This window comes from Ferruginibacter sp., assembly GCF_028288465.1.
Lineage (GTDB): Bacteria > Bacteroidota > Bacteroidia > Chitinophagales > Chitinophagaceae > Ferruginibacter.
In genome coordinates this window covers 1-57,671 of the sequence record NZ_JAQBNR010000036.1, presented here as the reverse complement: position 1 = coordinate 57,671, position 57,671 = coordinate 1, and the positions used below count along the sequence as shown (strand labels likewise).

The 57,671-nt window shown below is 41.0% G+C and carries 43 protein-coding genes (1 of these 43 running past the window's edge); 21 read left to right on the top strand and 22 right to left on the bottom strand.

The window, feature by feature from the left end:
* Positions 1-2,112: the 3' portion of a two-component regulator propeller domain-containing protein gene (locus JWR61_RS15255; RefSeq protein ID WP_367881804.1), read on the top strand. 1,230 nt of this gene lie to the left of the window's left edge; 2,112 of the gene's 3,342 nt are visible here — the last part of the coding sequence; its start codon lies beyond the left edge, outside the window; it ends in the stop codon at positions 2,110-2,112.
* Positions 2,105-2,533: a response regulator gene (locus JWR61_RS15250; protein WP_301928621.1), complete on the top strand. Its 429-nt coding sequence runs from the start codon at positions 2,105-2,107 to the stop codon at positions 2,531-2,533. The genes JWR61_RS15255 and JWR61_RS15250 overlap by 8 nt, the downstream gene beginning before the upstream one ends.
* Positions 2,534-2,648: 115 nt before the next feature.
* Here JWR61_RS15250 and JWR61_RS15245 read toward each other — a convergent pair whose 3' ends face one another.
* Positions 2,649-4,196, bottom strand: coding sequence for an OmpP1/FadL family transporter (locus JWR61_RS15245; protein WP_301928620.1), 1,548 nt, complete (start codon positions 4,194-4,196; stop codon positions 2,649-2,651).
* A 71-nt stretch (positions 4,197-4,267) separates the two neighbouring features.
* Entirely contained in the window at positions 4,268-5,020 is a 753-nt protein-coding gene (locus tag JWR61_RS15240; RefSeq protein WP_301928619.1) for a hypothetical protein, read from the bottom strand.
* A 240-nt stretch (positions 5,021-5,260) separates the two neighbouring features.
* Between JWR61_RS15240 and proS the strand changes: the two genes are divergently transcribed.
* Together proS and JWR61_RS15230 are read left to right on the top strand one after the other, a co-directional pair.
* Entirely contained in the window at positions 5,261-6,739 is a 1,479-nt protein-coding gene (gene proS / locus JWR61_RS15235) for a proline--tRNA ligase (RefSeq protein ID WP_301928618.1), read from the top strand.
* A gap of 100 nt (positions 6,740-6,839) precedes the next feature.
* On the top strand, positions 6,840-7,295 hold the full coding sequence (locus JWR61_RS15230) for a hypothetical protein (protein WP_301928617.1): 456 nt from the start codon (positions 6,840-6,842) through the stop codon (positions 7,293-7,295).
* 88 nt (positions 7,296-7,383) lie between these two features.
* On the opposite strand, the gene JWR61_RS15225 is transcribed toward JWR61_RS15230, so the two are convergent.
* Both JWR61_RS15225 and JWR61_RS15220 read right to left on the bottom strand, forming a co-directional pair.
* Positions 7,384-10,419: a M43 family zinc metalloprotease gene (locus JWR61_RS15225; RefSeq protein ID WP_301928616.1), complete on the bottom strand. Its 3,036-nt coding sequence runs from the start codon at positions 10,417-10,419 to the stop codon at positions 7,384-7,386.
* Positions 10,420-10,506: 87 nt separating this feature from the next.
* Positions 10,507-11,283, bottom strand: coding sequence for an RDD family protein (locus tag JWR61_RS15220; RefSeq protein ID WP_301928615.1), 777 nt, complete (start codon positions 11,281-11,283; stop codon positions 10,507-10,509).
* A gap of 162 nt (positions 11,284-11,445) precedes the next feature.
* Between JWR61_RS15220 and JWR61_RS15215 the strand changes: the two genes are divergently transcribed.
* The 6 genes from JWR61_RS15215 (at position 11,446) to truB (ending at position 17,744) form a co-directional block, all read left to right on the top strand.
* On the top strand, positions 11,446-12,474 hold the full coding sequence (locus JWR61_RS15215) for a stage II sporulation protein M (RefSeq protein WP_290338300.1): 1,029 nt from the start codon (positions 11,446-11,448) through the stop codon (positions 12,472-12,474).
* Positions 12,461-13,270 carry a DUF4129 domain-containing protein gene (locus tag JWR61_RS15210; RefSeq protein WP_301928614.1) on the top strand — a complete coding sequence of 270 codons (810 nt, stop codon included), beginning with the start codon at positions 12,461-12,463 and terminating at the stop codon, positions 13,268-13,270. Before JWR61_RS15215 ends, JWR61_RS15210 begins: the two co-directional genes overlap by 14 nt.
* 3 nt (positions 13,271-13,273) lie before the next feature.
* On the top strand, positions 13,274-14,482 hold the full coding sequence (locus JWR61_RS15205; protein ID WP_301928613.1) for a DUF4350 domain-containing protein: 1,209 nt from the start codon (positions 13,274-13,276) through the stop codon (positions 14,480-14,482).
* Positions 14,482-15,459 carry a MoxR family ATPase gene (locus tag JWR61_RS15200; protein WP_301928612.1) on the top strand — a complete coding sequence of 326 codons (978 nt, stop codon included), beginning with the start codon at positions 14,482-14,484 and terminating at the stop codon, positions 15,457-15,459. Before JWR61_RS15205 ends, JWR61_RS15200 begins: the two co-directional genes overlap by 1 nt.
* Before the next feature lie 33 nt (positions 15,460-15,492).
* Entirely contained in the window at positions 15,493-16,836 is a 1,344-nt protein-coding gene (locus tag JWR61_RS15195; RefSeq protein WP_301928611.1) for a DUF58 domain-containing protein, read from the top strand.
* 92 nt (positions 16,837-16,928) lie between these two features.
* Positions 16,929-17,744 (top strand): tRNA pseudouridine(55) synthase TruB, encoded by an 816-nt coding sequence (gene truB / locus JWR61_RS15190; protein WP_301928610.1) that lies wholly within the window; start codon positions 16,929-16,931, stop codon positions 17,742-17,744.
* Between the two features lies 1 nt (position 17,745).
* On the opposite strand, the gene JWR61_RS15185 is transcribed toward truB, so the two are convergent.
* On the bottom strand, positions 17,746-20,166 hold the full coding sequence (locus JWR61_RS15185; protein ID WP_301928609.1) for a BamA/TamA family outer membrane protein: 2,421 nt from the start codon (positions 20,164-20,166) through the stop codon (positions 17,746-17,748).
* 49 nt (positions 20,167-20,215) lie between these two features.
* On the opposite strand from JWR61_RS15185, the gene JWR61_RS15180 reads away from it, so the two are divergent.
* A complete protein-coding gene (locus JWR61_RS15180) occupies positions 20,216-20,959 on the top strand; it encodes an RNA methyltransferase (protein WP_301928608.1) in 744 nt (247 codons plus the stop codon).
* 279 nt (positions 20,960-21,238) lie between these two features.
* Here JWR61_RS15180 and JWR61_RS15175 read toward each other — a convergent pair whose 3' ends face one another.
* Positions 21,239-22,468, bottom strand: coding sequence for an ABC transporter permease (locus tag JWR61_RS15175; protein ID WP_301928607.1), 1,230 nt, complete (start codon positions 22,466-22,468; stop codon positions 21,239-21,241).
* Positions 22,469-22,516: 48 nt separating this feature from the next.
* On the opposite strand from JWR61_RS15175, the gene JWR61_RS15170 reads away from it, so the two are divergent.
* The 3 genes from JWR61_RS15170 to JWR61_RS15160 all read left to right on the top strand — a co-directional run bounded on the left by JWR61_RS15170 (position 22,517) and on the right by JWR61_RS15160 (position 25,349).
* Complete coding sequence (locus tag JWR61_RS15170) at positions 22,517-23,800, top strand: DUF5103 domain-containing protein (RefSeq protein WP_301928606.1); 1,284 nt, start codon at positions 22,517-22,519, stop codon at positions 23,798-23,800.
* Between the two features lie 230 nt (positions 23,801-24,030).
* Positions 24,031-24,654, top strand: coding sequence for a hypothetical protein (locus JWR61_RS15165; protein WP_301928605.1), 624 nt, complete (start codon positions 24,031-24,033; stop codon positions 24,652-24,654).
* Complete coding sequence (locus JWR61_RS15160; RefSeq protein ID WP_301928604.1) at positions 24,651-25,349, top strand: DUF3307 domain-containing protein; 699 nt, start codon at positions 24,651-24,653, stop codon at positions 25,347-25,349. Before JWR61_RS15165 ends, JWR61_RS15160 begins: the two co-directional genes overlap by 4 nt.
* Before the next feature lie 33 nt (positions 25,350-25,382).
* Here JWR61_RS15160 and JWR61_RS15155 read toward each other — a convergent pair whose 3' ends face one another.
* Positions 25,383-28,412, bottom strand: coding sequence for a glycoside hydrolase domain-containing protein (locus JWR61_RS15155; protein WP_301928603.1), 3,030 nt, complete (start codon positions 28,410-28,412; stop codon positions 25,383-25,385).
* Between the two features lie 133 nt (positions 28,413-28,545).
* On the opposite strand from JWR61_RS15155, the gene JWR61_RS15150 reads away from it, so the two are divergent.
* A complete protein-coding gene (locus JWR61_RS15150) occupies positions 28,546-31,659 on the top strand; it encodes a TIM-barrel domain-containing protein (protein ID WP_301928602.1) in 3,114 nt (1,037 codons plus the stop codon).
* 177 nt (positions 31,660-31,836) lie between these two features.
* On the top strand, positions 31,837-32,259 hold the full coding sequence (locus tag JWR61_RS15145) for a DUF1761 domain-containing protein (protein WP_301928601.1): 423 nt from the start codon (positions 31,837-31,839) through the stop codon (positions 32,257-32,259).
* 66 nt (positions 32,260-32,325) lie between these two features.
* Here the strand turns inward: JWR61_RS15145 and pyk are convergent, their stop codons facing one another.
* From pyk to JWR61_RS15120, 5 genes are all read right to left on the bottom strand, one after another.
* A complete protein-coding gene (gene pyk / locus JWR61_RS15140) occupies positions 32,326-33,816 on the bottom strand; it encodes a pyruvate kinase (RefSeq protein WP_290338315.1) in 1,491 nt (496 codons plus the stop codon).
* 86 nt (positions 33,817-33,902) lie between these two features.
* Positions 33,903-34,886: a 6-phosphofructokinase gene (gene pfkA / locus JWR61_RS15135; protein WP_290338316.1), complete on the bottom strand. Its 984-nt coding sequence runs from the start codon at positions 34,884-34,886 to the stop codon at positions 33,903-33,905.
* Positions 34,887-35,021: 135 nt separating this feature from the next.
* Complete coding sequence (locus JWR61_RS15130; RefSeq protein WP_301928600.1) at positions 35,022-35,807, bottom strand: 1-acyl-sn-glycerol-3-phosphate acyltransferase; 786 nt, start codon at positions 35,805-35,807, stop codon at positions 35,022-35,024.
* Positions 35,808-35,849: 42 nt separating this feature from the next.
* On the bottom strand, positions 35,850-36,533 hold the full coding sequence (gene ung, locus JWR61_RS15125; protein ID WP_301928599.1) for a uracil-DNA glycosylase: 684 nt from the start codon (positions 36,531-36,533) through the stop codon (positions 35,850-35,852).
* Between the two features lie 146 nt (positions 36,534-36,679).
* A complete protein-coding gene (locus JWR61_RS15120) occupies positions 36,680-37,195 on the bottom strand; it encodes a c-type cytochrome (RefSeq protein WP_301928598.1) in 516 nt (171 codons plus the stop codon).
* A gap of 377 nt (positions 37,196-37,572) precedes the next feature.
* Between JWR61_RS15120 and JWR61_RS15115 the strand changes: the two genes are divergently transcribed.
* The 3 genes from JWR61_RS15115 to JWR61_RS15105 all read left to right on the top strand — a co-directional run bounded on the left by JWR61_RS15115 (position 37,573) and on the right by JWR61_RS15105 (position 44,156).
* Entirely contained in the window at positions 37,573-38,466 is an 894-nt protein-coding gene (locus JWR61_RS15115; RefSeq protein ID WP_301928597.1) for a M23 family metallopeptidase, read from the top strand.
* 470 nt (positions 38,467-38,936) lie between these two features.
* A complete protein-coding gene (locus JWR61_RS15110; protein ID WP_301928596.1) occupies positions 38,937-43,658 on the top strand; it encodes a PAS domain S-box protein in 4,722 nt (1,573 codons plus the stop codon).
* Positions 43,659-43,727: 69 nt separating this feature from the next.
* On the top strand, positions 43,728-44,156 hold the full coding sequence (locus JWR61_RS15105) for a response regulator (RefSeq protein ID WP_301928595.1): 429 nt from the start codon (positions 43,728-43,730) through the stop codon (positions 44,154-44,156).
* Positions 44,157-44,164: 8 nt separating this feature from the next.
* Here JWR61_RS15105 and JWR61_RS15100 read toward each other — a convergent pair whose 3' ends face one another.
* The 9 genes from JWR61_RS15100 to JWR61_RS15060 form a co-directional block, all read right to left on the bottom strand.
* Entirely contained in the window at positions 44,165-44,986 is an 822-nt protein-coding gene (locus JWR61_RS15100) for a glutaminyl-peptide cyclotransferase (RefSeq protein WP_301928594.1), read from the bottom strand.
* Between the two features lie 294 nt (positions 44,987-45,280).
* Positions 45,281-45,682, bottom strand: coding sequence for an iron chaperone (locus tag JWR61_RS15095; RefSeq protein WP_290338325.1), 402 nt, complete (start codon positions 45,680-45,682; stop codon positions 45,281-45,283).
* Positions 45,683-46,019: 337 nt separating this feature from the next.
* Entirely contained in the window at positions 46,020-46,901 is an 882-nt protein-coding gene (ygiD, locus tag JWR61_RS15090; protein WP_301928593.1) for a 4,5-DOPA dioxygenase extradiol, read from the bottom strand.
* A gap of 56 nt (positions 46,902-46,957) precedes the next feature.
* Positions 46,958-47,548, bottom strand: a complete 591-nt coding sequence (locus tag JWR61_RS15085) for a nitroreductase family protein (protein ID WP_301928592.1) — start codon at positions 47,546-47,548, stop codon at positions 46,958-46,960.
* 111 nt (positions 47,549-47,659) lie between these two features.
* The gene (locus JWR61_RS15080) at positions 47,660-48,076 is read right to left on the bottom strand and encodes a hypothetical protein (RefSeq protein WP_290338330.1); all 417 of its coding nucleotides are present in this window, start codon (positions 48,074-48,076) and stop codon (positions 47,660-47,662) included.
* Between the two features lie 11 nt (positions 48,077-48,087).
* On the bottom strand, positions 48,088-48,618 hold the full coding sequence (locus JWR61_RS15075; protein WP_301928591.1) for a YceI family protein: 531 nt from the start codon (positions 48,616-48,618) through the stop codon (positions 48,088-48,090).
* 92 nt (positions 48,619-48,710) lie between these two features.
* Complete coding sequence (locus JWR61_RS15070) at positions 48,711-49,283, bottom strand: YceI family protein (protein ID WP_301928590.1); 573 nt, start codon at positions 49,281-49,283, stop codon at positions 48,711-48,713.
* 142 nt (positions 49,284-49,425) lie between these two features.
* The gene (locus JWR61_RS15065; protein ID WP_301928589.1) at positions 49,426-50,025 is read right to left on the bottom strand and encodes an NAD(P)-binding domain-containing protein; all 600 of its coding nucleotides are present in this window, start codon (positions 50,023-50,025) and stop codon (positions 49,426-49,428) included.
* Positions 50,026-50,199: 174 nt separating this feature from the next.
* Positions 50,200-50,877, bottom strand: coding sequence for a Crp/Fnr family transcriptional regulator (locus JWR61_RS15060; protein ID WP_301928588.1), 678 nt, complete (start codon positions 50,875-50,877; stop codon positions 50,200-50,202).
* A 475-nt stretch (positions 50,878-51,352) separates the two neighbouring features.
* Here JWR61_RS15060 and JWR61_RS15055 point away from each other — a divergent pair, with 475 nt between their 5' ends.
* Together JWR61_RS15055 and JWR61_RS15050 are read left to right on the top strand one after the other, a co-directional pair.
* Positions 51,353-54,778, top strand: a complete 3,426-nt coding sequence (locus tag JWR61_RS15055; protein ID WP_301928587.1) for a ThuA domain-containing protein — start codon at positions 51,353-51,355, stop codon at positions 54,776-54,778.
* A gap of 103 nt (positions 54,779-54,881) precedes the next feature.
* Positions 54,882-57,248 carry a TonB-dependent receptor gene (locus tag JWR61_RS15050; protein ID WP_301928586.1) on the top strand — a complete coding sequence of 789 codons (2,367 nt, stop codon included), beginning with the start codon at positions 54,882-54,884 and terminating at the stop codon, positions 57,246-57,248.
* A gap of 105 nt (positions 57,249-57,353) precedes the next feature.
* Here the strand turns inward: JWR61_RS15050 and JWR61_RS15045 are convergent.
* Positions 57,354-57,671, bottom strand: a 318-nt coding sequence (locus JWR61_RS15045) for a P1 family peptidase (RefSeq protein ID WP_301928585.1), incomplete at its 5' end; no start/stop codon positions are given.

Here is a 57,671-nt window from a genome sequence, read left to right as displayed (position 1 = left end):
GTAAAAAATGGCATTTACAACAACTTCGTATTAACCGCTTTCCCTTATGCTCCCGATACGTTGCTACTGGGCTTTCACAGGGGCGGAATTGATTTTTTTGATGAAAAGAAAAATGCTTTCACACACTACGCAACAAAGGATATCAATACCAACAGGTTAACATCGTTGAGTGTACTCGCCGCATACAAAGATCGCCGGAACAATCTTTGGCTGAGTAACGACGGTTATGGGGGCATTTTTTTATTTGATGCCATCACGAAAAAGTTTATCCCGTTTTTACCAGATGCAAATAATATAAAAAGCATTGCCAGCAACAGTGTTTACGCAATGTACGAAACCAGGTCAGGACAGTTTTGGATCGGAGGGGACAGGGGAATCGACCTTTTTGACCGTGATAAAAATGAGTTTACCCACCACCAGGCCAGCCCCGGCAATAAAGACAGTCTTTCAGACAATGTTGTGAATTGTATAGTGGAAGACGCTGCAGGTAATTTGTGGATCGGCACCGCTGCAGGATTAAATTATTATAGCATAGTCGACAATAAATTTACTGTATATACTGAAAAAGACGGCCTGCCCAACAATACCATATGGGCTATACAGCAGGATCGTCATGGTAATTTATGGATCAGTACCAATAAGGGTCTCTCAAATTTTAATATCGTTTCCAAAACCTTTAGAAATTATACCATTAGTGATGGTTTGCAAAGCAACACTTTCAAGCATAAGGCATCTGCGCAAAGCCTGAATGGCGAATTGTATTTTGGAGGGGTAAATGGGTTTAACAGCTTCTACCCGGATAGTATTAAAGACAATAATTTTATTCCACCGGTATTCATCACCGGGTTTGAAGTGTTTAATAAACCGGTACGCATAGGAGCTGACTCACCGTTGAAAGAGTCGATCAATCAAACAAAAGAAATTAAGCTGTCCTACAATCAGTCAGTTTTTACAATTGAATTTGCAGCGCTTAACTTTACACACCCTGAACAAAATCAGTATGCCTATAAGTTGGAGGGATTTGATAAGGATTGGGACTATGCTGGCAGCAAGCGATCTGCTACCTATACTAACCTTAACCCCGGCACTTATACATTTAAAGTAAAAGGGAGTAATAATGATGGCGTTTGGAACGACAAACCCACACTTCTTACTATAATAATATTGCCACCATTTTGGCAAACGTGGTGGTTTAGACTGGGGGGTATTTTACTGATCGCAGGGAGTGTATTTGCTTTTTACCGGATGAGGTTGAAGGGAATACAGCAACAAAAGGTTTTGCTGCAACAAAAAGTGAACGAACAAACTATGGAACTCGTTCGTTTAAACCAGGATGAACGAGCCGCACGTTTGGAGGCCGAACAGTCTAAAACCGAGTCTGAAGCAGCAAGAGAGGCAGCAAGTAAGGCCAATATTGCACTTCAGGTAAAGAATAAAGAGCTCGAGCAATTTGCTTATGTGGCATCGCACGATTTGCAGGAACCTTTGAGGACTACCGTTGGCTTCGTGGAGTTGCTTCAAATGCAGTACAAGGGAAAATTAGATGAAAAGGCAGATAAATATCTTAATTTTATCGCCGATGCTGCAAAAAGAATGAGAATTCTAATAACCGATTTATTAGAATTTTCAAGAATAGGTACTAAAGAAAATGTTGAACTTGTTGACTGCAATATTGTAATGAAAAATGTACTGGCGGATATTATGGCGTCTGCTACGGAGGCAAATGCCACTATCAGTTATGGTACTTTGCCGGTTATTAATGGCTATCCAACCGAAATGAAATTGCTTTTTCAAAATCTGTTGGTAAATGCGGTAAAATTTCGAAAAAAGAATGTTGCCCCCTTCATACAAGTTACTGTTGAAAACCACGAGGACAACTGGAAGTTTGCGATAATTGACAATGGAATTGGTATTGAGAAAGAGTACAGTGAAAGAATATTTGATATCTTTCAGCGCTTAAACATACGGACAGAATACCAGGGCTCAGGCATTGGATTAGCGCACTGTAAAAAAATAGTTGAATTGCATGGTGGAAAAATCTGGATGGAACCGGCAGAGGGGGGTGGAAGCAAATTTTTGTTTACAATACCAAAAAAAGTGATTAATGGATAATAAACTGAGCTGCATCATGGTAATTGATGACGATGAGCCCACTAACTTTATAAGTACTATGTTGATTGAAGAAGCAGGATGTACCCATCATCTGGAGATAGCAGACAGCGGAATGAAAGCATTAAATTATCTTAAAAAAGCAACAGAAGAAGTTGGCTCAAAGGGCGACTTTATTCCTCCTGATCTTGTTTTTCTTGATATCAACATGCCACGTATGAATGGATGGGAATTTTTAACCGAGTTTAGAAAGATAAGCAATGGCCACGCACTCAAGCCAGTCATCATAATGCTTACAACCTCCCTCAATCCCGACGATAAGCAACGGGCAGAAAATATTCCGGAGATAGCCGATTTTGAAAATAAACCGCTTACAAAAGAAATGATAGAAAGGATAATCAGGAAGTATTTTAAGGCCGCCTAATATTAACTGAGCAATAATATAGCTATCCTCCGGCAGTGGTTAAGCGGCCATTCTTATACAAACAGGCACTAACTAAATTGAGTGGGCGTCTTTGTCCGGCATAAGCCTGACGATGCTAAAATTTTATTCCAACACTTGCTACAATATTGCCACGATTATTTTTTACACTTGCAAACGTGTTACTTTTATCCTGTAATCTGTACGGAAAATTTACATCCTTATTAAGCGCATAGACATAAGTGAGGTCAATAAAAAAGCCTTTATTTCTATACCCAACACCTCCGCTTATCAGCATCCTGTTGGCCTTTAAAGCGGGGTCTTTGTAAGGGTTGGTATAATAGGCAAATCCAAGCCGGGCCATAATTACATTAAATTTCAATTCGCCACCGGCACGAAAATTAAAAGCACCTTTGTATTCACTTCTTATCACTTTATTTAGAGCGGTATAATAATCGGTTTCTCCTGCAGCAGGCGTTTGATTGGCACTGTAAAACGAAGAAGCGCTATGACGAACATATTCAATATCTGCAGTAATAAAACCCTTTTGTTCTTTTACATTTTCCACTCCTCTTAACACATAGCTGCCACTTACCATCGCCTTCCAGGGAGTTAGTAAAGTATAATTGCTTTCACTAGGAACATTATTGGTAAATATTTCTGACGACACAGATCTAACTCCTTTATAATTTTCAGTATTTACTTCAAGATCTACGTTGCGCTTATCTTTTAAGGTAAATATATAACTGGGCGTGTGCACGGCAAAACCAAGCCGTAGAAATTCAGATGGCTTAAAAATGATGCCCAGTTTTAAATTTAATCCAACGCCTTTGGTTGAAAAATGATCCGTGTAATTAAAATATCCAAAATTGTTATTTGCATCAGATGAAGTATCAGTTTCCCTAAAGGTTGATGTACTGTTATAATTTATAATGGGAATGCCAACGCTACCTCCGATCAAAAGTTTATCATTTTTATTTACAGCATACCCCAGCGCCACTTCATACATGCCACCACTGGTTTGTAATGTATTTTGCTGAAAAAGCGCCTTACCATCAGCCAGTAAAAACTCCGGCTGGGCTTTTACCCTGTTGCCGCTAAATGTATCTACCAGGTACGTATACAATGCGGGGGCAGCACCATAAGCATATTGGGGGTCATTGAGTACGTCCTCCACAGAGCCATTGCTTAAACCTTTGACCGCCTGTTCTGCAAACTGTTCACTGAATGAACTGTAATTGTTGTACCCTGAATATTGAACCGTATTGTTGTAATTAGCCGTTTGCGTAACTGCCAGGCTGAATGCTTTGCTTGTGTTGGGTTTATACCTGTCACCGGTTCCAAACACAAAGCCAATCGGCCCACCCAAAAAATTGAAATTGTTTTTACTGCTTTTTAATTTAGTATCCCTGAAATTTACATTGTTGCTGTTCAGGAAAAAACCCGGTGTAAAAACAAACTCGCCTGTTTTGTAATTTCCTAAACCTGCCGGGTTCACAAAGTTAGCAGTTATATCTCCGCCCAATGAACCCATAGCTCCACCAATAGCGAGGTTACGGGCAGTACCATTCTGAGGATAAAACGAATACCTTAATACATCTTCCGGAATCTGTGCATACAAACCATAACCTGTTAACAAGAGCGATAGGAGCAGATATTTTTTCATGGCATAATTATTTTAGTATGCTGGTGGTAAAGCCGGCAAAAATATGTTTTAACGCAAGTCGTATTGCGATATTAATTAGGTCTTGTAATTCTTCCTCCACCGCCGCCGGATGAACTGCTGCCAGATGATGAACTGCTACTGCTGGCAGGTGGAGGCGTGTAGGTTCTTTCTGTCGTAGTAGTGGTTCTGTTGGTGGTATTATTGTAGCTGTTGTTATTGTTTGCCGGAGCAAGTACTTTGTTTAAAACATTGCCCAAAGCACTCGTTCTTGCATTGGTATTGTTATAACTTCTAACAGGCACGTTGTTGGGAACCGCAAACGAAGCATTGTTATTATTATAATGATGCGTATAGCCGTTAAGGTTAGTTACTCTTGGTGTTGTGTTTTTTATCGAACTTGCTGGTGTAATGTAAACCGGGTAAGGGCTATAGTATGGATTGTAATAATAATTACTGTAGAAATCACTGTAGTAGGGGCTGTAAAAATTGCCATAATTATTGGAATAGCCGCCATAATTGTTGTAATAACCATGCCGGTTATAAGCGCTGTAATTATCGTAGTATGAGTACGGACTGTAAGCATAATCATTATTCAAGTATCTCCACCTGTAATCATTGATACCCATCAGAATCACCCTGTCTTCCCCGCTATAATTGTAAACAGGTTCTTCGGCTGGAGGGCGTTTAGCTACGGCAACCGCTTCACCATAATTACGGGCAGGAGAATAATAAACATCATCTGGTGTTTGGCCGGATTTATACATAGTAGTGCAACTGCTGAAGGCAGCGGCAGAAACAGCTAAAAGTAAAAGTTTCGTTTTCATGATAATTTGTTTAAAATTATTGTAAAGTGAAGTTACTATTTTTGTGCGGTTTATTAACAACAAAGGAAACAGTAACCTCTCAAATGGCAATATAAATATAATGCAACATTGTGGCATAGCGCTGTTAAATATGTGCTAAAAGAAAATGATTATGATTTATATATAAGTTGTGTTGTTTCAGTGGATAAGAAGGGCTTTTTTCAACTTTTTTCTTAGGATTAAAATAATAATTTACAATAAATGAGCAAAGAAATTACAAGCAGGGAAGAGGATTATTCTCAATGGTACAACGATTTGATATTAAAAGGTGGACTGGCGGATTACAGTGCTGTCCGGGGCTGTATGGTGATAAAGCCCTATGGCTATGCTATATGGGAAAATATGCGGGATCAGCTGGATAAGATGTTTAAGGATACTGGCCACGAAAATGCTTACTTTCCGCTGTTTGTTCCCAAAAGTTTATTTGAGGCAGAAGAAAAAAACGCAGAAGGATTTGCTAAAGAATGTGCGGTTGTAACCCATTACAGGTTGAAAACCGATCCGGATAATAAGGGAAAGCTAATTGTTGATCCGGAGGCAAAGCTGGATGAGGAACTGGTGGTAAGACCAACCAGTGAAGCAATTATTTGGAACACTTACAAAGGATGGATTCAATCTTACCGCGATTTGCCATTGCTGATCAATCAGTGGGCTAATGTGGTAAGATGGGAAATGCGTACCCGTTTGTTTTTACGCACAGCAGAATTTTTGTGGCAGGAGGGGCATACGGCGCACGCAACCAGGGATGAAGCAGTGGGTGAAACAGTGCAGATGCTGAATGTATACGCCACCTTTGCAGAAGAGTTTATGGCGATGCCGGTAATCAAAGGCATTAAATCTGCCAATGAACGGTTTGCAGGTGCTGAAGACACTTATTGTATTGAAGCCCTGATGCAGGACGGTAAGGCATTACAGGCAGGAACTTCTCATTTTTTAGGGCAAAACTTTGCGAAAGCTTTTGACGTAAAATTTGCTGATAAAGAAAACAAACTTGATTATGTTTGGGCCACCAGCTGGGGAGTAAGCACCCGCCTGATTGGCGCCCTTGTAATGGCGCACAGCGATGACCAGGGACTGGTTTTACCACCCAAATTAGCCCCTATACAGGTAGTGATTGTACCAATTTTTAAAGGAGCAGAACAAAAAAATCTGATTGACGATAAGGTAAAAGTATTGCAGCAGCAATTGAAAGCTGCCGGAATAAAAGTTAAATATGATGATAATGACAACAACCGGCCTGGATGGAAATTTGCTGAATATGAAATGAAGGGCGTACCAGTTCGCATTGCAATCGGGGCCAGGGACATTGCCAGCAATGTTGTTGAAGTTGCAAGAAGGGATACAAAAGAAAAGGCTAGCATGAGCATTGACGGGCTGGCTGAAAATATCATTAAATTATTAGCGGACATTCAATCTGCAATCTATAATAAGGCCAAAGGTTTTAGGGATGAACACATTACCAATGCGGATAACTGGGATGATTTTATTCAGCTGTTGGATACCAAGACAGGATTTATAGCGGCGCACTGGGATGGAACGCCCGAAACAGAAGAAAAGATAAAGGAACTTACAAAAGCTACCATCCGCTGTATTCCCCTGGATAACAAAATGGAAGATGGTAAGTGTATTTTAACGGGTAATAAAAGCAGCCAGCGGGTTTTATTTGCGAGAGCGTATTAAAACAAGGAACAGCCATTATTATGCAGGCACTGAAATTTTCAGTGCCTGTTGTTTTACTGCCTGTGAAAGTTTAAATTAGTAGCCATTTTAACCCCCATTTATGGATACTGAACACAACCTGCTGGAGAACGAATTAATGATTGACAATATATCCCAAAGCCACCTGAAAGAAACGGCGATGTGGACTAAATTTTTAGCCATTACCGGTTTTTTTTTAAGTGTACTGATTGCAGTTGGTGCGATTATTATCGGCAATATATTTAACAGTTTGTCTACGCTGCCCGGAGGTAAGCCAATGGCAGTAATGGCCGGGTGGATGATTACACTAATTTATCTTTTTGTAGCAGCTATCGCGTTTTTTATGTCTTTATTCCTTTTTAAATTTAGTGTAAAAATGCAAATTGCCCTGAAGGCGAACGACCAGGAAACATTGAATATATCATTTTTAAATCTTAAAAATTTTTACCGTTTTGCAGGAATCGTTACCATTCTATACCTTGTAATTTTGTTGCTGGCTTTAATAGGCGGCATTATTGCGGCAATGCTCGGACGTTGACAATATCGTCCTCATACAAACAATACCAAAAATTCCGGCACTGTACATGCCGGAATTTTTACGTCTTTTATTCAGTAGAAACTGCGAATTATTCAACGATTGCTTTTGCGGTATACACCCCTTCAGGCAGGTGAACTACTATGGTGTAAATCCCCCTGGCAATGCCTTTCAATGGCAATTGATAGATGCCCGAAGATGCGTTGACTTTATTTTTCTGTACTATTTTTTGACCGAGAGTATTGATCAATTCAACACTAGCCTCGTTACCTGTTCCTGATATAAAAAGATTGAGAACATCTTTTGCAGGATTGGGGCTAATGGTTAAAGCAACCGCTGCGGATGGATTAATACGTGCATTTCGAATGATGGAGTACTGCTGTTGGTTATCCATATCCACCTGCCGTACTCGGTAATAGTATAAGATACCGGGCTGAACATAATGATCAGTATAGGCATACTTCGACAAAATTGAGGTAGTGTTATTGCCTTTTACCCAGCCTATCTGCTTAAAATTGGTCCCATCCAAACTTCTCTCAACCATAAATCCCAGGTTATTAATTTCCAGTTCGGTAGTCCAGGATAAAGCAATGTCTTTTTGCCTTGGTGTGGCCACAAAGTTGTTTAATGTTACCGGTAATGCAGTGGCAGGAGACACCAGCATAAACTGGGAGAAGCCAGTAAAATTACCAGTGTAGGTAATATAACCAGCTGCTGCATCTTCAAAAACAACGGGGGTTATCAATTCCGAATTACCTGCGTTTAATGTAGAAGTGAGATCAACGCCATCTTTAACTTTCAAAATTTTCAGGTTGAGTTTCCCAGCACCCCAGGCGGCCAGTTCGGCTTCGGTGAAATAGAAACTGGCCTGGTAAGTTGTGGTAGTATTGGCTGCGGCCGGGCTTACCTGGAAAACTTTTTGCGAGCGGACAAAAGCACCGCCTGTTGTTACCAAACCGGTTGTTCCACTGCCTGCCTGCGTTATTTGTGCCGTAACATCCGTAAGGTTTGTACTGGCGTTCTTTATAAACACAATGGCATTGCCATTGGTACTTTTAAAATTATTGGAAGCAGTGCCACTTCTTATATTGAAACCATAACTGCTGCTAACACTAGTTTCAATAGGGTATGGCGTAGCCGTTACTTTTACATCATCTACTAAAAAAGGAGGATTATTGCCCGTATTGTCATCATTAATCCATCTGAAGCCAATGGTAAATGAGGTGTCTACCAAAGCGGCTGGTAATACAATATTGCCGGAACTTGTGGCGCCCGTATCTCCCTGGAAAGTGTAGACGTTGCCAGCCCCATCGCTTAAGGGAAAAAAGGAGGCGTTGTTATAAGAGTACATCAGCAGGCCATAATCGTAAGTGCCATTGGAATCTGCTTCGCCGTTACTTTTGTAAGTAAACGACAAAGCAGGACTGCTGTACCCTGTGGCATGGATTAGCGGAGAAATGGCGACTGCATCTGAAGTAGAATCTGGTGAATAAGCCAACGGTTTCAGCACTTTATCATTGGTAACATACAGCGCCTGGCCAGTAATGCCTGCGCCTCCATTTGATCCTACCTTCCAGGTATTAAAGCCCGCAGGTGATTTAAATGAACCAGCCAGCCAGCCCGCAGGAGTTGTTCCGCCGGAACTACCGAAATCTTCATTTAGCAGTGCGACTACATTGCTGCCGTATTGTTGGTTATCATCATCTTTGATGGTAATGGTAACCGATTGCGCACTGCTTCCGGAGGAAACACCGGTACCGCTTGTGATGCTGTATCCAACAACAATTGTTTTATCGCCGTCTATTTCTGCATTATCAAAAATCCTGATTTTAACGTCTTTAAAATTATCGCCTGAAGCAAAAGTTAAGGTGGGGGTTAGCAGCTGGTAATGAAAATTATTCAGGGCGGTCCCGCTGGTTGTTATAGTCACTGTTGCAGGTCCGGTTGCCTTGTCTTCAACATTTAGCGTCAGGTCTACATCCCTGTATCTCGGGTAATTCGTAGTAATACCAGTTTCTGTAATTTTTTGCGCACCTGAACAATTTATAAAAGACACTTTATTGCTTGCAGTAACGGTTACAGCACCGGCGGGCGAAGTAGCGAGCGTTACCCGTCTCGGACTATTAAGCATCACTGTTTGCATCCTGTCTGCCTGGTTACTGGTGAAGGTATTCAAAACGATATCGTCACTGTAGTCCATATAATTTTCGAACATCTCATCCGCCGTGCCGCAACTGTTACTTTTCGGGTGAGTTGGTACGCCACTGTTGCTGGTAAAATGCACCGGTGTATCGCCACAAAAATCATTGCCACAGTTGGCATCACCCCAAATATGCCGCAAGCCAAAAAAGTGGCCGCTTTCGTGCGTTAAGGTTTTACCCAGCCCATAACCGCCGCATCCCTTAGGTAAAAAAGTGCTGCCAATGGTTCCAGTCTGCACTACTACTCCCGCTGTAATATTGGTTTCGCTACTGGATATGCCAGCCAAGCCGGAGCTTACAGGAAAAGTAGAGTAGCCGAGCAAAGTGGATGAACTGTTAACTATACTTGGTATAACCCATACATTAAAATACTTATCAGGAGGCCATACTGTGGCGGATTTGACAATAGTATCAATATAGCCGGCTGTCCAGCCCGCAACCGCATAATCTGTCCAGCCTTTCAATGAGCTGTTAACACGTTGTATCCCGGGTTCCGTGAGCGGACTGCCCGATGTATCGTTCTTCGCCAACACAAACTGAATGCCCGTGGTAGCGGCTGCCGCATATTGACTGTTTGAAAGATTGGCAAAATCTTTATTTAGTTGTAACAGCTGTTCGTTGATGGCGGTTGCGCTAATGTCATCAGCGTTGCCTTTGCTGATGATATGAAAAATGATGGGAATGGTATAATTGATAACCTGTGCCCGCTGCGCTTTTCTATCCTGTATTTTTTTGTTTAGCCAGCGTTCAAACTGAGCATCGGTTTCAGCGTTGGGATGTTTTTTTCTAAACTCATTAATTACTTCAGTTGTATAACAACGAACTATTTTCTTGTCAATACCTGGCGGCTGCAGCCGCTGCGCAGCAATTTCTTTACAGGGGGTAAGTAAAAAAAATGCCACAGCCAGTTTGTAAAAACGGTTCATAAATTTTCAGTTGTCAGGTAAAAAATGAATTGCAGGCAAGTTACTGCTATTGGCAAAAAAAGAAGCTATTTTACAGTTGAAATCTTACTATTCTTTAGTAGATAAATAGTTATAATCTTCCAGTATTTTTTCTAAAAAATCATTGGCGTACATGTCGGTGGACACTTTAAGCACCGTTTGCACCTTCATAGCAACGCGGTTACACATATCGTACTGATTTGTTTTTGCAGTCTGCCTTAGCACATTTTTTATTGTGTTGATATCCCGGTCGCTCAGCCGCATTACTTCAGGAAATTTTACAGAGTAATTTGCGTGATTGATTTCCATAAAAATAGTATCATCCACCGTTAGAGCCGTGTGGGTATTTACCACTACAGTTCCGGCTACAATATCGCCCAGCCGCTGACTTTTGGGCGAAACGCCGATTATAACTATGGAGGTTAATCCACCGATAAAAAGCCAAACCAATCCTGTAAAAGGGTTTAACCAAAAAAGTGTAAAAATGATGAATCCCCATTCGTAAAAACGTAAAAACCATCTTAGCAGGTATTGACTTAATTCTGGTTCTCCGCCATCCAGGCTAACCACTTTTATCTTCATCAGTTTTTTCCCTGCACTTTGCCCGTTTAACAAAATTTCACTTACAGGGCTATAAAAAATGGTCGGAATAACCAGTACAATCATGGCGAGACCAATACCACCTTCGCCAATTCTGAAACCGCCGAAGAGTAAATAAAGCATACTGAACATGTACAATACCAGCAGAAAAAAATCAACGAGGTAGGCCAGGATGCGTTTATGAAATTCAGCAATTTCAAATTCAATATCAATGTTAAATGGCGTAGCTATTTGTATTACGGACATGTTACAAATTACCTATTTAAGTTTACATACAAAAAAATATCCTAAAAAATCAGCTCTGATATTTCAGCGAATCCGGTTGGATGGTTTTTAACCTCTTTTCATACGGAGGCAGCCAGCTTCAACAATAATTATTTTTATAACATAATTTCTTACTTTTATCAAATGCGTGAAGGAATGTTTATAAAGAAGAACGTAGATAAATGGAATACCTATCAGCGTTCTAAAACCGATGACCCCGATGAAACCGCCGAGCGTTTTATTACACTTGTGGATGATCTTTCCTACGCAAAGACATTTTATCCCAACAGCAAACTTACCCGCTGGATCAATGGCATTGCTGCCGGCATTTACCAAAGTATTTATCAGAATAAGAAGGAAAAGTATAACCGCATTTTTACGTTCTGGAAATTTGAATTGCCATTGCTGTTTAAAAAATACCACCGGACACTACTGTTTACGTTTGTGATTTTTTTATTGTTTGTTTTGATTGGCGTTTTCGGTTCTATTAAAGATGAATCATTTATCCGTGGCGTATTGTCAGATGGTTATGTAGACGCTACTGAAGACAATATTGCTAAAGGAGATCCTTTCGGGGTTTATAAGAGTGATAACCCCTTTACCATGTTTGTTTATATTGCGATGAACAATAGTTTTGTTGCTTTAATGATGGTGGCAGGGGGCCTCTGTGCGGGTGTTGTTACGTTGTATATGATGTGGCAAAATGGTTTAATGCTGGGCTGTTTTCAATACATGTTTTTTGCAAAAGGGCTAGGCTTAAAATCGGTGATGGTGATTTGGGTACATGGTACGCTGGAAATACTTGCGTTTGTGATCGCTTCTACAGCCGGTTTTATTATAGCGCAGGGCATTCTTTTTCCGGGCACCTATTCAAGAAAAAATTCTTTTAAAACTGCAGTAAAGGATGCCCTGAAAATTATGATCATTCTGGTACCGGTTTTTATTGTCGCCGCCTTTTTTGAAAGTTATGTAACACATTTAATGAGCAATACATTTGACAAAGAGAACAATATAGGTTTGCCGGTATGGGGTAGTGGCATTATTTTATTCTTGTCGTTGTCGTTTATTCTATGGTACTTTGTACTTTACCCTATTCGCCTGCATAACAAGAACAATGCACTTCAACAAAATGATTTTAATAAAATGACTTTAGGCCAACATGAAGTGCAGTAAATTTTTAACCTCGTTTTTGCTGATTGTTTTTTGCTGTTTTAAAGTGGCGGCTCAGGACAGTGAATATGTTTACAGAGATTCAGCTTCATTGACTACAGATTCCATAGTGACGAGGTCGATGAAGATTGATACAAAAAATAGTCAAGTTCCCGATACCAATTCAGATTCCCTGTTGTACGATCACCAGCTAGCTGCCGCGGCAGATTCTGCTGAAGCGTTAAAAAATGCATCTTCTTTCAGCTACGCTAAAAACTTAGACAGCTTATTGATGGCCTTACAGAAAAAGCAACAGACATCTGAACCAGTAGCGGTGCATAGTACTTCATGGCTGGAAAAATTTTTCTTTTCACCAATTGTAAAAGTATTTTTCTGGACACTGGCGGTACTTTTTGTTGGCTTTGTTTTGCATAGACTTTTTTTTACCGAAGGTTTTTTTCAGCGTAATTCTTACACAAGTAAAGTCACAGCAATTATTGAAAAGCCGGAAGAAAATTTTGCAGCGGCCGATTATTCCAAACTAATCAATGAAGCAATAGCTGATAAAAATTACCGGATGGCTGTTCGCTGCAATTACCTGCAAACACTGCAAAAACTGGCGATTAAAAACGTCATTACATTTGCCCCGGCTAAAACAAATTCGCAGTATATCCGTGAAGTTTTTAACCAGCCTTACAAAAACGAATTTGCAGCACTAACGTTGCAATATGAATATGCCTGGTATGGGGGGTTTGAACTGGACGAAAGATTGTTTGGCAGAATTCAAAATAATTTTAAACAGTTTAACAGCCAGCTTTAAGTATTGAGAATAGCAGTTTTATATTGTACCCTTTTTGCAGCACTCACCTGGTCTGTAAGCTCCTGCACGCCCGACAAAAAAACGCTGCCCAATCTGAAAGAAACATTTTCAAAAAAAGATAAAAATCCTTTTGGCGGTTATATTGTTTTTAACCAGTTGCAACAGGTATTTTACCATAATAATTTTTATGTACAAAAGCAAAGTTTTGAAGCTTCCTGGCAGGACATAACAGATACAGCAGCCCTTTATATTTCGGTAAGCAAAAATTTATACCTGTCCGAAGCCGCCCAAAAAGCTATGCTGAATTACGTAAGCAATGGCAATACGTTATTTATAAGCAGTGAAAACATTGACAGCACTTTAATGGATAGCCTGGGTTGTAAAGTAGCACACTCGCTGGTTAAGATGGATTACCTGGAAAACATGCGCTACACTGCTGTAAGAATGGATTCCGGCTCTTATTATAACATTGTGCCATATACCTATTTTTATTATCCCTTCACGAATCATTTTGCCCGATACGATTCAACAGTCACCAATGTATTGGGCACAAATGAAAGGGGCGAAGCGAATTATGTTGAGATTTTCTATGGCCGTGGCCGCGTTTACCTGCATTGTGAGCCAAGGGCACTTAGCAACTATTTTTTATTGCAGAAGCAAAATTATTTTTACCTGCAAAATCTTTTCACCTTTGTTAGCAGAACACCAGATCATATTTACTGGGACGACTACTATAATAAAAGAAACCGGCCCTCTGCTAAAGACAGTAAAAATGCATTTCAGTTGTTGCTGCAGTATCCGGCAACGGCTGGTGCATTCTGGCTTGTATTATCTTTATTGCTGCTCTATATTTTATTTGGAGGAAAGCGTCGCCAGCGAATAGTTGAAGCAATACCGCCCAATGTTAATACCACGGTAGCCTTCACTGAAACAATCGGTCGCCTGTACCTGCAAAAAAAAGATAACCACAATATTGCAGCAAAGATGATCATGTATTTCCAGGAGCATATCCGCAAACAATATTTTCTAAATACCAGTCATGTGACCGACGATTTTATAACCAGCCTTAGCAGGAAAAGTGATGTGCCGAAAGAAACAACTGAAGGGCTTTTTAAACTGATCAGCGAGTTGCAGGAAGCGCCAGAAATAAGCGATGAACAATTATTATTATTAAACAGGAAAATCGAAATTTTTTATAAAAAAAATCAATAATGGAAGAAGAAGTGTTTCAGCAGCGGACAGATCTTTCTGCACTTAACCAGCAAATGCAGAATATTCGCAACGAGATAGGAAAAGTAATTGTAGGCCAGTATAAAATGTTAGATCTGCTGATGATTGGTTTGTTGTGCGACGGGCATATTTTAATAGAAGGCGTACCCGGTGTTGCAAAAACCCTTACTGCAAAACTGATGGCAAAAATCATCGATGTGGATTTTAGCCGCATACAGTTTACACCCGACCTGATGCCGAGTGACGTGGTTGGTACGTCCGTTTTTAATCCGAAGGAAGGGGATTTTTATTTTAAGCCGGGGCCCGTTTTTAGTAATATTATTTTGATTGATGAAATCAACAGGGCTCCTGCTAAAACACAGGCAGCATTGTTTGAGGTAATGGAAGAAAGGCAGGTAACCGTCGATGGGGTAACACACGAAATGCGTTTCCCCTTTATCATCCTGGCAACACAAAACCCGGTGGAGCAGGAGGGCACTTACCGTTTGCCGGAAGCACAGCTTGACAGGTTTATTTTTAAAATAGACGTACAATACCCTAACCTCCACGAAGAGATTGGTATACTTAATAACCAGCATGGCAATACGCAACTGGAGTTGCTTGGCCAGGTAAATAAAATAGTTTCTGTAAAAGAAATTCATGAATACCGGGCGCTTATCCAATCTATTGTGGTTGAGCCGAGGCTGATAGAATTTATTGCCAGGATTGTGATTGAAACCCGCAACAATCCTGCATTATACCTTGGTGCATCGCCACGGGCCTCATTGGCAATTTTAAGGGCTTCAAAGGCAAGTGCTGCCATTAAAGGAAGAGATTTTGTAACACCGGAGGATATTGTGGAGATGGCTTCGCCGGTTTTAAGGCACCGTATTATTCTTACACCTGAAAAAGAAATGGAAGGTGTAACCGCAGATGATTTGATTGAAAATATGCTGAAATCAATTGAGGTTCCAAGATAAAAATGGATTAGCCTTACGCTTCCTTTTATAACAATGACAGTAATAAAAAAATACATCGGTGCACTATATTTAACCAATCGTTTTTACCTGGTGCTGGGCGTTTGCGCCGTATTGTTTATTGCTGCTTTTTTTTATGCACCATTATTTTTAGTACCTCAGATTAGCTGTTTTATAATTGGTGTGTTGGTATTGACAGATTATATTTTTCTTTTTATAGTGGGCAGGGAGCCAGAGGCTAAAAGGATGATGGCAGACAGGTTAAGCAACGGCGATGAAAACAGGATCACGTTGCAGATTACCAACCGGATGCCTTTTGAACTGCAATTAGAAATTATTGATGAGCTGCCTGTGCAATTTCAAAAACGTGACTGGATATTACAGCAGCACTTTAATGCGCTGCAACAAAAGGAAATCGTGTATGCTGTAAGGCCTACAGAGCGTGGCGAATATCATTTCGGGCAAATTATTATCTACATAAAATCCCTGCTGGGTTTACTGATGCGCCGTTTTGATATTGAAGCCGAAACAACCGTACCCGTATATCCTTCGTTTATGCAGCTACGTAAATATGAACTGCTTTCGCAAACTACTATACAATCGGAACATGGTAGTAAACGCATGCGAAAAATCGGCCACAGTATGGAGTTTGAACAGATAAAAGAATATGTACGCGGCGATGATATACGAACCATTAACTGGAAAGCAACTGCCCGCCGATCCGCCATTATGGTAAATAATTTTACAGACGAAAAAAGCCAGCAGGTGTATTGCCTTATCGACAAAGGCCGTTTGATGAAAATGCCTTTTAATAACTTAAGTCTGCTGGACTATGCCATCAATAGTACACTGGTATTAAGCAATGTATGTTTGCAAAAGCAGGATAAAGTTGGATTGATAACATTCGCCAATAAAATGGGCACCATACTGGCAGCCGATCGTAAGCCGTTACAGAAAGCTAACATTTTGCAATTGCTGTATAACCAGGAAACCGATTTTTTAGAAAGTGATTACGAAATGCTTTACCTGCAGATACGCAGCCGGATCAAGCAAAGAAGCCTGCTGATCCTGTTCGCTAATTTTGAATCGCTTTCAGGATTAAAACGGCAGCTCAATTATTTAAAGTCGATTGCAAAACATCATTTGCTGATGGTCGTATTTTTCGAAAATACGGAATTGAAACAATTGTCCATGCAAAGCGCAACGAATATAGAAGACGTGTACGTTAAAACCATTGCTGAAAAATTTGCATTTGAAAAAAGGCTGATTGTTAAAGAGCTTTCCAACAACGGTATTTTATCTATTTTAACTTCTCCCGAAAATTTAACTGTAAATACCATCAACAAATACCTTGAGTTAAAAGCAAGACAAGCAACCTGATGCACAGATAACTCTTGTCACGAAACGTCTTGCAATATTGATAAAAGACCGCATTGTTTTGCTTCACTTACCTTCGCAAAAAAAATAAAGCATTGGCCCGTAAAGAATCATACCGTTCCAAACACAATAGTAAAACAGGTGAAGGCGCTTATCCTGAAAAACAGGAGCGTGTACCAAGAATTCCGATTGATCCGGCGCTGCAATTGCCTTATGCAGAAGGAAAGGTTTTGCTCATAGACAAGCCACTCCACTGGACATCATTTGATATTGTAAGAAAGCTCCGTAATATTTTACAGATAAAAAAAATTGGCCATGCTGGTACGTTAGACCCTCTGGCAACAGGACTTCTGATAGTTTGTACCGGGAAGTTTACAAAAAAAATAAATGAGTTCATGGCGCAGGAAAAAGAGTATACCGGCCACATTGTGCTGGGTGCTGTAACGCCAACATTCGACCTCGAAAGTGAACCGGAACATCAAACAAAATTCGATCATCTTACTTCTGATGAAATCATACATGCTACAAAACAATTTACCGGTGCTATTCAACAATTGCCACCCATTTATTCTGCTATAAAAAAAGATGGCGTTGCCTTATATGAACTGGCAAGACGGGGAACGGCTGTACAATTAGAGCCAAGAAATGTCACCATTCATTCATTTGAAATTACGGGAGTTGATTTGCCTGCGGTCAGTTTTAAGGTGGTTTGTTCTACGGGGACTTATATACGCAGCCTGGCGAATGACTTCGGTGCTGCATTGGGCTGTGGGGGCTATCTTGGCAGTTTACGCAGAACAAGAATCGGGCAATTGCAGGTCGCTGATGCCATTGACATGAAAACAATTTTAAACCTTGTAGGTCATCAGAGCGCCGGAGATAATAACGGGGCAGGCTTGCCGTTGGATTAGGTTAGAAAGGATAACTTAAACCAATTGTAAAATTGAAATTATCCCGTCGCCATTGGCTGTTTTCAACACCACCTTTTAACAAGTGATTGTAGCTAATATCTGGTATTTGCCAACCATCGTTTTTTGCAATTTCAGGTTTTTTTACCCGAAAGCCAAGATCAAAACGAAGTACAACATAGGTAAAATCAAACCGGAACCCGGTACCCACATCCGCACCCAATTGTTTATAAAAATTTTTAAACTGGAACTGCAGGCTGTCGGGGCCGCCACCGGGTCGCGTATTTCTGAAATTCCACACATTACCAATATCTGTAAAAAGCGCCCATTTTAAAACAAGCTGGTTGGGTATTATCTGAAAAAGGTCATGACGGTATTCAGCATTTACTTCAAAGCGGATATCCCCGGTGCGGTCGTTTGTAAGAGAGTTGATGGTCCCCAAAGGCTTCGCCCCGGGCCCGATGCCACGAATAGGCCAGCCACGCATACTGTTGGCACCGCCGGAGAAATATTGTTTAAAAAAGGGAAGAGAAGCGGTATCATTATTTTCCAGCGGAATACCAACGCCAACGAAAGCCCTGAAAACACGGGCTGATTTTGGGTTATTGATAGAAAAGGTATATTCTCCATCCACTTTAACAAACTGGCGTAACTCCTTTTTAAAAATCCCCAGTCTGCCCCAAATTAAACCAGACTCTTCGACATTACCACTAAAAGACCTGAGCCTGTTGGTATGTTTTGGATTAATGTAAGTGGAAGAATAGTTGTAGGAACTGCCAATGATCAACGCTGTATTGTATGAATAACGTAAATAAGGATTGTTGTTCAGTATGGTGCGAAAACTGTCCGACTGATTGAAAAGGTAGGAATACTCAATATTCGGAAACTTAATGGTGTTTTTTCTGTTTGATCTGTTGCTCCATTGGTTACCAAAAGCAAGCCCAGTTGAAAAAAGATTAAACAGGTCAATTCTTTTTGTATAAGATGGATTGGTGTTGATAAAGGTTTGCTGTGAAAGCGGTCTGCCATTATTAAACCACGATTTAGGCAGCAGTTTGATGGGCCCCAGCAAACGGGGAAAGCTGATGGTGTTGGTATAACTCAGTTCGTTTGAATTGATAACCCTGCTGGAGCGTTGTGTATTTAAGTTCAACTCAACACCATATCGTATGGCATGGGTCATCTTAATACCTTCCTTATGGATATTGCGGTTTTGCAAAGACAGATTGGTAGACAATCCCAGCAGGTTTCCGCCATTGGTTATGGTGGCAGTATTGGTATTGCTGTTTACCGAATAGCTGGCCTCCACATTGGCTTCAAAGCCATACTTACGGGCGGGTATCATTTGCAAAATCATATCCAGTTTGGCAACGCTGTCCTTTCTTTCTATGGTTTGAATATTGATGTTTTGCCAAACCCCGGTCTTTGAAAAATTACTGAGGGTTTTGGCATAATTTTCCTGCCGGTACAAATCGCCTTTTTTAAAATCCATATTGCGCACCAGGAAACCGTTGCGGAATAATTTTTTATGGTAACGGATAACAAAGCTGTCCCGCCGGGTGGTATCTGATAAAAAGGGGATGCTGTTTAAACTGTCAACACCACTGTAATCGGGATACAGATACACATTACCAATATAATATTTTTGCAACCGCATACTGTCTGCCAGCGGATTTAAAATCATTTCAAGTTTAATAGTGGGTTTATTTCTTTTTTGATTGGCTTCTGCAAGTAAACGGATGTTTTCAAAAGGGTCGTCAGAAATTGTGGTTAACGATAAAATAGAAGTATCGCCCCGCATCCTTAAATCGTCCGTAATAAATTTATAGTACCCATTATTTCTGTAAACATCCACCATGCGGTTTATTTCTCCCAGCACTTCACCCTTGGAAACAGGATTGCCTTTTTTGATTAAAGATTTGGGCATCGCTTCAATTGCAAGTTGCTGTAGTTCCGGTTTATTTAAGTTATAGCTGAAAGTATCTACCAGGGTAGGGTTACCAGCATCAATGATATATTTTACGTACACCCGTTGCTGCTTTTCAAATTTAAGCGACCAGGTGCTGAAGAAACTGCCACTAACTGTATCAATCTTTACAGTAGATTTGGCCTGGTAGTAACCGAGGTGCAGCATGGAGCCAATCATATTCCTTGCACTCCGGTAGGAGTAGGTTGTGTCGTACGCAGCAGCCGGCGTTGTTTTGTGAAATAAAAACAATTTATCTATTATTACCACTTTTGCGCTGTCATCCAGCTGATCGTATAATCTTTGCCTGGCAATGTTTCTTTCATCCGTATTAAAATTGCCGCCTTTGAGTTCAATACTATTTTTTATCAAAAAGGGTTTACCTTTTTGATAATTTCGTACCGTGGTGCAGGAAGACAATAGCAATGCTGCGCAAAAAATATTTTTCAGAACATTCAAAAATTTCGTTTTTACAACCACACTAACTATTATAAATTTTGAGAGAACGATGTTAAGTAAAACATATGCCAAATATATCCAAAGTTTGCACCACAAAAAATTCAGGGATGCGGATAATGTATTTATTGCCGAAGGTAGTAAAGTAGTAATGGAATTGTTGCAATCGCCTGTATTTTCATGCCAGCAGGTATTAGGTTTACAGCCATGGATGCAGGAAAATGAAATGTTAATTCGTGCATCTTATAACGGTCCGCTGCAGGTGATTGACGATTTTGAACTGGAAAAAATATCTGCATTGACCACGCCCAACCAGGTGCTGGCAGTATTTAAAAAATCAAAACAGCTTCTTGTTAACCCAAAAGGTAAAATAAGCCTGGTGCTGGATACCATCCAGGATCCGGGCAACCTCGGTACCATCATACGCATTGCAGACTGGTTTGGCGTTGGAGCCATCATTTGTTCGGACAATTGTACCGACATGTATAATCCCAAAGTGGTGCAAAGCACCATGGGCAGCCTGGGCCGCGTAAATGTGGTGTATACAAATATCTCAGAATGGCTCAAAAAAAATGAGCACATTAAGATATATGCCGCTGCGTTGAATGGCAAAAAAATAAGCCAGTTAAAAGGCATAACGGAAGCCATTATTGTAATTGGCAACGAGTCAAAAGGCATTAGTGATGAAGTGATGGAGCTCTGTACCGAAAAAATTACAATACCAAAAGTGGGCCATGCAGAATCGTTGAATGCGGCTGTGGCAACAGGTATTATTTTGTCGCATATTGTGCAGTAAGAAAATAGTTGTCCGGGCTAAGAAGCTTTGTGGATCATCGTTGCGTCTCCCTCTTTTACATAATACCTGTATTGAGCACTGGCCTTAGCATCGCAGCACCTGCGCTGTGCGGCGGCATTTTTTATTACAAGGGTATAATTTAGCAAAGCCATTTAATTCAGTGAACATATACGATTAGTAGGGGAGCACACTAAGGCTGAAAAAGTACAAGTAGGCGACGCAACGATGTACCCCAAGGTTGCTCCTTAGCCCCGGACAAAAAATTGTATTTAAATCATCTTAACGAAACTGAATTGCTTTGACAGGTTTTATTTTTTTTACCAGCAACGTAGGTACAATCAATGTGGCAAAGCAAATAGCAAGCGTAATAAGGTCCACCAGTACAACCTGCCACCACACTACATCTGCGTGGGCGGCGGCCATATAATAAGCCTCTTCATCTAATTTAATAAAGCCGGTTTTTTGCTGCAACCAGCAAATGAACAGCCCTAATGCAGTACCTGCAACAATGCCGGTTATGGCTATCAGGCTGGTGTTGTATAAAAATATTTTTTGTACAATCCAGTCGCTGGCGCCGGTTGCTTTCAAAATACCAATCATTCTTGTTCTTTCCAATACAATAATCAGCAGGCAGGTGATGAGGTTTACTATGGCAACGATCATCATAATGCCCATCAGTATCAGTTTGATTTTATTCTGCAATGCCAGCCAGTCGAAAATATTGCTGTACATTTCTGTAATGGTCTTGGCGCTCCAGCCCTGTGGCGTTAATTCTTTAATCAGTGTAGCAACGGTATCGGTTTGCCGGTAATCGTTCAAAAAAACTTCATAACCTCCAATCTGTCGTGGGTTCCAGTCGTTCATCCGGCGGATGAGATTTATATCGCACAGGCCGAATTGTTTATCATATTCATCTATGGAAGTTTTAAAAATGCCGGCTATCTTCAGCTTACGCGGCCGTTTGGTACCATCTTCCTGAATAAAAAAAGAAAGCAGTGTATCATTGACCTGTACATTTAGCTGGCCGGCGATGTAGGCCGAAATATTTATTTCGCTGCTGTAGCCGCTGTCTGTAAACGAGAGCCATTTTCCCTTTTGCAAAAATGGATTCAGGCGGCTGTAATTAAAAGACGAATCAATGCCTTTTAACAGGATGCTTTCAATATCGGTACCGTAAGTTAGTATTACCGATTTAGTGGCGTAACGTTCAATGGTTTTTACCTGCGGCAATTTCTTAACAATATTTTCAACCGTGTCGTTGGCAATTATAGGAAACTGTTCTGCAATACTAACGCGGTTTTCAATATCCTGCTGCACATGAATATGGCCCCAGAAGCTGAAAATTTTATCACTTATTACATTTTGAAAACCGTTTACAAAGCTCAATGCCACTATCATTACCGCTACGCTGATGGAAGTGGCGCCGATGGCGAGCCGGATGATAAAACGTGAAAAAGTATTTTGCCGGTTAAAGGCAATTCTGCGTGCTATAAAAGCGGATATATTCAATCGGCGTATTTTTTGCTATCTTTCAAAAGTAAATATTTTAATAACTACATGCACATTTTTAAATTGATCCCTGCTGCCATCCTGTTTTTACTGGCGCAGCAAACGCTGCCAGCACAAACCAACCCCGACGTAATTTATGATACCAATATTCATACAGTAAGATTTCATGCCTATGGCGACCAGGAATCTATGGCAATTTATAAACTCAACAGCAGCGACAGAACAGAACTGCATTTTGATGATATGGACAACCGGGTAAAAAGCTATTACTACACTTACCAGTTATGCGATTACAACTGGCAACCGGTTAACCTGAGTCCGTTTGATTTTATAAAAGGCTTCACGCAGCAACGCATTTCCACCTACCGGTTTTCATCTATTGCCTATACAAGGTATGTTCATTACCAGGCAACACTGCCGGAAACAAACAGTATGCCCATCCGCAGCGGCAACTATATTGTAAAAGTATTTTTAGATGGCGATACCAGTAAGCTTGCTTTTACCAGGGCCTTGCTGGTGCTGGATTCCAAGGCAAGCGTATCTGCACAGGTGTTACAGCCTTTTACACCAGACAGGTATAATACGCATCAGCATTTAAAGTTTACCGTTAACCTGGCAGGGGTAAATACCAGTAACGCCAGTCAGCAGGTGAAAGTGGTGGTTTTGCAAAATAACCGCTGGGATATTGCGCAGGGAAATGTGCTGCCCACTTTTATAAGAAACAATTCGCTTGAATACAGCAATGAAAACAATTTTGTATTTGCCGCAGGAAAAGAATGGCGGTGGCTTGACCTTAGAAGCTTTCGTTTATTAAGTGAACGTGTTGACAGCGCCAATAGCAAAAGAACTGATTTATATGTAAAGGCCGATGGCGACAGGAGCGGTCAACGGTATGTATATTATGCAGACCTGGATGGTAAATACCTGGTTACAACTTATGAATCAATTAATCCTTACTGGCAGGGCGATTACGCCAATATTCATTTTAAATATATACCACCGGGCAATAATGCTTTTGCTGATAAAGACCTTTATTTAATTGGTCAGTTAACGGACTACCAGTTGAATGAAAGTAGTAAAATGCATTTCAATACAGAAAGGGGTATTTATGAAAATACCCAGTATTTAAAGCAAGGCTATTATAGTTACGGCTATGCGCTTGTTGATAAAAATGATCCTTCCAAAAGAACTGACATGGATGGTAACTATTGGGAAACTGAAAATAGTTATACCATACTGGTGTACTATAAATCTTTTACTGACCAGGCGGATCAGCTGATAGGTATATCCCAGATAAATAACCGCAGTGACAGGCCCGGTTTTAGTTTTTAATTCTTTGGCAAATGTATATGCAGCGGTCTGGTTTCAATAAGCTGTTATAATAAAGCAGCTAAATTGAGCCCGGGTTTAAGTTCGTTTATTTACACGAATTATCGCGTAGTTCGTTTAAATGAACGAATTATTTAAAAGTTCGTTTAATTAAACGAATTTATTAAAAGTTCGTTCATTTAAACGAACTGAATTATTTTTTGTATATTTATACCAGCAAACAATTTTTAGTAATGGCACTAAGGGCAGTACTAACCGGTGATATTGTAAACTCAACCCGGTTAAAAAAAATAACAGAAAAGAAACTACTTAAAATATTAACGGCGGCGCTGGCTGCCCACCAGTTTGAATTTTACCGGGGCGATAGTTTCCAGGTATATGTAAAAAATCCTGCGGAAGCCCTGAAAACTGCCTTGATTTGCCGTACGGCTGCTATCAGCTTGTCTAAAAGTGAAACCATCAATGAATCAGATATAAGGATAAGTATCGGGATAGCGGCGGTAACAACACCCGTAAAAAAATTGGGTATGTCCAAAGGCGAAGCTTTTATTTTATCCGGCCGTGCCTTTGATGAAATGGCGGAGGCAGGGACAAGACTGATAATGACTTCTGGTAATAGTTTAGCCAATGTGGGTTTAGAGATCATTTCGGATTACCTGAATGCCATCTTTAAAGCAATGACGGGCAAGCAGGCGGAAGTGATTTTTGAATTGCTAAAGGGAAAGACACAGCAGGAGGTAGCAGAGTTGCTGAAAAAATCAAAGAGTACCGTGCACCAGCATGTAACGGCCGGGCGGTGGGCGGAGATTGAAAAACTGTTGCAACAATATGAAAATATAATCAATCAACTAACATGATTACTGCGGCAGTGTGGCTTACCAAATTGGTGCTGGCACATCTTATTACCGATTTTATACTACAGCCTGCGAGCTGGGTAAATGACAGAACGGAAAAACATTTTCGTTCCGGTAAACTGTATCTGCATGGCTTTATAACAGGGCTGATAGCCTTGCTGATGATTGGCTGGCAATACTGGATAGTAGCGCTCGTCATTTTAATTTCGCATACATTAATCGACGTCTGGAAATCGTATCAAAAAAATACCGTTGCCTACTTTATTGCAGACCAGTTTTTTCATCTGCTGATAATTGCCGGCTGCTGGTATTTCGCCTTCCTTGAATGGAGTGATATAAAGCAAACGCTTCAACAGTTAAATACAGATGCTGTTATTTGGAAACGACTAACGGCAATTGTGTTTTTAACAGCGCCTGCAGGCATTTTAATTGGCCAGCTAACCCGCCAGTGGCGGGATCAATTACCGGACTCTGAAAGCCTTGCCAACGCCGGTAAATGGATCGGCATGGTGGAACGGATCATTATACTGATCTTTGTTTTGCAAAGCCAGTATTCTGCTATAGGCTTGCTGGTGGCGGCAAAAGGCATTATTCGCTTTAATGAAAAAGACCGGCCGGAAATTAAAACAGAATACCTGGTGATAGGAACTTTAATGAGTATTGCATTGGCGATTATAGCCGGGCTTATCACAAAATAGATACAGTGTAATGCAGCCTTTATCCAACAGTAATTAATTCTCCTTTAATACCAGCAACCAGCCTTTATTTTTTACTACCGGTATCATTTCACTGGCATCAAATGTTTTTGCCGGTTGAAAGTTTTTTATTTCCGGCGCCGTAATGGTCGTTTTTGCGGGATCCATTCCCAGTTTTTTCCAATCTATCAGCAAATGAACAGCAGTATCAGCAGCAGCCCAGCTGGCGATAGAAATAAGGGCATTGCCTTTTTTTGTATATGCTGTTGCCAGAACTTTATCGTTACTCGTTTTTACAGGGCAGTTATCGCTCCAGTAACCTATCATGCTGGTACCTTCCATACCAAAATCATCCCAGGCTTTCCAGATGGGCCTTGTGTCTGCATTATCGCTCCAGGGCATCCGGTTGGTCATGCCATAAATCATTCCACGCCAGGGATTGCCGCCATCCTGTAACATTTCTCCCATCAGGCCAAAGGGTATACCACTCACTTCAGTTAAAAAGAAATCAGGATCATTTTTTTCGTAATCAAAATATTCACCAAACCACAAACGGTTGAGGTAAGGGAAATGCTCCATGTACAAATTACCGCTGTTATTAAAACCATCATTTTTATTGTACTGGTTGGCTGAATGCAAATCAATAATACCAGGATGACCATCTTTCGTCAATACACGTTTTATTCTTTTCATTGTAATGCGGTCAAAGGCAACATCATCCAGGTAAATGCCATCAATGCCTACGTTCTGTACAAGCCAGTTCATGCCTTCCACATAGTAATTATGCCAGCGGCTCATACCACTGTTTACAATGGCAGCATCTTTCAATTCAGGTACAAACCAGGCAGCAATATAATCACTGTCCACATGCTCCTGTAACCAGCTAAAGCCGCCGCCTTTGCCGGGTGAATAAATTTCGTGGCCAAGACTGCGCATAGGAAAAGTCTCATAGGCCCTGTTGCTCAGTTCTCTTACCGTGTTGTAAATTTTTACCTTCAGTCCTTTGCTATGTGCTTCATCTATGTAAGTCTTCATTTTTTTATATTCAATAAAGGGATAATTGATATAAGGATTGATAGCGTTACCATGGTGAATATTAATAACTGTTGCGCCGGTTGCTTTAATAGTATCGATTGGTTTATAACTGTGGTAAAAACGGGTAGCCCATTGAAAATTCGTATTGATTGGATGGAAAGGTGTAATCAACAAAGTAAAATTATAAAACAGTGTATCACCTTTTTTCATGCTGCGTTGCCCGCTGTAATTATTTACCAAAACAGTGCTGTCTTGTTGATTAATATTTACCCCGCCTTGATTATCATTGCCCCAGCTATCCGGCAGCAGTAAAGGTTTTTGTAAATAAAAATTGGTATTCAACGGACGAACATATTTGTCGTCCCGCAAAGAATATTGCAATCCTGCATTTACGTTTCCAATCCAGGCACCATCCTGGTTTTTGTGCGCCACATCCCATTTCCAGCTAAATGAGGGCGGCCTGTTTCCTCCTTTTTGTCCGAGCCCCATCATGTATTTACCCGCTGTTTTGGTAAGGGGGATTTGCATGGCAATGTCTTTCAGAGCGACGTCTTTTAAAGCGGTTATTTTTACTTTATACGCAATAAATCCATCAAATTCCATCGATGCATCAACATCCATTTCTAATGAAGGGCTGTTGCTCGAAGAAGTCCATTGCACAGTGCCAGCTTCTTTTTTTGTAAAATAAATGCCGTCGCTTATTAAAACCATCTTACCACCATCCGGCTGTGAAAATGTAAAATCAACCGGCGCCGAAAGCAGGGTATTGGGCTGCTCTGTGTAGCCCGTCATTTCAGGTGTAAAAAAAGTGCTGATCTGTGCCGGGAAGCCGTTTTCTCCCAGGGTTATTTTTCTCCCTAATAAACCAACGGTATTGCCTTCCACAGTCAATGGAATATAAGGTGCAATTACCGTATTATCCTGTGCCAGTGTGGAGTTGAGCCAATGTAACCTGGTTTGTTTCCATGGTTCGCTGATGCCGCCATCAGTTAGTAATTCGTTGGTAATAGTTAATATAATATCAATAGTGGTAGCGGCGGCATTCTTTGATGTGATGGTAGCTTTCCCTTTGTAAATGCCGGCTGCTACAGTTGAAGGAATATCAAGTGTACACCACAATGGCTGAACCGTATTTTTTTCAACGTTTACTGTTTTTGTAAAAGGATGGGTGGCATAATCTATGCCATCGGTGTTAATGCAAGTGGTCTTACTGGCAGAGATTTTTTCATTTTTGTAGTTTACCAGGTCAGTGAATTTGACCTGTACATCCTGCAACCCCTCCACAGCGTACAGACCTAACTGGTAGCTGTATTGCTCGCCACGGGCCGCTTTGTCGCTGAAGCTATTTTGCAGCCCTTTTTGTATCCAGCGGTAAGGAATACGGTTTTTCATTTTGATAGGATACAACCGGTTTTCCGGAAATACCAGGTAGCTTTTGTTGGTAGCAGATGCAATGATAGCAGCAGTTTCTTTTGGTGTTGCTATTACCTCCATCGGGTAAACACTGTTGAAGGAATCAATGGATTCAATTTGCTTTACGGTAGTGTTGATTTTTGCAGATTTGGAGGCAGACAGCCATTTACCATCTGCAGTATTTTCCGGTTGCAGGTAAACGCCTTTTGGATAATTACTGCGACCTTCATTGCGGTAAGGCATATAGTAAGCATAATAAATTCCTTTGCCAGATACCGGTTCAAAAGAGATGTCAGCTCTTTCTCTGTCAGCATATGTTGTGCTTACATTGTTGATCTTTTTTCCTGTAGCTCCATCTTGTAAAATAATGCGTTTGTGTGCGGGATCATCATTCCTTCTCCATGGTATGCTTACTTTTGCAACCTGACCAGTTCCATTAAACTGCAGCACAGCCCTGTGATTGCCCAGTGAATCAGGGTTCCAGCCGTTGTTACTGCTAACATATTTTATTTGCTGAGCCATGCCGGCATTGAACATCATCAATGAAATTGCTGCCGTAAACAATTGCTTCAATACCATACTTAAATTTTTTCTAAATATAGCAAATGATGCTGTCATGTATAAAGGGGCAAATTTGTAAGATAGAATATAAATTAAATTGTTAAGCGATGCCAGATACCGTACTCTGCGTTTTCTATATCTTGCATTGACCGGAATTGGTGCCGGCAAAAAAATAAAACAACCATTTTATATGCAGATAAAGAAAATAGTTTTTAGCATATTCATTTTATACGCTACGGTGTTGTCAGCCCAAAAAAATAAGAACAAAGTTTTCTGGCACCAGGATTTTTCTTCGGGTAAACTTCCCGCCGGCTGGCATATTCCACCGGCCGGCACCTGGGATCCGCAATGGATTGTTACCAATCAGCCTTATCCCGGTTCTTATAAATACCAGCAACAGGCACCGCCGATTGCTTCTGTCAGCCGGGGTTATCACCTGCAGTTCCAGGCTGGTTATTTTACGGATGAAGATGTAGACAACTGGGTTAAACGTAAACAATACCCCGATGGATATATTGTTTCCGCACCCATTAATTGCACTGGCAAAAAATCGGTGATCCTTCAATTTCAACAAAAATTTCGCTGGTGGAATTACCGGCAAAATGATACAGCGGGCTTGTTTGTCGGTGTAAGTACCGATAGCATTCACTGGCAGCAATGGGATGTACGCCACACCATTAAAAGTGAAACGGATATGTTTGCCCCACTTACTGAAACCATTGATGTATCTGCAATTGCTGCCAACCAGCCAGCTGTTTTTTTGCGTTTTTACTGGAAAGGATTGATGGGGTTTTACTGGATGGTAGATGATATTACATTAAGTGAAGCTTACAGCCAGGATGTAAGTATAGTGCAGCTTTTATCGCACAATGAAGAAAGCAACCAGTTTAAAAAGAACGATGAACTGGTACTGAAAATAAGAAATTCCGGTGAGCAAAATATCAACGCCAATTTTACTGTTACGGCAGATATTGATAGTAAAAATATACTCACCTTAAAAGTGCCGGCAGCAACTAATGCTTTTAAATCTGGCGAAGAAAGAGACATCGTTTTTCCGCCCACAGACCTTACGTTCCGGCCGGTGCATCATATCAATTTCAAAATAAATTACCCCGGCGACGAACACACAATTGACAATACACTTAATGTACAACTGAATGCAGCTGCAACTTTTGTTGGTAATATCACGGCCATAAAAAAGGAATCAACGGCTTTTGTTTTTTCATCAGGCGTCACCAAAGTTAGATTGCAATTCTACCGTGACGACATTTTCAGGATTTGGTTAGCCCCGGATGGTAATTTCACCGACCCGGCCGCAGGAGATATTGTGATTGCAAAACCAGCATTAAAAAGTAACATTATTTTCACCGACAAGGGCGATTATGTTTTGTTGCAGAGTAAGCTTTGTGCAGTTAGGGCATATAAAAAGCCGATGCGTTTCGCCATGTATAATGCGGCTAACACAGCGGTTATCTGGGAAGAAAAGCAGCCACTTTTATTCGGACAAAAAACAGTGCAAACCTTGTCTGCCAGGCCCGGTGAATATTTTTACGGATGTGGAATGCAGAACGGCTATTTTTCTCACCGTAACAAAACGATTCTTATTGAAAAAGGCGGTGGCTGGGATGACGGCGGCCGTGCCAACCCTGCTCCATTTTACATGAGCACTGCAGGCTATGGTGTTTGTAGAAATACATTTGATGCAGGTGAATATAGCTTTAATGATACCCTGCGCTTATCACACAATGAAAATCGTTTTGATGCCTTTTACTTTTACGGCCCCTCTCTTAAAAATATTTTAAACCGGTATACAGATATTACCGGCAAGCCTTTTCTGATGCCAAGATGGGCCTTGAGTATGGGTGATGCCAATTGTTACAACAAGCCTGGACGTGATAAAAAACCACAGACCACCCCTGACGTAATTTGGAAAATAGCCGACCAATATATAGCGCACGGAATGCCACGTGGATGGATTTTACCCAATGATGGTTATGGCTGCGGATATGTTAAATTAGACAGTGTGGTAAAGGCTTTGCATGAACGTGGATTTTACACAGGTTTATGGACAGAGAATGGTATAGATAAAATAGCTACCGAAGTAGGCACCTATGGCACCCGTTTGTGTAAGCTGGATGTCGCCTGGGTTGGGCCGGGTTATAAGTATGCACTGGATGGTTGCAGGGCTGCTTATGAAGGCATAGAAAATAACAGCAATGCCCGCGGCTTTATCTGGAGCGTAATGGGGTGGGCTGGTACACAGCGCTACAGCACCATGTGGAGCGGCGATCAGTATGGCGGTTGGGAGTACATCCGCTTTCATATCCCAACGATAACTGGCGCAGGTTTAAGTGCACAGAACGCCGCATCTTCAGATATCGATGGTATTTTTGGTGGCAGTGACAGCACCTATACACGTGACCTGCAATGGAAATCTTTTATCCCGGTTTTAATGACCATGAGCGGCTGGGCAAAAAAAGATAAACAGCCGTGGATATCAGGTGAGCCTTATACCAGTATCAACAGAAAATACCTGCAGTTAAAAATGCGCCTCACCCCGTATATGTATACATTATGCAGGGAAGCTAATATCACCGGAGTACCTGCTGCAAGAGCAATGGTACTTGAGTTTCCTAATGACAGCACCACGTTGGGTAAACAAACCCAGTACCAGTTTATGAATGGCCAGTGGTTGCTGGTGGCACCGGTGTATAAACCGGGCAACGAACGTGACAGTATTTATTTGCCTCGCGGAAAATGGATTGATTACTGGAACGGGGAACTATTTAACGGCGGAAAGTGGTTAAGACATTATGCTGCGTCTTTGGAAAAACTGCCTGTGTTTGTAAAGGCTGGAGCTATCATACCGATGTACCAGGCAATGAATTTTGATGCAGAAAAAAAGCCTGATACATTAACACTGGATATGTACCCGGAAAGTAAGACAGCATTTAACTTATATGAGGATGACGGGCTTACCAGGGAGTATAAAAAGGGGGCTTACGCTACGACTTTATTTGAAATGAATGCCGGTAAGATTATTACAGTTACCATAAACGCTGTAAAAGGCAAGTATAATGGAAGCATTAACAGGCGAAGCTATCATTTAATAGTCCATACAAGCACCTCTCCGAAAACTGCATCCCTGGATGGAGAATTGTTACCGCAATTAACTGGTGAAAGAATATTACACAATGAAGAAGGTTATTATGTCGATACCACCAATGGTAACACAGTTTTACATATCCAAACAAGAAAAATTGCAACGCAAAAAAAACACCAGGTTGTGATACAAAATGATTGACCAGCCGCTGTTTTTTTTGTAAAAAGTTATGTAGTGCAGTGAAAAAATGCCTGCTCCATCAGTCGTTATTTTCATTAGTGAGACGGATAGGAAAAAGTAAATATTTATTGTATTTTGTATGCTGGTATCTTCTCCACTTAACCTTCCGCCTGCGGCGGATAAAACCAATTTATTTTTATGAATCCAGCAATTTTTCACCACATTCACTGGCTGGCAGTCTTGGTTGCTGCTATAGCCTATTTTGCTTTGGGAGCCGTTTGGTATTCTAAAGTATTGTTTGCAAAAACCTGGCTGGCATTGACCAAAATTGATGCCAGTGATCCCAATGCTACCAAGGGAATGGGAGCTATTATGGGCGCTTCGTTTGCAACTATTTTGGTTGCTTGTATCGGGCTTGCAATTCTTGCAGCCTATCTTAATCTTGGCCTGTTTAGTCAGGGCCTGAAGTTGGGTACCCTCACCGGCATATGCTTCGGCTCAACAGCTATCAGCAATTCTTACCTGTTTGAAAAAAGAGCCATTGGCCTGCATTTTATTAACGGCGGATATACCTTGTTGGGTAATATTATTGCCGCGGTAATCATTTGCGTTTGGCAATAAAATCTATCAAACAAAAAGTTGCCCTGTGTTTAACGCAGGGCAACTTTTTATTTACAAAATATTCTCTTACTCTACAATAGATACCTTTAAAATGTTGGTAGGTAAATGTTTTTCAATCGGCGTGCTGCCTGTATTTACAACCACATCGCCTTCTTTAAGAAATCCTCTTTCTTTTAAAATATTTATCTGGTCCATGAAGATATCATCAAGGCTTTCTTCTTCTGCATAATATATCGGCCTTACGCCCCAGCTGAGACTCAGCTGGTTGATGAGTGTTTTTTCTTTACTAAAAATATATAGCGGTGCCTTGGGGCGGTAACTGCTCAGCATAAAACCGGTGTAACCACTCTGCGTCATTCCTATAAGGGCTTTGGCATTTACATCTTTTGCCATTTTGCAGGCGCTTGCGCAAAGTGCATCACTCAGCAAAGAAGGGGAGTGTTGCTGTGGCGTCAAAATATCGTCCCTATCGTAATCGTATAGTGTTCCCTCCACCTGTAGAATAATCTTGCTCATCATTTCCACCACAAGGGTAGGATACTGGCCCATCGCGGTTTCACCGCTCAGCATTACAGCATCGGCGCCTTCCAGCACGGCGTTGGCAACGTCTGTAACTTCACTGCGGTTTGGTTTGGTACGCTCCATCATACTTTCCATCATTTGCGTTGCCACAATCACAGGTTTTGCCCGGTGCATACATTTGCGGATGATTTCTTTCTGAATAATGGGAACCTGCTCAACCGGTACTTCCACACCCAGGTCGCCACGGGCAACCATAATGCCATCACTTTCAACAATGATATTACGGATATTTCTTAACGCTTCCGGCATTTCTATTTTAGAAATAACCTTGGCCTTACTTTTTTGTGCTTTGATACGCTTTTTAAGATCAATGATGTCGTCAGCATGACGAACAAAAGACAAGGCTATCCAGTCTAAATCCTGGCTGATAATAAAATCAAGATCTGCAATATCTTTTTCTGTAAGCGAAGGCATGGTGAGGGCAGAGTCGGGTAAATTGACGCCTTTTTTTGGAAACAGGATACCGCCCAATGTTACCGAAATTCTAACTTCAGTATCATTTAATATTTCTTCTACTTTCACTTCCATCTTTCCGTCATCTAAAAATATGCGTTCGCCTACTTTTACATCTTTGGCAAGGTTGGCATAGCTAACATAAATCTTATCTTTTGTGCCCACCATTTTTTGTGTGGTAAAAATAAACTGGCTCCCGTCTTTTAGTTCTATTTGGCCATCCTGCAGTTCACCTACTCTTAACTTAGGACCTTGCAGGTCGCCTAAAATGGCAATATTATAGGGTTCTTTGCGGTTGATTTCCCTTATAAAATCAATGATCTGTTTTTTATCTTCGTAAGCGCCATGAGAAAAGTTTAGGCGGAAAACGTTTACGCCTGCCTTTACCAGGTCCAGTAACTTTTCGTAAGTAGAGCAGGCGGGGCCTACTGTTGCAACAATCTTTGTTCGTTTAATCGTATGTTGAAAACCTGCTTCTTTATCCATTTCAGCATGCAGGTATTTACCTAAATTTTTGCTCATTAGTTGTTTAGTTTATTTTCAAATGTCAAGTGAATTTTTTACCGTTTTCATTTGGTAACAGACAGTACGGGTTGATTACCCCGAAATTAGCTGGCCAAGATTTTTACTATTTTCATCCATTCTTCACTGATACGCTGTTTCTTTTTTACAGCTTCGTTTAACGGAGTATAATGCATACGGTTATTGACCATTCCAACAAACACATTGAATTTCCCTTCCATCAAACATTCAACAGCCGAATAGCCCATGCGGCTTGCAATCAACCTGTCGAAACAGGTAGGTGAACCGCCGCGTTGAATATGACCCAATATACAAACCCTTACATCCTGTATTGGTAAACGGGCTTTTACAATTTTTGCAATTTCATCGGCACCACCAAACTCATCGCCTTCAGCCACTACAATCAGGTTAACCAACTTATGTCTTCTTTCTTTTTCCGCTAATTGCTTAATAACTTCTTCGATATCTGTTTTGCGTTCCGGGATCAGTACATTTTCGGCGCCTGTAGCGATACCACTGTGCAATGCTATGTAACCGGCATCTCTGCCCATTACTTCAATAATAAATAAACGGTCATGCGCATCGGCTGTATCCCGTATTTTGTCAATGGCTTCAACCGCGGTATTTACAGCGGTATCAAAACCAATTGTAAAATCAGTGCCCGCTATATCTTTGTCGATAGTGCCCGGCAACCCTACGCAGGGAATATCATATTCATTGCTGAATGTTTGTGCACCTCTGAAACTACCATCGCCACCAATAATTACCAACCCGTTAATACCTAGTTTGGTTAAGTTATCGTATGCTTTCTTTCTGCCTTCAGGTGTAAAAAATTCCTTACAACGGGACGTTTTTAAAATGGTTCCGCCACGCTGAATGATATTGGCTACACTTCTGCTTTCCATTTTAAAAATATCATTCTCCACCATTCCGGTGTAGCCACGTACAATTCCAAACACTTCCAATCCGTTGTAAATTCCTGTCCGTACCACGGCACGTATGCAGGCATTCATTCCTGGTGCATCGCCTCCGGAGGTAAGTACGCCAATCTTTGTAACCTTTTTTTTCATATCTAAAAAAAACACTTTTTAATTAAAAAACTTTCAACCTTTCTCTTATTTCAATAATACTAATATAAAATTGCACAAGTTTCAAAAATAAGCATTTAAAACTAATCTGAAAACTCCTTACCAGTTATTGCGTACTTATTGAACGCCATTCACATAATGTTCTTTCATCATTGTAAAAATTTTTTCTTTTAAAGCAGGTGCTTTCATACCCTCTGATGAAACGGCAGGCAAAAAATGCATTTGTAACCTGGTAGGCCATAAATAAAATCCTTTATTTGCGGGCATGGCTTGTTTGGTTCCAAAAATTACACAGGGAATAACTTCCTTTTTGGTATCAATTGCCAGTTTGAAAGCACCGTCGAAAAATGGCTTTAAAGGTTCATTGGTTCGGTTACGGGTTCCTTCCGGGTAAATACACATGTGCAGGTTGTTGCGCAACACTTCCCTCATATCTTCAAAACTTTTCAGGCGGCTTTTGTTATCGCCTCTGTCAACAAGCACGGAACCGCGTTTATAAAACCACCCGAAAATGGGGACTTTGGCAAAAGAAGCTTTGGCAATTGTTTTATTGCCACCCGGTATAAATGGTGCAGAAAGGGGCACATCAAGCAAAGCGTTGTGATTGTACACAACAACATAAGTATGACCGGGCTTGAAATTTTCTTTGCCTTTGATGGTGGCCGGGCATCCTACCATCCGTAGCCAGGTCCACATCCATACCCTTGACACGGTAATGAAATAATCCTGTCCCTTAGGCCCCGGAATTAAATAAGAAAGCATTGATGGTATAAAGATGATAAGGAAGGTAGTGGCAAAACTGATTAATCCCCAAACAGCCCATATTCTGCCAAAAATATTCTTGCATACATCTTTCAGGGAAGCAGTTGTTTGCGGTGAAGAATAGTTGTCAGTATTGGTCAAAATGGTTGGTATATTTACTAATCTGTTTTTCCGAAACAGGTATCAGGTTGATAATAATTTCCAGTTGATGGGAGCAAGGCCCTGGTTGATTAATAATTCATTTGCTTTTGAAAAATGTTTACAACCAAAAAAACCTTTGTCCGCACTAAATGGCGAAGGATGGGCAGCTTTCAGTACAAAATGTTTGGTTTCGTCTATCAGCAATTGCTTTTCCTGCGCAAATTTACCCCATAAAAGAAATATTACCCCTTTTTTTTCATCAGATATTTTTGTTATGACGGCATCTGTAAAATTCATCCAGCCAATTTTTGCGTGACTGGCTGGTTCATTTGCCCTTACCGTTAAAATAGCGTTTAATAGAAGTACACCCTGGTCCGCCCAACTGGTTAGATTGCCATATCCTTCGGGCATAGTAATAGACAAATCTTTTTGAATTTCTTTAAAAACATTTACAAGAGAAGGCGGCGGTTTTATCCCCGCAGGTACACTAAAACTAAGACCATGCGCCTGTCCCGGATTATGGTAAGGATCTTGCCCTAGTATCACAACTTTTACCTTATCAAAAGGGGTATGGTTAAAGGCATTAAAGATAAGCGGTCCCGGGGGGTAAATAATTTTACCTGCATTTTTTTCAATCTTTAAAAAAGTTACAATTTCTAAAAAATAGGGCTTTGTAAATTCATTCTTTAGTATCTCGTGCCAAGAAGGTTCGATCTTTACATCCATGAAAAATTTTTATAAAATTACAAAAGCCTGACTGAATAAAACAGCAAATAAAAGCTGTGGCATTACACAAAAAAAATCCCATTGCTTTTAATAACGGGATTCTTTTTATGCAGGAAAATTGAATGCCCGCAATTATTATTTAATAATTAATTTTTTTGAGGTGCGGCTGGCGGTGGCGGCGGAGGTCCGGGCTGACCTGCACGACCAGAAGGAGGACCAAAATCATGAACTACCGGTACTTTGCTTTTTGTATCCGGAAATGCAGATCCATGATGACAGGTGTAACAGGTAACCACCATCAAAGAATCGCCGATCATTGGTTTTGCTACCTGAAAATTATCCTTATTCATCTGCAGTACCATGCGCATCATGTCGCGTGCAGTTTCTTTTTTAGGATTGGCGTCACTTGCAAAATCGGGGTGATCGGCCCCTGGTTCTTTAGCGTGGCAATAGTCGCAATGTACCCCCAGAGCATCGCCAAATTGTACATCCATAATATCATGCATCGCTTCCCTGCTGATATCCTGTGGCAGAATTTTAAGGTTTTTGTATACGTTGGAATGTACAGGTGCAGTAGTGCCGGCGGTGCCGAAAATAACAACAACAACTATTGTCATTATTACCAGCAGTTTCCGGTTGGCCTGCAGCATTAATTTTCTCATAAATGTTTTTTTAATGAATTGTTTATGTTATAAAGATAAGCGGACAGGTGAAAACCACAAGATTTTTTTTGCACTGTATTAAGCCATCAAAAAGTTATTTAAGAGGCTGCAATATTTCGGGTACTGGCTTTTTTGAGCTCATTGTTGCGTGGGTGCATTTCTTTTATTACCAGCAAAGCTTTGCAGATCTTCATGCATACAGCTTTGAAAAAAAATGCGTCACGCATTACTAAAGGTTGGCTACGGTAATGGTAACTTTATCTTTTAATCGTAAGGCGGTCAAATAAAATAATCAACATATGGTGCGTTTATTTTCAATGCTTGTCTTCACTTTTTTGGTAAATACAATTTACTGTCAAACGGAAAACAGTACTTATATGGCAGTAGCTGACAGATTTGAAACCTACTACAATGCTGCAAAAAACGATAGCATCTTTGCCATGTTTTCTCAGGAAATGCAAACAGCATTGCCGCTGAATAAAACAAGTGATTTTTTAAATGGCCTGCGCTCACAGGCAGGACAAATCACGGCACGCAGTTTTGTGAAGTATGAAAATGGTACTTATGCCAGGTACAAAACAAATTTTGAAAGAGCATTGTTTGCTGTAAATATTTCAATTGACAAGAATGCTAAAATAAATGGCTTATTTGTAAAGCCGTATACTGAAGAAAGTCTTCCCAAAATTCAAAGAAATATAACTAAACTGCAGCTGCCGTTTAAGGGTGAGTGGACTGTTATATGGGGTGGGGATACCAAAGAATTAAATTACCATGTTGAAAGTGTGGCACAAAAAAATGCGTTCGACATTGTGATCAAAGACGGGCGGGGCAAATCGTTTAAAACAGATGGCCTGGCCAACGAAGATTATTATGCCTTTGGTAAGGAATTATATGCACCGTGCGATGGAGAGGTTGTACTGGTTGTAGATGGAATAAAGGATAATTTGCCCGGAGAATTTAATCCCGTATACATTCCGGGAAATACGATAATTATAAAAACCGCTAACAGGGAGTATTTATTTTTTGCCCATTTTAAACACCACTCTATACAGGTGGCCGAGGGGCAAAAAGTAGTACGGGGGCAGTTGTTGGGCCTCTGTGGTAACTCCGGTAACTCGTCTGAACCGCACCTGCACTTCCATATTCAGAACGTGGAAAATATGAATATTGCGACGGGTGTAAAATGCTTTTTTGATGCAATGGAAGTAAACGGCCGGCAAAAGACAGATTATTCGCCCGTTAAAAATGACAAAATAAAAACAGAGTGGTAATAATTAATTTGGGCTGAAAAATAGTTTTCGCCCAACATACACATTTTTTACACCCATTGCGCTACGCCCTGTAGTAACTCTTCTAAAAACAACGTAGTACCCTTTCTGTCACCAAGTGTAGTACTTCTTTTTGGTTATCTTTAAATTATTGGTAACATGTTCTTTTAGACATATACACCGCCATCCTGTTCCAAAATCTTTTGGTTGCTTATGAGGTTAAGGCTATCTATAAATAAATGTGTATTCGCGGGTATGTTATTTGCATTGCTGATTTTTTGTGGTAGGCTATGGTATTGGCACAGCGAAACGGGCAAAGCAAACAGAACATCAGCCCTGATTGTACAATATCAGGAGATATTATACTCAGCCGCCTCTATTACAGATAACGATACAGGTTCTCATAGGGCTGCTGAGCCTGTCAGCAACCCTGGCTTTTATTGGCTTTTAGTAAATCAATCTCCGGCAGCTCTATGATTTCAATACCCCTGAAAATATTGATACTGGAAGACAGCGGAGCCGATGCCGAAATAATCAGGCGCCTGCTGCTAAAAAATGCCAGCCATACATACGAATTTTTAGAAGTAGCCGACCGGGCGGAGTATGTGTTGGCGTTACAACGATTTAACCCTGACGTAATTCTGTCTGATAATTCTTTGCCACAATTTAATGCTGCAGAAGCGCTGCAGCTTTTGCAGGAAAGTGATATGCCCATTCCATTTATACTGGTTACGGGCACTGTATCGGAAGAATTTGCCGCAGGAATTATTAAAGCAGGTGCAGATGATTACCTGTTAAAAGACAGGCTGGCAAGATTGCCCGCAGCCATTGACGCGGCTTTGCGGCTGAAGCAATTTCAAAAGGAAAAAGCAGCGACAGAAATAAAAATCAGGCAAAACGAGAAACGTTTCCGTTCCATTATAGAGAACAACTATGACTCCGTGACATTGCTGGATGCATCTTTCAAAACCATTTACCGCAGTCCTTCCGGTTACAGGCTTACAGGATGGACTGATGAGGAAATACAACATGCCGAACCGGAAAAATTGATTCATCCGGATGATATGGCACAGGCAAGTGCTGATTATATGGAATGTTTGAGTTGTCCGGGTAAACCCATTAAATCCCTGACCCGTTTTTTGCATAAGAACAAAGGGTATGTTTGGATGGAAGGAACAATCAATAATTTGCTGAATGATGAAAACGTACAGGCAATTGTATACAATTTCAGAGATGTTACTGAAAGGGTGGAAGCAGAAGAAAAGTCAAAAGAAAATGAAGAAAAATTCAGGAGCATTGTAGAAAACATTACGGATATCCTTTGCACGCATGATTTCGACGGAAATATTTCTTTTGTTAACCTGGCCGCTAAACACAACCTTGGCTATGAGGTCGGAGAGCTGCTTAAGATGAATATTAAAGATATCCTGTTGCCGGAATCAAAAGAAAAATTTGGCGAATACCTCCAATACATGTTGGAAAATGGTACGGCAGGCAGCCTTATTCATGTGCAGACGAAGGCTGGTGAACACCGTATCTGGAAATTCAGGAATTCATTAAAACGAAACGGAACAAATCCGCCGGTTATACAAGGTTTTGCCAAAGATGTTACAGAAAAGATACAGGCGGAAGAGCAGCTTATCCGGCGTGAAAAACTGTTCAAAGCGTTGGTGGAAAATAACGAAAGTATCATTTCCCTGATAGATGAAAATATGGTAACTGTTTACCGCAGTGCTTCGGCAGTAAAAGTAACAGGGTGGACTAACAAGGAGTTTGAAGCAGTTCAGTCACGGGAGTATATTCATCCCGAAGATGTCAGTGGTGTAGAACGCGTCATGCAGTCGGCGCTTGAAAACCCGGCAACGCCTCAGCAGGTTTCCTTCAGGGTACGGCATAAAAATGGCCGTTACATTCAGCTGGAAGGTGTTATTGACAACAGGCTTCATGATCCGCTGATAGGTGGATTAATAACTAACTTAAGAGACGTTACAGAAAGGAACAGGGCCAAAGAGAAATTGCTTGAAAGTGAAAGCCGTTTTCGTGCCCTGGTAGAAAATAATGATGGTATTATCTCCCTGCTGGATAAAAATTTAAAAATTATTTTTCGCAGTTCATCTGCTTTTCGAATTACCGGGTGGACGGACAATGATTTTGATAAAATATCACTCCGGGCGCTGGTGCATCCGGAAGATCAGAAAATCTTTGACCAAAATATAACCAAAATATTGTCTGCGCCTGGCGTAACGGTACAAGTTTCTTTCAGGATAAAACATAGCCTGGGGCATTATGTATGGCTGGAAGGTGTAATGATTAACCTGCTGAATGATCCGGCTATTGAGGGCATCGTGAGTAACCTAAATGATGTGACCGAACGCAAATTGGCTGAAAACATATTGAAAGAAGAAAGAGACAAATTTGCCATCATCACCGCTACCGCGCCAGGGTTAATTTGTTCTTTTCAATTACACCCGGATGGACACCTGGGCCTGCCTTATGTAAGTGAGCACTCAATTAATATATGGGGTTTTTCAAAAGAAGAGGTGTTAAAAAATGAAGACCTTGTGTTGCAGCGCTGGCACCCAGATGATACAGAACCACATTACCAGGATATATTGCTTTCTGCCAAAAATTTAACGCCGTGGCGAAAAGAATTTCGTTACAATCACCCCACCAAGGGCTTGGTTTGGTTGCTCGGCAATTCGATGCCGGTAGCGCAGCCTGATGGCAGCACCGTATGGCACGGAATTATTACTGACATTACGGAAAGGAAGGATGCCGAAAAGAAGATTTTAAAGGCGAGCAGGCTGTATCTTTTTATCAGCCAGATTAATCAAATGATTGTTCGGACCACTACCGAAACTGCACTCTTTAAAGAAGCATGTAAAATAGCGGTTGAATGTGGCAGGTTTAAGATGGCATGGATTGGTTTGAAAGATGAGTTGAGTGACAAAATAATTCCCGTTGCACAGTTGGGTGATGAACAGGACTATCTGTCAACAATTAAAGAAATTTCTGCCGGTGATATACCGCAAGGCCGGGGGCCGGCGGGGCGTGCCGTCAGGGAAGGTCGTTTTATAGTTTGTAACGATATCGAAAATGATCCGCAAATGGCGCTATGGCGGGATGCGGCAATCAACAGGGGGTATTATTCATCCATTGGAATTCCGATCAGGAAATTGAATAAGACAGTAGGCGTTTTTAATTTATATTCTGGTGAAAAGAATTTTTTTGATGCGGAAGAAATTGCCTTGCTGACAGAAGCTGCGACAGACGTTTCATTTGCGCTGGACAATTTTGAAAAAGAAACTGCCAGGCAAAAGGCGGAAGCTGCAGTTGCAGAAAGTGAACAGCGGTACCAGACGCTGACCGAAACTTCCCCGGTTGGAATTTTTCATACCGATGCTTTTGGCAGCACCACGTACGTTAACCCCTGCTGGTGCAATATGTCAGGGCTTTCGTTTGAGCGGGCGCTGGGCAGTGGCTGGTTGTCCGCCGTGCATCCGGAAGATCGTGAACAATTAAAAGCCGGTTGGAATAAAGAAGTATTGGCGCACCAGCAATCGCAGTCAGAATACCGTTTTGTACGTCCGGATGGATCAATTACCTGGGTAATGGGCCAGGCAATTCCCGAAAAAAATGCAGCAGGAAAAGTAATAGGTTATGTAGGAACCGTTACAGATGTTACTGAACACAGAGCGGCGGAAGAATCAATTTTAAGAGAGAAAAATTTAAACGATACCTTAATTAATAATTTGCCCGGCATATTTTATCTATACGATGCTGAAGGAAATTTTATAAGATGGAACAACAATTTTGAGGGTGTTACAGGATACAGCGGAGAAGAAATAAAAAATATGCACCCACTGAATTTTTATGATGACAATCAGAAGGAAAAAATAGCGGCAAGAATTAAAACCGTTTTTGAAAAACGTATTCCGGGTGTAGAAATTGAACTTCTTAAAAAGGATAAAACAACCATCCCGTTCTTTATTAATTCGCTTAAAATAAATTATGAAGGTAGGGACTGTTTGCTGGCTATTGGATTGGACTTAACAGATCAAAGAAAAGCGGAAGAGTCAATACGGGTGAGCAATGAAAGATACAACCTGGTAGCAAAAGCCACCAATGATTCGATATGGGACTTAAATATTCTTACAGGCGAAATCACCCGTACAGGCGATGGGTTCAGAAATTTATTTGGTTATGATGCCGCAGACAGTATTCATACCAATCCGGAATATTCAACATTGATTCATCCGGATGATCTTGCTGCTGTGAGGGTATCCATGGAGGCAGCTTTTCAGAATCCGGATATTTTTTATTGGGCCGAAGAATACCGTTTGCTGAAAGCAAACAGAGAATATGCTTATGTATATGACAAGGGATATATCATACGGGATGAGGACGGCAACGCCGTTCGGATGATCGGCGCCACGCAGGATATTACCAGCGTGAAAGAAAATGAAATTCATTTAAAAAAATTAAATGATGACCTGTATGAACAGGCGAAAGTCCTGGCTGATTCAAATGCAGAGCTTGAACAGTTTGCTTATGTTGCGTCTCACGATTTACAGGAGCCTTTACGGATGGTGACAAGTTTCCTCACACTGCTGGAACTTAACTATGGTGAACACATTGATGATAAGGGTAGAAATTATATTCACTTTGCGGTGGACGGGGCTAAAAGAATGCGCCAGATCATTCTGGATTTACTGGAAATATCAAGGGTTGGCCGGTCGGAAGATAGCCTGGAATTGCTTAATCTGAATTTGTTGGTAGCTGAAATTTTACAATTATTGCAAAAGCAGGTAGACGAGAATAAAGCCGTTGTTGAAGTTAGTGAGCTGCCCGTTTTATACACCTACCGGTCTCCGATAATGCAGGTATTTCAAAACCTGTTGGGTAATTCTATAAAGTATATAAAAAAGGGAATTGTACCGCAAATAAAAATATCCGCTGAAGAAACGCCGGGCTATTGGCAGTTTTCCATTGCAGATAACGGCATAGGTATTGAACCGGAATACTTTGGTAAAATATTTATTATTTTTCAACGCCTGCACAACCAGAACGAATTTTCCGGCACCGGTATTGGCCTGGCCATATCCAAAAAAATTATTGAAAACCTTGGCGGCAGAATCTGGCTGGAATCTGTACCGGGAAAAGGAACAACATTTTATTTTACCATTAAAAAATAAATTACTCAAGTTTGTTTGTTGCTGCGTATATTGTATATAAACCCTTACAGGCCTGGTAAATAAAACAGCATGCTAAAAACTATACACATTTTACTTGTTGAAGACAATGAAGGAGATATTCTGCTGACCCGGGTGGCGCTTGAAAACGCAGCCATCGATTTTAAATTGAGTATAGCTTCGGATGGAAAAGAAGCGATCGATTTTTTAAGCAAAGCCAATGGATTTGCCGATAGAGAAATGCCTGATCTTACATTGCTTGATATCAACCTGCCAAAAAAAAACGGACATGAAGTACTGGCTTTTATGAAAAAAAATGAAAGCCTGAACCACATACCGGTAGTAATGCTTACTACCTCTTCATCGCAAAATGATATTGATATGGCGTATGCGAACAACGCCAGTGGATTCATCACAAAGCCTTCCGATCTTTCTGACTTTTTAAATGCAGTTGCGGGTACAGTTCAGTATTGGATAGATAAAATTAACCATTCGGCATAACACCTGTCTTACTGATTCAATTCTATTTCAAACAGGTTAGGCCACATTTTGCCGGTTACAAAAATTTTCCCGGTTAACGGATTGTAGGCAATACCGTTCATTTCTTTGGCGCCGGCAAACGCATTTCGTTGCTGGCTCTTTAATAACGTGAAATCAATTTTTCCCATCACTTTACCATTGGCCGGATTAATTTTTATGATAAAGCTGGTGCCATAAATGTTGGCATAAATAAAGCCCCGGATGTATTCCAGTTCATTGATATTTAAAACCGGACCTGTTTCATCTTCCACGCTAATTTTTCTAACAGCAGTAAGCTTAAACGGGTCAACATAAGTTATAATATTGGTTCCTTCGCTCATGATGAGCAGGGTACTGTCAGTCGTCATGCCCCAACCTTCCTTAACTGGTAAAACAAATGTTTTAACCTGCTTAAAAGTATTGGCTGCGTATACAAACCCAATTTTAGTGCGGTAGGTAAGCTGATACCATTGGTCGTGTAAAAAAGCAATACCTTCTCCAAAATATTTGCTGGTATCCAATTGCACTTTTGGTTCAATCCTGCCGGTTTTTAAATTGACTACATCAAATAATGACCTGGTTTGCGGCAGCTCATCTGTATAGCCCGTGCTTTCATACAATTTGCCCTCGTTTATTAAAAGGCCTTCCGTATAGGCGGATGTATCGTGCGGATATATACTCACAAGGGTGTAGCTGAGCTGTGGTGTTACAGCCATTGCTCCTCCTGCATCCTGATCACCCTCTTTACTGTTGCCGGTGCAGGCGGCTAATAAACAAATGCAACAGGTTAAGGGTATCCATTTTTTGGTCATGATTGTTGGTATTTTTTAAACCACAGGTACGCTTTATGCCAACTAATTGTGATGCAAATATCAACAGTAAAAAGGTAAGGTCTGCACACTTGTCTTCCATCCGGCGAAAATGCAGTAAAATTGATTCATTGTCCTGTACCGGGTAATCAGTTATAACATGCTTCGTTACTACCGTTAATTCATCTTAGATAAAAGTTGCAGACCGAAAGGGAAGTTGCTTTTGTTTGCCAGGCCTGTGAAACACGAATTACCTGCTGGCAGGTTCCCGGACTTGTTGTTGGTTGCAGTCTGTTATTACTGCAGTTTGTATTTGGTTACTTTGACTTTCTCAGCGGCTCTCTGCGCATTTTCCTGTACACAAAAACTCACGATCTTTTTTATCAACTCCAGCGGAGGCGGCTGATCCATCGGAAACAGAATGGCGCCTTTTGAAGTAGCATACATGGAGAGTTCTTCCTTAAAATGTGCAATGCACGATCCGGAAGGATATAAGCCAATATGACTGCGGTGAGCTGAAAAATAGACAAGCATACCATGATATTTGAAGGCGGGCATCTGGTAGCTGATAACTTCCTCTGCTTCCGGCGCTGCACTTATAATAGCAGAACGGAACAGTTTTAGCAACCGTTGTATTCTTTCTGGAAAGCCAGTTATATAATCATCAATGCCGTGTTGTTTGGCGGTTACTGTCTTCATATTGCAGCCGTTTAAGACCATAGTCTATCCGTATTGCAATTTACTGTGTTCCATATGCAGGCATGCGCCGTTTATCATGTATATAGTGCCATACAAAAAAATATTCCAAGGTTGCAACTGCTGAGAATAAACCCATATGAAATAATCAACGAAATATGATTTTGTTCAGCAGAAAATAATGTGTGTAAATTCCGGAGTGGCGCAAAATGGTAAATTCCAAAATAAAATTTTCTGCACCTGTGTTATCAGCACAACCAACATCATTTGAAGTAACTGTCGGCGATTAATCTTTTATAACTTCCCTGAAGTAAGTTATGTGAACTAAATTAAGTGAGACTTAACCCAGCTTAACAGATGTCATCGTTAATGAACCTGCTACAGCTTTATCATTAAAAAAATCGGTGTTATCATTTTCGCCTTTCAATCCAAGGGTGTAGAGCAGCGGCAAATAATGTTCAGGAGTTGGTATTGCCAACCGGCCTTCTTTACCCAAACTTTCATAATTAATCAGGGGGTTAAAATCGCCCGATGATATCAGGTCTTTAAATTTTTCATTCAGTTGCAAGGCCCAGTCGTATCCATAGGCAGGGCCGTCTATTTTATCCCACGCTACCATACCCAGGTTGTGTACCATGTTGCCGCTGCCAATAATCAGTACGCCTTTTTTGCGCAGGCTGTATAGTTCTTTCGCAAGGTCGTAGTGGTACCGGGCACCTTTTGTATAATCAATGCTTAATTGTAAAACAGGGATGTTGGCTGCGGGATACATGTGCCGAACGATGGTCCAGGTGCCATGATCCAGACCCCAGTCGTGATCTTGTAAAACGGGGGTTGTATGAATCAATGTGGCGGTTTCCAGGGCCAAAGACGGGTTGCCGGGGGCAGGATATTGTACATCAAATAAGGCTTTGGGAAAACCTCCAAAATCGTGAATTGTTTTAGGGAAATCCATTGCCGTGATACGGGTGCCTTTTGTAAACCAATGTGCGGATACTACCAGAACAGCCGATGGAGTAGGGATCTCTTTGGCCATCTTAGTCCAACGCTGGCTGAATTCATTGTCCTCTATACCATTCATGGGTGAACCATGACCTATAAAAAGCGCGGGCATGCGGTGGGCCTGTTCTTTTAAATCACTGGTAAACTTATTAAATGTTGATAACCCGGGCATAATCAATCCTCCTGTTATAATTGAATGTATAAATTTTTTTCTGTTCATAACTGTTGCAGCCAGACTGTTTTACTGTGATGGCTTACAAGAATACGCAACAATTTTTAGTTTTTACTGTGCGCTGTTTGCCGGATAATTTCACTCAACGGTTTACGGATCCTGGGCGTCAGTTCCCTTGTTTTAAAAGGCTCCTCCAGTTTTTCTGCTTCATCCGCGTAGCCCAATGCGATGATTACAACCGGTACAATATCGGCTTCCAGTTGTAATAATGCGGCCACCTTCGCTCTGTCGAAGCCACCCATCAGATGGGTATAGATATCCATGCTGTTGGCCTGCAGGGTTAACAACATATTGGCAGCACCTACATCATGCTGTGCGCTGCCGTTTGGCGTAATACCATCGGCAAAAGTTGTTTTTGCAAGGCTTACCACAAAAGCAGACGCTTGTTTGTTCCACGGTTTGTTTCCCGCTGCAAGGGTATCAAAAAGCTGGTCAAATAACGGGGTACCTTTCTGTGCCGCTACATACCGCCATGGCTGTTCATTAATAGCACTGAAAGACCAGGTAGCAGCTTCCAGGATCGTATTAAGGTTATCGTTTGTTATAGGTTCGCCTGAAAAGCTTCTCGGGCTCCACCTGTTTTTAATACTGTCTGCTACAGGGTAATGGGTTAGAGCTGTTTTAAGATGTTTCATGCATTATATTTTTTAAAAAATTTTGTTCGATAAAATATCTCCGGCGTTTGCAGGCTTTATCGTTGTGTATACAACAATAAACAAATTGCAAGATTGAAAAATAAAGGACTGCTAAGCAAATACCTTCTGGTAGGGTTGATAGGTCTTAACAAAAAGAGGTTTGAGTGTTAACCATGCCAGCGCCGGAAAAAAGTGCATGGGCACAACCAGGCCGGGAAAAAGCTCAGGTGTTTCGATGGTTACGGGTAAACGGAACCCGAATGCAGGAACAATGCTTGCAAAAGATAACACTGCAAACAGCAGGTTAAAAACAATTTCTGTATTATTCCTCAGCCATTTATTCAGAAGCCAAAAACCTGTACCAGCTATTAGGCCGCTGATAATATTTATTACAATAATATTGAACGGTTTTACAATGAGGGCAAAATTTTCACCAAGCGAAGCGGCATATACTTTTTGATAAATGATGGATGCAATAGCCGACAACAAGCCAGACACAGCACCCAGTAGTAATAATTTTTTATACATTTTATTTTAGTTTATTTTATAACCGGCAGGGATACTGTTACTTTAATTACATCACCAACTTCCCCGCCTGCGGCACCTATTTTAAAGTCATTCCTGTTGATGTTAAAATTTCCTTCAAACAAGGCACCCGTGGTTGTTTTTTTAAAGGTAAAAGGTAAACTCACTTCTTTGCTGATGCCATGTGCCTGCAACAAACCAGTAGCAGCGTAGCCGGCCCCGGCTTTTACAATTTTTGTAGAAGTGAATTTGATGGCAGGATACTTTGCAGCATCAAACCATTCTGCGCTTTTTGCATGTTTATTTTGCATGCCGTTACCCGTGTTGATAGTATTAATATCAATAGCAATATCAAATTTTGAAGCAGCCAGGCTTTGCTCATCAAATAAAATATTGCCGCTTATATTTTTAAAAATGCCGCTTACCCCGTTGGTAGCAAATACGATGCTGTAGCCATCTGCAATTTTCCAGCTTGTTACTGTTGTGAAAGCAAACATTGCTGCCAGTATTATCGTTGCGGAAAAGCCAATGAATATTTTTTTCATACAATTTTTTTTTAGAACTGCCAGGCTCCCGGCAGTGCCTTAATGTTAAAAACAGGGGCTGACAAAAGCACCAGCCCTTGTTTGCTGATTAATTATTTACTGAATTCTCCGTCTGCCTTGATTGCTACTTCGTCGCTTACAACAGCGGTAGGAAAATTAGTTCCAACACCGAAATCTGTACGCTTGATAACACCGGTTACCTGGAAGCCACTGGTTGCTGCTTTGGACATTGGGTTGGTAGTTGTGCCTTTGTACAGAAGATCCAGGGTAACAGGCTTGGTAACGCCATGCAGGGTTAGGTTGCCTGTCAGTTTATATTTGTTTGCCCCCGCGCCGGTGATGCCTGTGCTGATAAAAGTAAGTGTTGGAAATTTAGCTGCGTCGAAAAAATCAGGGCTTTTCAAATGGTTGTCTCTCATGTCCATGCCAGTATTAATAGTAGCGATGTCTGCTTTTAGCTCTATTACTGCATCACTAAAATCTGCTTTTTCTGCTTTAATCGTTACATCAAAATCTTTGATAAAACCTGTTTGTTCGGAGATGCCCAGGTGAGTAACTGAAAATCCAAGGCGGGAATGCGCTTTATCCTTTTTCCATGTTTCAATGGCTTTAAAAGAAGAAAAGACTACTACTGCAGCTACCAAAAGAATGCTTAATTTTTTCATGTTGTGTTTTTGTTTTTTTTAATTAGAATTTTATTGTTGATGATTTTTTGATACTGCAAAGCTATTAAGCGGATTACTTTTTTTTATTGAGGATAAGCAAGAAATAGTGTTGATAAAAATCAACAGATTTAGTTAAACTGCTTTAACATTTTGGATCAATACTTTCAGGTTGTAACATGTTGGGTGTTAATGAAAGCAATTCTTTTTTTACATTTTCAACACCGGAATTTTTAAATATTCCGGCAACTGTATCAAGCGTATTTTGCTCTCTGCTGTAAATCTCAATATTTTCAATAGCATTTGTTTTAAGACCTTTGTCGCAGCGTGCAGTGGCAAATTTTATTAAAGCTATTTTTGTGTTAGGAAGTATGTCCCTGATCAAATCAATTTGCTGAGTTGAAGAAATACCTTCGTCACCGGAGTTGCTATTACCGTCATCATAAACACTGATTAGCAACTTTTGATTTGCTACGGCTTTAATATACCGGGCAACTTCCAGTTGTTCCTCAAAGTCCGGCGTCAATATAATTATATCGGCTTCCCAGGCACAGTTAAAGGAGCATTCCATTGCTTCTGCTACGCAGCCACAGGCAGTGCTATTAAACTCCTGTGCCAACTCCCGGGCTTGTATAAAATTTTTATCACACAGCAATAGCTGATATCTGCATGCCTGCAACGAAACCGCTGCAAGCCGGCCATTTTTTCCAGTACCGATGAGTACAATTGTTTCTTGTATATGCATAGCTGATTTATTTCAGTGGCCGTTACTTTTTCAGGCGTTGATTGAGTATTGCGCCCTATAGTAATAACGCCGCGATTGTTAGCGCAAAATTAAACCAGGCTACACCAGCAGGTATTGAGATTAGACAAGAAATACCGTTGATAAATATCAATGGTGTCGAAATAAAAGAAGAAATTACTTTGGAAGTGTCATTTGCTTTTTTGCACGGCTCAACGTTTCGGGTGTGAGACCCAGGTACGAAGCAATCATGTGTTGGGGCACTCTTTGAACAATGTCAGGATATTTATCCAGCAGTTTATTGTACCGTTCCTCGGTTGAAAGTGTTACCATATGCGACCATCTTCTCTCAAGTGCGATGTACGCATTCTGCATTTGCAAAAAAGAAAATTCAAGAAATTTAGGAATCTGCCTTCTCACTTCTTTTAGCCCATCATTATTTATCAACAACAATTCACAGTCTTCCAGTGCATCAATATTATACCTTGAAGGCTCTCCTGTAATAAAACTGTAGAGGTCTGCAATCCACCAACCCTCCAGTGCAAATTGTACCACCTGGTCATTACCTTTCTCATTTACAGAATACGATCTCAATAAACCTTTTTCTACAAAAATGCTGTATTTGCATACATCGCCTTCCTGTAAAATAAACTGTTTCTTGCGTAGTTTCTTTGGCTTAAGGTAGTTCTTGAAAATAGCCTCTTCATCGGCAGTCAGGTGAATTACTTCGTTGATTTTTTTAAAAAATACCTCATACATACCCGACAAAAATAAACAAAGTTTGGCAAGGTTGAGTAGGAGGGTGATGCAGCAGCTCTCAAATAAAAATAGCGGCAGCTGTTCCTTTAGTGGCATCGTGTTCTATTGGCTAATAGTTACATACATTTAGCCGGCTCTTAATGCAACTTCGAGGGCATTATTGGCAAAGCAAACTATAACTCTATAAACTCTACTTTATGTTAATGCGTCACTCCAACACAATGGAATATTAACCAAGGTAAATTTACCAGTGTTTTAGAAGAGCAATAAGCTGCACTATCACTATATTCGCACATCGTTTTTTAGTTAACTGGTTTACAAATACATCCACAGGTAATCTTTAAAAAAAAACATATGTATGTTAATAAGATAGCCAGGGTTATTTTAAAGTGATTCAATACTGTATTAAATTGCGAAGACTATTGTTTCATGAGCTAAGAGGAGCCTGCCGAAGGCCTTCAACAGAGTTCAATACCGTATAAAATCATCGGTATTTTTGCCAGCTTACATATCAATGATTTAAAAAATTTCACAGATTTCTGCATCTTTTAATACTTAAACTAAAATCAACATGAACCGTTCACTTGCCATTGTGAAAAATTGTTTACTGCTTACGATTGTCTTACTCACTTTTTCCTGCTCTAAAAAAGAAAAAGGCAAAGCAAAAATTCTGGTCTTCAGCAAAACTGCGGGGTATCATCATGAGTCGATTGCTGATGGCAATACGGCAATACAGAAGCTCGGCGGTCTGCACAATTTTGATGTGGATACTACCACCGATGCAGCCATTTTTAATGAAGACAGTTTAAAAAATTATTCAGCAGTGGTTTTTTTAAGCACCACGGGTGATGTACTAAATTATTTACAGGAGGCCGCCTTTGAGAGATACATACAAGCCGGGGGCGGCTACGTGGGTATACACGCCGCTGCAGATTGTGAATACGATTGGGGATGGTATGGAAGATTGGTTGGAGGCTACTTTTTGAGTCATCCCGGTATACATGATACTTTTCCAAACGTGCAGCCTGGTATTTTAAACGTGGTAGACAAGGAAAATATCGCTACCAAACATTTACCGGCACAGTGGAAAAGAACAGATGAATTCTACAGTTATAAAAAGCTCAGCAAGGAAACCAAGATACTCTTAACTATTGATGAAAAATCCTATCATGGTGGTGAGAATGGTGACAATCATCCTATGTCGTGGTACCATGATTATGATGGTGGACGGGCTTTTTATACCGCATTAGGTCATACCAAAGAATCCTTTACCGAAGAGCCTTACCTGCAGCATATTTTAGGAGGGATTGAATATGCCATCGGCGAAAATAAAGCGCTGGATTATTCAAAAGTAAAAACACAGATACCGCCGGAAGACAATCGTTTTACAAAAACACAGCTTTCGCAGGGTGAGTTTTATGAGCCAACAGAGATGACCATTCTTCCAAACCTGGATATCCTGGTTACACAGCGCCGCGGCGAAATCATGTTGTATAAAAGCGATACAAAAAAAGTAAAGCAGGTGGGCTTTTTAAATGCATACTTCAAAACATCGACGCCGGGCGTGAATGCGGAAGAAGGTGTACTAGGCCTGGCAAAAGATCCTGACTTTGCTAAAAACAACTGGATATATATTTATTATAGCCCGATTGACAGTTCAGTAAACCGATTATCCAGGTTCACTTTTAAGAATGATACGATTGACAATAAATCTGAAAAAACAATCCTGGAAGTAAAATCGCAACGGGAGATTTGCTGCCACACAGGTGGTTCTATTGCTTTTGGCCCTGATAAATTGTTGTACTTTTCTGCCGGAGATAACTCAACACCATTCGACGAACCTAAAGCTAAATATGTAAACAGCGGATTCGCTCCCTTAAATGATTTTTCTCCCAACCAGCAATACGATGCAAGAAGATCCAGTGGTAATACCAATGATCTTCGAGGAAAAATTATGCGTATCCGGGTGAAGGATGATGGCAGTTACGAAATACCGGAAGGCAATCTTTTCCCGAAGGGTACTGCCAAAACAAGACCAGAAATTTATGTAATGGGCGACCGTAACCCATACCGCATAACCGTAGATCAAAAGAACAGCAATTTGTATTGGGGCGAAGTTGGGCCCGATGCCAATAATGACAGCATGGCAACCCGTGGCCCTCGTGGCTATGACGAAGTGAACCAGGCACGTAAAGCAGGTTTCTTCGGCTGGCCGTTATTTGTTGGCAACAATTATCCTTACCGCCAGTTTGATTATGGCACCGGAAAAAGTGGCGATCTGTACGACCCGGCCCATCCCATCAACAATTCAAAACACAATACCGGCTTAACGGAATTGCCGCCGGCACAACCAGCATTTATCTGGTATCCATATGCAGCGTCACCTGATTTTCCACAAGTTGGTACCGGCGGCAGAAACGCTATGGCAGGCCCGGTATATTACACCGACATGTTTCCAAAAGAAACCCGTTTGCCCGATTACTACAATGGCAAATTGTTTATTTACGATTGGATACGTGGGTGGATAAAAGCAGTAACCATGCAGCCCAATGGCGACTTTGATAAGATGGAGCCTTTCTTTCCTTCTTTAAAAGTGAATTCTTTAATAGATATGGAAGTTGGACCCGATGGGAAGTTGTATTTACTGGAATACGGCAATGGCTGGTTTACTAAAAATGTAGATGCCGGTTTAGCAAGAATTGATTTTAATGGTGGAAACAGGCCTCCTGTAATTACCTCCATTAAAACAGATAAAAGTACCGGCGTGTTACCTTTTGCTGTTAAAATATCGGTAGATGCCAAAGATCTTGAAAAAGACAAAGTAACTTATAAATGGAACCTGGGCAATGGCACAACCAAAGAAACAACAGAACCAACACTTGACTATACCTACACCACGGCTGGCGATTACATCATTACAGTTGAAGCAAAAGATGATAAAGGCGCTTCATCAAAAAGCAATGAAGTAAGGGTATATGCTGGCAATGAAACGCCAACTGTAACGATTGATATCACTGGTGGCAATAAATCTTTTTACTTACCGGGTTTACCTGTGCAGTACGCAGTAAGCGTGGCCGACAAAACCGACACGGCAAAATTTGATTTGGCCAACCTGTATGTATCTGTTGATTATGTGGAAGGCTTTGATAAAGCCGGCTCGCCGATGGGACATCAGCAGGGGCAGGCTACCATTAGTGGTAAGAGTTTGATGATGACGCTGGATTGTAAGAGCTGTCATAAAGAAGCCGAAAAATCAGTGGGACCGGCTTTTGTAGAAGTATCACAGAAATACGCAAAAGATCCAAATGCAATGACGTACCTGACACAGAAGATAATTAAAGGCGGTAGTGGTGTTTGGGGTCAGGTGGCCATGGCTGCGCATCCAACCCTGGCACAGGAAGATATACATCAGATTGTGAGTTGGGTACTGTCGCTGTCCAATAAGGCCGCGGTAAAAAAATCGCTTCCTCAGTCAGGTACAATTATTCCTCCGGCTAACGTCAAACCTAACAGTGTAATGGTTTTATCTGCCAGCTATACAGATAAAGGCGGCAACAACATCAAGGCGTTAACAGGTAGCAATTCGGTAGCCTTAAACAGCAATACGGTTACATTTACCGGAACGGAAAAAACAAAAAGTTTTACTGCTATGAAATACGGTGGTAATAACCTGATGATTTTACCTGTTGCCGAAGGTTGGGTGGCGCTGGAGAATATTGATCTGACAGGCGTTCGTACTATTCAGTTGGGCTGTGGCTCGCAGGCCGCACCTAAAAAGAATTTGGATTTTGAAATAAGACTGGATGCACCTGATGGAAAAGTAATTAGTAAAGGCGGCACTACCATACCACCGGTTAAAGGCGCAGGTATGCAGCTGACGACTGTTAAACTACCGATTGAAACGGTAAGCGATGGAAAACAGCATACCGTGTACATCATATATAAACCGCAGGAAAAATTGCAGGCAGGTATGATGTCTGTTCAGTTTTCGAATTAATAAAGCACCGTTTTAAAAGATCAGCATTAGCACATTGATTGTTGATGCTGATCTTATTATTAAAGCATAATGTGAAGAGCGCATTTTAAAAAATAAAATATAGATGAAAAAAAGAAGATTGATTAAAGTTGTTTGTGCGATGATATTATCGGGATGTGTCGTTAACGGCCATGCACAAACGTTGCAGGGAAAAATTACTGATACGCATTCGTTACCCGTGCCAAATGTTACGGTACATTTATTGAACACGGCAGTTACAACAGTCACCAATAAAGAAGGTGATTTTAGCGTGCAGCATTTGCCTGCCGGACGGTATACGGTCGAGTTGTCTTCTGTTGGCTACGCAACTACCGCCACCGAAGTTGAAGTAAAAGACAAGGCGGAGAACGTTGTGCGTTTTCAATTGCAGAATGCATTGCTTCAATTGGAAACGGTAACCGTAACAGCAGAAAAAAAAGAAGAATTATTGCAAAAAATACCGGTGAGTATTTCGGCCATTTCTGCACGCAGAATAGAAGAATTGAGGTTATGGAACAGTAAGGATTTAACAGCAATTGTACCCAACCTGGCATCGGGTAATTCAGGCGATGGGAGAAACGTTACTTCTATCCGCGGTATCACCACTACTTCCTATGACCCGGCCGTAACCACTTATATCGACGGTGTTAACCAGTTTAGCCTGGATACCTATATTCCGCAACTGGCAGATGTGGAAAGGATAGAAGTATTGCGCGGGCCACAAGGCGCACTGTACGGAAGAAACGCCATGGGCGGGGTAATCAACATCATTACCAAACAACCATCCAATACCACCAGCGGTTTTGCAGAAATCAATATCGGTAATTACAACCAGCAGCGATACAGTGCAGGTATTCGTACCCCTTTGATTAAAGACAAATTGTTTTTTGGTGCGTCCGGCGTTTTCAGCAGTCGCAATGGTTACTACACCAATCAATTCAACAACAGTTCTTTTGATAAACAACAATCAGCCAGCGGTAATTATTATTTAAAGTATTTGCCGGGTTCAGGATGGGCCGTTACATTGAATGTAAAACATCAGAATAATAAAAATGATGGGGCTTTTCCTTTGGTAAATGGCGTAGAAGATGCTTTTAAAAATCCCTACCAGCTCAATCAAAATGCCGTGGGCAAAATGATTGATAATACATTGAATGCCTCGCTGGCTGTAAATCATTCCGGCGGTGCGGTCAATTTCAGTTCGCAACTGGCATGGCAAAACAATCATCGTTACTACAAGTCGCCACTCGATGGAGATTTTTCTCCTTTGGACGCAGTTACAGTGATCAATGATTATGGCAATAAATGGAACAACGTAAAAGTGATTACGCATGAAATGAAATTTAGTTCTGCTACCAACAAATCATCTAAATTTAGCTGGACGGCTGGTACTTATTTCTTTCACCAAAACAACCCAAACAAACAATCGACCCATTTTGGTAAAGATGGATCGTTGCTGGGCGCACCCAACGATTTTGCATCCATCAATACTTCAACTGCAAAAAATACAGGCTTCGCCATCTTTGGCCAGGCCAATTACAACCTTACCCGCAAACTGATGCTGGTAGCTGGTTTGCGATACGACTACGAACATAAATACCTGGAAGTACAAGGAGAGGGGCAACCTGATGGAAGTGATGCTTTTGTTACAAGGCCGGATACCTCCGCAGCACGTAATTTCAATGCCATTTCTCCTAAGGTTGGTTTGCAGTACCAGGTGGCAAACAACAGTAACCTGTTTGCCAATTACAGCCGGGGCTTCAGGACCGGCGGGTTAACCCAGTTGTCTTCTGACCCAAGCCAGCCCCCTTTATATCCTTTTCAACCGGAGTACAGTAACAATATAGAATTGGGTATTAAAAATGAATTGCTCGATCAGCGATTGAGGTTGAACTTTACTTTGTTCCTTAGCCACATCAACAATGCACAGGTGCCTACATTGGTGCTGCCGGATGCCATCACCGTTACAAAAAATACCGGTGAATTAACCAGTAAAGGAGCTGAATTGGAACTGTTGTTTGCGCCGGTAAAAGGACTTCAGCTGGGCTACAATCTTGGCTACACCAACGCTAAATATAAATCGCTTAAAGTAGCGTCAAATGGGGACGTTGTAAACCTGGATGGAAAGCACCAGATATTTACACCTGATGTAACTTCTGTGTTTACATTGCAATATGGTTATCTTATAAATGCTGAGCACCAGGTTAAATTAGTTGCTGGTGGCGAATGGTATTATCTCGGCGCTGAGTATTTCGACCTTGCCAACAATATCCGCCAAGGTTCCAACCAGCGCTTAAATGTACGGGCCGGAGTCAGCAGTAAACATTTGGAAGTATATTTCTGGGCAAGAAATATTACCAAAACAAAGTACATTGAACACGCGTATGATTTTGGGGCAGTGCATCTGGGAGATCCGGGAACGTATGGAGTAACGCTCAAAACTACATTCTGATAAAAGTAATTCTGATAACAAAAAAGCCGTCCCTACCTGGATGGCTTTTTTGTTATATAATACATGCACTAACTAAAATATCTTCTCAAAGTTGACAATCCGTATTTATTTTATCCGTTTATATTTTCGCAATAGATCAATCACCAGTTGATGGGGCAGGGCATAGGACTTGTTGCCATTGACACCTTCCATTGTTTCCGCTGCTACCATGGCATTGATGATGGCTTCTTCGACAGCCTGCACCGTTGCTTCAAAAAGCGGGTCAATTAAATCATTAGGTAGTTCATCTACTTTGGTAAAATCGTTTCGCTGAAATGCATTGGCATTTGCCGTGGAGAAGGCAATAAAAATATCTCCTGAGCCATTGGTGCCACGACCACCCACAATACCAATACCCAGTGGAAGCCTTTGCGCTCTTCGTTT

Coding starts and splice junctions, on each gene's coding strand:
- JWR61_RS15165 (WP_301928605.1), top strand. CDS start 24,031: ATGGCACTAAGGGCAGTACTAACCGGTGATATTGTAAACTCAACCCGG.
- proS (WP_301928618.1), top strand. CDS start 5,261: ATGAGCAAAGAAATTACAAGCAGGGAAGAGGATTATTCTCAATGGTAC.
- JWR61_RS15105 (WP_301928595.1), top strand. CDS start 43,728: ATGCTAAAAACTATACACATTTTACTTGTTGAAGACAATGAAGGAGAT.
- JWR61_RS15060 (WP_301928588.1), bottom strand. CDS start 50,877: ATGCCACTAAAGGAACAGCTGCCGCTATTTTTATTTGAGAGCTGCTGC.
- JWR61_RS15200 (WP_301928612.1), top strand. CDS start 14,482: ATGGAAGAAGAAGTGTTTCAGCAGCGGACAGATCTTTCTGCACTTAAC.
- JWR61_RS15160 (WP_301928604.1), top strand. CDS start 24,651: ATGATTACTGCGGCAGTGTGGCTTACCAAATTGGTGCTGGCACATCTT.
- JWR61_RS15220 (WP_301928615.1), bottom strand. CDS start 11,283: ATGTCCGTAATACAAATAGCTACGCCATTTAACATTGATATTGAATTT.
- JWR61_RS15085 (WP_301928592.1), bottom strand. CDS start 47,548: ATGAAACATCTTAAAACAGCTCTAACCCATTACCCTGTAGCAGACAGT.
- ygiD (WP_301928593.1), bottom strand. CDS start 46,901: ATGAACAGAAAAAAATTTATACATTCAATTATAACAGGAGGATTGATT.
- JWR61_RS15230 (WP_301928617.1), top strand. CDS start 6,840: ATGGATACTGAACACAACCTGCTGGAGAACGAATTAATGATTGACAAT.
- JWR61_RS15180 (WP_301928608.1), top strand. CDS start 20,216: ATGTTAAGTAAAACATATGCCAAATATATCCAAAGTTTGCACCACAAA.
- JWR61_RS15155 (WP_301928603.1), bottom strand. CDS start 28,412: ATGACAGCATCATTTGCTATATTTAGAAAAAATTTAAGTATGGTATTG.
- JWR61_RS15055 (WP_301928587.1), top strand. CDS start 51,353: ATGAACCGTTCACTTGCCATTGTGAAAAATTGTTTACTGCTTACGATT.
- JWR61_RS15195 (WP_301928611.1), top strand. CDS start 15,493: ATGACAGTAATAAAAAAATACATCGGTGCACTATATTTAACCAATCGT.
- JWR61_RS15250 (WP_301928621.1), top strand. CDS start 2,105: ATGGATAATAAACTGAGCTGCATCATGGTAATTGATGACGATGAGCCC.
- ung (WP_301928599.1), bottom strand. CDS start 36,533: ATGGATGTAAAGATCGAACCTTCTTGGCACGAGATACTAAAGAATGAA.
- JWR61_RS15050 (WP_301928586.1), top strand. CDS start 54,882: ATGAAAAAAAGAAGATTGATTAAAGTTGTTTGTGCGATGATATTATCG.
- pfkA (WP_290338316.1), bottom strand. CDS start 34,886: ATGAAAAAAAAGGTTACAAAGATTGGCGTACTTACCTCCGGAGGCGAT.
- pyk (WP_290338315.1), bottom strand. CDS start 33,816: ATGAGCAAAAATTTAGGTAAATACCTGCATGCTGAAATGGATAAAGAA.
- JWR61_RS15080 (WP_290338330.1), bottom strand. CDS start 48,076: ATGTATAAAAAATTATTACTACTGGGTGCTGTGTCTGGCTTGTTGTCG.
- JWR61_RS15210 (WP_301928614.1), top strand. CDS start 12,461: ATGAAGTGCAGTAAATTTTTAACCTCGTTTTTGCTGATTGTTTTTTGC.
- JWR61_RS15110 (WP_301928596.1), top strand. CDS start 38,937: ATGATTTCAATACCCCTGAAAATATTGATACTGGAAGACAGCGGAGCC.
- JWR61_RS15115 (WP_301928597.1), top strand. CDS start 37,573: ATGGCAGTAGCTGACAGATTTGAAACCTACTACAATGCTGCAAAAAAC.
- JWR61_RS15245 (WP_301928620.1), bottom strand. CDS start 4,196: ATGAAAAAATATCTGCTCCTATCGCTCTTGTTAACAGGTTATGGTTTG.
- JWR61_RS15240 (WP_301928619.1), bottom strand. CDS start 5,020: ATGAAAACGAAACTTTTACTTTTAGCTGTTTCTGCCGCTGCCTTCAGC.
- JWR61_RS15215 (WP_290338300.1), top strand. CDS start 11,446: ATGCGTGAAGGAATGTTTATAAAGAAGAACGTAGATAAATGGAATACC.
- JWR61_RS15225 (WP_301928616.1), bottom strand. CDS start 10,419: ATGAACCGTTTTTACAAACTGGCTGTGGCATTTTTTTTACTTACCCCC.
- JWR61_RS15070 (WP_301928590.1), bottom strand. CDS start 49,283: ATGAAAAAATTAAGCATTCTTTTGGTAGCTGCAGTAGTAGTCTTTTCT.
- JWR61_RS15170 (WP_301928606.1), top strand. CDS start 22,517: ATGCACATTTTTAAATTGATCCCTGCTGCCATCCTGTTTTTACTGGCG.
- JWR61_RS15145 (WP_301928601.1), top strand. CDS start 31,837: ATGAATCCAGCAATTTTTCACCACATTCACTGGCTGGCAGTCTTGGTT.
- JWR61_RS15100 (WP_301928594.1), bottom strand. CDS start 44,986: ATGACCAAAAAATGGATACCCTTAACCTGTTGCATTTGTTTATTAGCC.
- JWR61_RS15075 (WP_301928591.1), bottom strand. CDS start 48,618: ATGAAAAAAATATTCATTGGCTTTTCCGCAACGATAATACTGGCAGCA.
- JWR61_RS15150 (WP_301928602.1), top strand. CDS start 28,546: ATGCAGATAAAGAAAATAGTTTTTAGCATATTCATTTTATACGCTACG.
- JWR61_RS15065 (WP_301928589.1), bottom strand. CDS start 50,025: ATGCATATACAAGAAACAATTGTACTCATCGGTACTGGAAAAAATGGC.
- JWR61_RS15095 (WP_290338325.1), bottom strand. CDS start 45,682: ATGAAGACAGTAACCGCCAAACAACACGGCATTGATGATTATATAACT.
- JWR61_RS15120 (WP_301928598.1), bottom strand. CDS start 37,195: ATGAGAAAATTAATGCTGCAGGCCAACCGGAAACTGCTGGTAATAATG.